The 57,671-nt window shown below is 40.4% G+C and carries 60 protein-coding genes, 1 other RNA gene, 1 pseudogene and 1 other annotated feature (2 of these 63 cut by a window edge); of the genes and pseudogenes, 11 read left to right on the top strand and 51 right to left on the bottom strand.

Annotated elements, in window-relative coordinates:
- The 4 genes from lepA to gpr all read right to left on the bottom strand — a co-directional run.
- Positions 1-518 carry the 5' end (the start) of a translation elongation factor 4 gene (gene lepA / locus BSO02S_RS06225; RefSeq protein WP_066064058.1) on the bottom strand. The gene continues 1,318 nt to the left of window position 1, outside the view, so 518 of the gene's 1,836 nt are visible here — the first part of the coding sequence; it begins with the start codon at positions 516-518; its stop codon lies off the left edge, out of view.
- Positions 519-659: 141 nt separating this feature from the next.
- A complete protein-coding gene (locus BSO02S_RS06220) occupies positions 660-986 on the bottom strand; it encodes a DUF3679 domain-containing protein (RefSeq protein WP_066064055.1) in 327 nt (108 codons plus the stop codon).
- 18 nt (positions 987-1,004) lie between these two features.
- Entirely contained in the window at positions 1,005-2,207 is a 1,203-nt protein-coding gene (spoIIP, locus tag BSO02S_RS06215; protein WP_066064052.1) for a stage II sporulation protein P, read from the bottom strand.
- 115 nt (positions 2,208-2,322) lie between these two features.
- Positions 2,323-3,447, bottom strand: a complete 1,125-nt coding sequence (gene gpr / locus BSO02S_RS06210; RefSeq protein ID WP_066064049.1) for a GPR endopeptidase — start codon at positions 3,445-3,447, stop codon at positions 2,323-2,325.
- 269 nt (positions 3,448-3,716) lie between these two features.
- Here gpr and rpsT point away from each other — a divergent pair, with 269 nt between their 5' ends.
- Positions 3,717-3,977 carry a 30S ribosomal protein S20 gene (gene rpsT / locus BSO02S_RS06205; protein ID WP_066064046.1) on the top strand — a complete coding sequence of 87 codons (261 nt, stop codon included), beginning with the start codon at positions 3,717-3,719 and terminating at the stop codon, positions 3,975-3,977.
- A gap of 39 nt (positions 3,978-4,016) precedes the next feature.
- Here rpsT and holA read toward each other — a convergent pair whose 3' ends face one another.
- Complete coding sequence (gene holA / locus BSO02S_RS06200; protein ID WP_066064043.1) at positions 4,017-5,033, bottom strand: DNA polymerase III subunit delta; 1,017 nt, start codon at positions 5,031-5,033, stop codon at positions 4,017-4,019.
- Between the two features lie 303 nt (positions 5,034-5,336).
- On the opposite strand from holA, the gene BSO02S_RS26185 reads away from it, so the two are divergent.
- The gene (locus BSO02S_RS26185; RefSeq protein ID WP_084374918.1) at positions 5,337-5,471 is read left to right on the top strand and encodes a YqzM family protein; all 135 of its coding nucleotides are present in this window, start codon (positions 5,337-5,339) and stop codon (positions 5,469-5,471) included.
- A 91-nt stretch (positions 5,472-5,562) separates the two neighbouring features.
- On the opposite strand, the gene BSO02S_RS06195 is transcribed toward BSO02S_RS26185, so the two are convergent.
- From BSO02S_RS06195 to BSO02S_RS06185, 3 genes and pseudogenes are all read right to left on the bottom strand, one after another.
- The gene (locus tag BSO02S_RS06195; protein ID WP_066064040.1) at positions 5,563-7,890 is read right to left on the bottom strand and encodes a DNA internalization-related competence protein ComEC/Rec2; all 2,328 of its coding nucleotides are present in this window, start codon (positions 7,888-7,890) and stop codon (positions 5,563-5,565) included.
- A gap of 99 nt (positions 7,891-7,989) precedes the next feature.
- Positions 7,990-8,436 (bottom strand): annotated as a pseudogene (locus tag BSO02S_RS06190) (ComE operon protein 2); the annotation flags it as partial.
- Between the two features lie 72 nt (positions 8,437-8,508).
- On the bottom strand, positions 8,509-9,156 hold the full coding sequence (locus BSO02S_RS06185) for a helix-hairpin-helix domain-containing protein (protein WP_066064035.1): 648 nt from the start codon (positions 9,154-9,156) through the stop codon (positions 8,509-8,511).
- Positions 9,157-9,242: 86 nt separating this feature from the next.
- Here BSO02S_RS06185 and comER point away from each other — a divergent pair, with 86 nt between their 5' ends.
- Positions 9,243-10,061: a late competence protein ComER gene (gene comER, locus BSO02S_RS06180; protein WP_066064033.1), complete on the top strand. Its 819-nt coding sequence runs from the start codon at positions 9,243-9,245 to the stop codon at positions 10,059-10,061.
- A 78-nt stretch (positions 10,062-10,139) separates the two neighbouring features.
- Here the strand turns inward: comER and BSO02S_RS06175 are convergent, their stop codons facing one another.
- The 8 genes from BSO02S_RS06175 to BSO02S_RS06140 are packed head-to-tail and all read right to left on the bottom strand — an operon-like array spanning position 10,140 to position 15,213.
- Positions 10,140-10,901, bottom strand: a complete 762-nt coding sequence (locus BSO02S_RS06175; RefSeq protein ID WP_066064030.1) for a class I SAM-dependent DNA methyltransferase — start codon at positions 10,899-10,901, stop codon at positions 10,140-10,142.
- Positions 10,898-11,254 carry a ribosome silencing factor gene (rsfS, locus tag BSO02S_RS06170; RefSeq protein WP_066064028.1) on the bottom strand — a complete coding sequence of 119 codons (357 nt, stop codon included), beginning with the start codon at positions 11,252-11,254 and terminating at the stop codon, positions 10,898-10,900. The genes BSO02S_RS06175 and rsfS overlap by 4 nt, the downstream gene beginning before the upstream one ends.
- Positions 11,255-11,257: 3 nt before the next feature.
- Entirely contained in the window at positions 11,258-11,824 is a 567-nt protein-coding gene (gene yqeK / locus BSO02S_RS06165; protein ID WP_066064024.1) for a bis(5'-nucleosyl)-tetraphosphatase (symmetrical) YqeK, read from the bottom strand.
- A complete protein-coding gene (locus BSO02S_RS06160) occupies positions 11,814-12,383 on the bottom strand; it encodes a nicotinate-nucleotide adenylyltransferase (RefSeq protein ID WP_066064021.1) in 570 nt (189 codons plus the stop codon). The genes yqeK and BSO02S_RS06160 overlap by 11 nt, the downstream gene beginning before the upstream one ends.
- Before the next feature lie 24 nt (positions 12,384-12,407).
- The gene (yhbY, locus tag BSO02S_RS06155; RefSeq protein ID WP_066064018.1) at positions 12,408-12,698 is read right to left on the bottom strand and encodes a ribosome assembly RNA-binding protein YhbY; all 291 of its coding nucleotides are present in this window, start codon (positions 12,696-12,698) and stop codon (positions 12,408-12,410) included.
- Complete coding sequence (gene aroE / locus BSO02S_RS06150) at positions 12,692-13,531, bottom strand: shikimate dehydrogenase (protein WP_066064016.1); 840 nt, start codon at positions 13,529-13,531, stop codon at positions 12,692-12,694. Before aroE ends, yhbY begins: the two co-directional genes overlap by 7 nt.
- Positions 13,532-13,588: 57 nt before the next feature.
- A complete protein-coding gene (gene yqeH, locus BSO02S_RS06145) occupies positions 13,589-14,695 on the bottom strand; it encodes a ribosome biogenesis GTPase YqeH (RefSeq protein WP_066064013.1) in 1,107 nt (368 codons plus the stop codon).
- Positions 14,696-14,697: 2 nt separating this feature from the next.
- Positions 14,698-15,213, bottom strand: coding sequence for a YqeG family HAD IIIA-type phosphatase (locus tag BSO02S_RS06140; RefSeq protein WP_066064010.1), 516 nt, complete (start codon positions 15,211-15,213; stop codon positions 14,698-14,700).
- Positions 15,214-15,673: 460 nt separating this feature from the next.
- Here BSO02S_RS06140 and BSO02S_RS26180 point away from each other — a divergent pair, with 460 nt between their 5' ends.
- Entirely contained in the window at positions 15,674-15,814 is a 141-nt protein-coding gene (locus tag BSO02S_RS26180) for a sporulation histidine kinase inhibitor Sda (RefSeq protein ID WP_084374917.1), read from the top strand.
- Positions 15,815-15,838: 24 nt separating this feature from the next.
- Here BSO02S_RS26180 and BSO02S_RS06135 read toward each other — a convergent pair whose 3' ends face one another.
- Entirely contained in the window at positions 15,839-16,621 is a 783-nt protein-coding gene (locus tag BSO02S_RS06135; RefSeq protein WP_066064007.1) for a phosphatidylserine decarboxylase, read from the bottom strand.
- A 130-nt stretch (positions 16,622-16,751) separates the two neighbouring features.
- Between BSO02S_RS06135 and pssA the strand changes: the two genes are divergently transcribed.
- Positions 16,752-17,291 (top strand): CDP-diacylglycerol--serine O-phosphatidyltransferase, encoded by a 540-nt coding sequence (gene pssA, locus BSO02S_RS06130; RefSeq protein WP_066064004.1) that lies wholly within the window; start codon positions 16,752-16,754, stop codon positions 17,289-17,291.
- A gap of 157 nt (positions 17,292-17,448) precedes the next feature.
- A complete protein-coding gene (gene sigK, locus BSO02S_RS06125) occupies positions 17,449-18,165 on the top strand; it encodes an RNA polymerase sporulation sigma factor SigK (protein WP_066064001.1) in 717 nt (238 codons plus the stop codon).
- A 30-nt stretch (positions 18,166-18,195) separates the two neighbouring features.
- On the opposite strand, the gene BSO02S_RS06120 is transcribed toward sigK, so the two are convergent.
- Positions 18,196-19,164, bottom strand: coding sequence for a F510_1955 family glycosylhydrolase (locus BSO02S_RS06120; RefSeq protein WP_066063998.1), 969 nt, complete (start codon positions 19,162-19,164; stop codon positions 18,196-18,198).
- A gap of 192 nt (positions 19,165-19,356) precedes the next feature.
- Here BSO02S_RS06120 and BSO02S_RS06115 point away from each other — a divergent pair, with 192 nt between their 5' ends.
- Positions 19,357-21,156 (top strand): M3 family oligoendopeptidase, encoded by a 1,800-nt coding sequence (locus BSO02S_RS06115; RefSeq protein WP_066063995.1) that lies wholly within the window; start codon positions 19,357-19,359, stop codon positions 21,154-21,156.
- Between the two features lie 543 nt (positions 21,157-21,699).
- Here BSO02S_RS06115 and BSO02S_RS26175 read toward each other — a convergent pair.
- The 5 genes from BSO02S_RS26175 to mtnN form a co-directional block, all read right to left on the bottom strand.
- Positions 21,700-21,840 (bottom strand): YrzI family small protein, encoded by a 141-nt coding sequence (locus tag BSO02S_RS26175; protein ID WP_084374916.1) that lies wholly within the window; start codon positions 21,838-21,840, stop codon positions 21,700-21,702.
- Positions 21,841-21,879: 39 nt separating this feature from the next.
- Entirely contained in the window at positions 21,880-22,020 is a 141-nt protein-coding gene (locus tag BSO02S_RS26170) for a YrzI family small protein (protein ID WP_084374915.1), read from the bottom strand.
- Between the two features lie 469 nt (positions 22,021-22,489).
- Positions 22,490-23,623 (bottom strand): bifunctional cystathionine gamma-lyase/homocysteine desulfhydrase, encoded by a 1,134-nt coding sequence (locus BSO02S_RS06110; protein WP_066063992.1) that lies wholly within the window; start codon positions 23,621-23,623, stop codon positions 22,490-22,492.
- A gap of 2 nt (positions 23,624-23,625) precedes the next feature.
- On the bottom strand, positions 23,626-24,549 hold the full coding sequence (locus BSO02S_RS06105) for a PLP-dependent cysteine synthase family protein (protein WP_066063988.1): 924 nt from the start codon (positions 24,547-24,549) through the stop codon (positions 23,626-23,628).
- Positions 24,550-24,562: 13 nt separating this feature from the next.
- Entirely contained in the window at positions 24,563-25,261 is a 699-nt protein-coding gene (gene mtnN / locus BSO02S_RS06100; protein WP_066063985.1) for a 5'-methylthioadenosine/S-adenosylhomocysteine nucleosidase, read from the bottom strand.
- A gap of 292 nt (positions 25,262-25,553) precedes the next feature.
- On the opposite strand from mtnN, the gene BSO02S_RS06095 reads away from it, so the two are divergent.
- Positions 25,554-25,757 carry a DUF2536 family protein gene (locus BSO02S_RS06095; RefSeq protein ID WP_066063982.1) on the top strand — a complete coding sequence of 68 codons (204 nt, stop codon included), beginning with the start codon at positions 25,554-25,556 and terminating at the stop codon, positions 25,755-25,757.
- 31 nt (positions 25,758-25,788) lie between these two features.
- Here the strand turns inward: BSO02S_RS06095 and BSO02S_RS06090 are convergent, their stop codons facing one another.
- The 21 genes from BSO02S_RS06090 to cymR all read right to left on the bottom strand — a co-directional run bounded on the left by BSO02S_RS06090 (position 25,789) and on the right by cymR (position 46,707).
- The gene (locus tag BSO02S_RS06090; protein ID WP_066063979.1) at positions 25,789-26,430 is read right to left on the bottom strand and encodes a YrrS family protein; all 642 of its coding nucleotides are present in this window, start codon (positions 26,428-26,430) and stop codon (positions 25,789-25,791) included.
- A gap of 117 nt (positions 26,431-26,547) precedes the next feature.
- Positions 26,548-28,305: a peptidoglycan D,D-transpeptidase FtsI family protein gene (locus tag BSO02S_RS06085; protein ID WP_066063976.1), complete on the bottom strand. Its 1,758-nt coding sequence runs from the start codon at positions 28,303-28,305 to the stop codon at positions 26,548-26,550.
- A gap of 77 nt (positions 28,306-28,382) precedes the next feature.
- Positions 28,383-28,856 carry a transcription elongation factor GreA gene (greA, locus tag BSO02S_RS06080; protein WP_066063973.1) on the bottom strand — a complete coding sequence of 158 codons (474 nt, stop codon included), beginning with the start codon at positions 28,854-28,856 and terminating at the stop codon, positions 28,383-28,385.
- A gap of 163 nt (positions 28,857-29,019) precedes the next feature.
- The gene (gene udk, locus BSO02S_RS06075; protein WP_066063970.1) at positions 29,020-29,655 is read right to left on the bottom strand and encodes a uridine kinase; all 636 of its coding nucleotides are present in this window, start codon (positions 29,653-29,655) and stop codon (positions 29,020-29,022) included.
- A 1-nt stretch (position 29,656) separates the two neighbouring features.
- Entirely contained in the window at positions 29,657-30,895 is a 1,239-nt protein-coding gene (locus tag BSO02S_RS06070; RefSeq protein WP_066064093.1) for a peptidase U32 family protein, read from the bottom strand.
- A 45-nt stretch (positions 30,896-30,940) separates the two neighbouring features.
- On the bottom strand, positions 30,941-31,870 hold the full coding sequence (locus tag BSO02S_RS06065) for a peptidase U32 family protein (RefSeq protein WP_066063964.1): 930 nt from the start codon (positions 31,868-31,870) through the stop codon (positions 30,941-30,943).
- 2 nt (positions 31,871-31,872) lie between these two features.
- Positions 31,873-32,517, bottom strand: coding sequence for an O-methyltransferase (locus tag BSO02S_RS06060; RefSeq protein WP_066063961.1), 645 nt, complete (start codon positions 32,515-32,517; stop codon positions 31,873-31,875).
- Between the two features lie 366 nt (positions 32,518-32,883).
- Positions 32,884-34,017, bottom strand: a complete 1,134-nt coding sequence (gene mltG, locus BSO02S_RS06055) for an endolytic transglycosylase MltG (RefSeq protein ID WP_066063958.1) — start codon at positions 34,015-34,017, stop codon at positions 32,884-32,886.
- 208 nt (positions 34,018-34,225) lie between these two features.
- A complete protein-coding gene (locus tag BSO02S_RS06050; RefSeq protein WP_066063955.1) occupies positions 34,226-34,531 on the bottom strand; it encodes a DUF1292 domain-containing protein in 306 nt (101 codons plus the stop codon).
- A gap of 13 nt (positions 34,532-34,544) precedes the next feature.
- Positions 34,545-34,961 carry a Holliday junction resolvase RuvX gene (gene ruvX / locus BSO02S_RS06045; RefSeq protein ID WP_066063952.1) on the bottom strand — a complete coding sequence of 139 codons (417 nt, stop codon included), beginning with the start codon at positions 34,959-34,961 and terminating at the stop codon, positions 34,545-34,547.
- Between the two features lie 3 nt (positions 34,962-34,964).
- Complete coding sequence (locus BSO02S_RS06040) at positions 34,965-35,231, bottom strand: IreB family regulatory phosphoprotein (protein WP_066063948.1); 267 nt, start codon at positions 35,229-35,231, stop codon at positions 34,965-34,967.
- A gap of 114 nt (positions 35,232-35,345) precedes the next feature.
- Positions 35,346-37,982, bottom strand: a complete 2,637-nt coding sequence (gene alaS, locus BSO02S_RS06035) for an alanine--tRNA ligase (protein WP_066063945.1) — start codon at positions 37,980-37,982, stop codon at positions 35,346-35,348.
- Positions 37,983-38,457: 475 nt separating this feature from the next.
- Entirely contained in the window at positions 38,458-39,537 is a 1,080-nt protein-coding gene (locus BSO02S_RS06030) for an AI-2E family transporter (RefSeq protein WP_066063942.1), read from the bottom strand.
- A gap of 96 nt (positions 39,538-39,633) precedes the next feature.
- Positions 39,634-39,768, bottom strand: a complete 135-nt coding sequence (locus BSO02S_RS26165) for a YrzQ family protein (RefSeq protein ID WP_084374914.1) — start codon at positions 39,766-39,768, stop codon at positions 39,634-39,636.
- Positions 39,769-39,830: 62 nt separating this feature from the next.
- Positions 39,831-40,022, bottom strand: a complete 192-nt coding sequence (locus BSO02S_RS06025; protein WP_066063941.1) for a YrzR-like zinc ribbon domain — start codon at positions 40,020-40,022, stop codon at positions 39,831-39,833.
- 11 nt (positions 40,023-40,033) lie between these two features.
- The gene (locus tag BSO02S_RS06020; protein WP_066063940.1) at positions 40,034-40,510 is read right to left on the bottom strand and encodes a PRC-barrel domain-containing protein; all 477 of its coding nucleotides are present in this window, start codon (positions 40,508-40,510) and stop codon (positions 40,034-40,036) included.
- Positions 40,511-40,543: 33 nt separating this feature from the next.
- Positions 40,544-42,955 (bottom strand): SF1B family DNA helicase RecD2, encoded by a 2,412-nt coding sequence (gene recD2 / locus BSO02S_RS06015; RefSeq protein WP_066063937.1) that lies wholly within the window; start codon positions 42,953-42,955, stop codon positions 40,544-40,546.
- A 32-nt stretch (positions 42,956-42,987) separates the two neighbouring features.
- Entirely contained in the window at positions 42,988-43,641 is a 654-nt protein-coding gene (locus BSO02S_RS06010) for a tetratricopeptide repeat protein (protein ID WP_066063934.1), read from the bottom strand.
- Between the two features lie 301 nt (positions 43,642-43,942).
- Positions 43,943-45,061 (bottom strand): tRNA 2-thiouridine(34) synthase MnmA, encoded by a 1,119-nt coding sequence (mnmA, locus tag BSO02S_RS06005; protein WP_142303700.1) that lies wholly within the window; start codon positions 45,059-45,061, stop codon positions 43,943-43,945.
- 39 nt (positions 45,062-45,100) lie between these two features.
- The gene (locus tag BSO02S_RS06000) at positions 45,101-46,243 is read right to left on the bottom strand and encodes a cysteine desulfurase family protein (protein WP_066063931.1); all 1,143 of its coding nucleotides are present in this window, start codon (positions 46,241-46,243) and stop codon (positions 45,101-45,103) included.
- 44 nt (positions 46,244-46,287) lie between these two features.
- Positions 46,288-46,707 (bottom strand): cysteine metabolism transcriptional regulator CymR, encoded by a 420-nt coding sequence (gene cymR / locus BSO02S_RS05995; RefSeq protein WP_066063926.1) that lies wholly within the window; start codon positions 46,705-46,707, stop codon positions 46,288-46,290.
- Between the two features lie 148 nt (positions 46,708-46,855).
- Here cymR and BSO02S_RS05990 point away from each other — a divergent pair, with 148 nt between their 5' ends.
- Entirely contained in the window at positions 46,856-48,127 is a 1,272-nt protein-coding gene (locus BSO02S_RS05990) for a replication-associated recombination protein A (RefSeq protein WP_066063923.1), read from the top strand.
- Positions 48,128-48,183: 56 nt separating this feature from the next.
- On the opposite strand, the gene BSO02S_RS05985 is transcribed toward BSO02S_RS05990, so the two are convergent.
- Together BSO02S_RS05985 and BSO02S_RS05980 are read right to left on the bottom strand one after the other, a co-directional pair.
- Positions 48,184-49,113 carry an ABC transporter permease gene (locus BSO02S_RS05985; RefSeq protein WP_066063920.1) on the bottom strand — a complete coding sequence of 310 codons (930 nt, stop codon included), beginning with the start codon at positions 49,111-49,113 and terminating at the stop codon, positions 48,184-48,186.
- Complete coding sequence (locus BSO02S_RS05980) at positions 49,106-50,032, bottom strand: ABC transporter ATP-binding protein (protein ID WP_066063916.1); 927 nt, start codon at positions 50,030-50,032, stop codon at positions 49,106-49,108. The genes BSO02S_RS05985 and BSO02S_RS05980 overlap by 8 nt, the downstream gene beginning before the upstream one ends.
- 229 nt (positions 50,033-50,261) lie before the next feature.
- On the opposite strand from BSO02S_RS05980, the gene BSO02S_RS05975 reads away from it, so the two are divergent.
- On the top strand, positions 50,262-51,170 hold the full coding sequence (locus BSO02S_RS05975) for a nuclease-related domain-containing protein (protein WP_066063913.1): 909 nt from the start codon (positions 50,262-50,264) through the stop codon (positions 51,168-51,170).
- A gap of 489 nt (positions 51,171-51,659) precedes the next feature.
- Here BSO02S_RS05975 and BSO02S_RS05970 read toward each other — a convergent pair whose 3' ends face one another.
- From BSO02S_RS05970 to BSO02S_RS27465, 5 genes are all read right to left on the bottom strand, one after another.
- Positions 51,660-52,427 (bottom strand): tRNA threonylcarbamoyladenosine dehydratase, encoded by a 768-nt coding sequence (locus tag BSO02S_RS05970; RefSeq protein WP_066063910.1) that lies wholly within the window; start codon positions 52,425-52,427, stop codon positions 51,660-51,662.
- Positions 52,428-52,584: 157 nt separating this feature from the next.
- Positions 52,585-52,783: non-coding RNA, 6S RNA (gene ssrS, locus BSO02S_RS05960), on the bottom strand.
- Positions 52,784-52,850: 67 nt separating this feature from the next.
- Positions 52,851-54,620, bottom strand: coding sequence for an aspartate--tRNA ligase (aspS, locus tag BSO02S_RS05955; RefSeq protein ID WP_066063904.1), 1,770 nt, complete (start codon positions 54,618-54,620; stop codon positions 52,851-52,853).
- Between the two features lie 15 nt (positions 54,621-54,635).
- A complete protein-coding gene (gene hisS / locus BSO02S_RS05950; RefSeq protein ID WP_066063901.1) occupies positions 54,636-55,907 on the bottom strand; it encodes a histidine--tRNA ligase in 1,272 nt (423 codons plus the stop codon).
- A gap of 159 nt (positions 55,908-56,066) precedes the next feature.
- Positions 56,067-56,316 (bottom strand) — a binding site (T-box leader).
- Between the two features lie 61 nt (positions 56,317-56,377).
- Complete coding sequence (locus BSO02S_RS27465) at positions 56,378-56,554, bottom strand: hypothetical protein (protein ID WP_169802722.1); 177 nt, start codon at positions 56,552-56,554, stop codon at positions 56,378-56,380.
- Between the two features lie 169 nt (positions 56,555-56,723).
- Here BSO02S_RS27465 and BSO02S_RS05945 point away from each other — a divergent pair, with 169 nt between their 5' ends.
- On the top strand, positions 56,724-57,671 hold the 5' portion of the coding sequence (locus tag BSO02S_RS05945; protein WP_066063899.1) for an N-acetylmuramoyl-L-alanine amidase family protein. It continues 588 nt past the right edge of the window; 948 of the gene's 1,536 nt are visible here — the first part of the coding sequence; the start codon lies at positions 56,724-56,726; its stop codon lies beyond the right edge, outside the window.

Below are 57,671 nucleotides of genomic sequence, written 5' to 3'. Positions count from 1 at the left end.
TTCGCAGAGGCTAACACGGCTTCCGAAGCGTCCAGGCCGATGACTTCCTCTATTTCATTACGAACCCGCTCAGGGTCAGCACTTGGCAAATCGATTTTATTAATGACTGGCAAAATTTCAAGGTCGTTATCAAGGGCAAGATAGACATTTGCTAGTGTCTGCGCTTCAATTCCCTGCGCAGCGTCAACGACTAAAACGGCCCCTTCACAAGCTGCAAGGCTCCTTGATACCTCATAGGTAAAGTCGACGTGTCCCGGTGTATCAATTAAATGGAAAATATATTCTTCTCCATCTTTTGCTTTGTATTTTAACTGTACGGCATTTAATTTAATCGTAATCCCGCGTTCTCTTTCAAGGTCCATTGAGTCCAATAGCTGGTCTTTCATTTCACGAGATGTTAACGCATTGGTCTTTTCCAAGATACGGTCAGCCAATGTTGATTTCCCATGATCAATATGGGCAATAATCGAGAAATTTCTTATTTTTGATTGTCGTTTAAGTCTATCTTCTCTATTCATGGTAGTTCACTCCTACTATACTCACGCATTTACACTATTGTTGATTATATCAGCACGACTTTCAAGATTCAATGAAAAGTAAAATTCCTATCATTTTTCAAAAAAAAATAGCGGCAACCACGAGGTGCCGCTTTAACATCCTTACTTAGCGATCAGATGAACCATTTTTTCAGATGCACTAGAAATCCCTTCGGACATTTTCTTCCCCATCGAAGAGAAAAAATTATAAGCACTTATTTCCTCAAGTTTCTTCTTCTTCGCTTCCAGATCGTGACTTGAGATGTCATTTCCGAGAAAAGTGCCCGTCAAGTTTTTATCCGTTTCATTAATGGAGACAGCATTTTGAAAATTCGGATCGTCGTAACCCTTCATTTTATGAATTCCGCCATTTGCTAACTGCATGCCTGTCAAAACGCAAATGAGCATGATTGCTGCTAAGCATACGCTTTTAAACATAAACATTTTCATAAAAATGCTCCTTCTTCACTATTGTTTGCTGCTTGATTGGTCAACATCCTTGTTTACCTTTTCTGCCTGCCAGTAATATTCACTAAACACATCTGCAAGAGCATCCGCTGAACGGTTTAACTCTTCAAAGGTATTATCAACCCCGCCAAATTCAATCAAAATCGCACTTTCAGAAAGGTTTTGATTATAGACACCATTCGACCCGGTACCTTTTTTCAATAAAACGCCCCTGCTTAAGCCCTTATATTTTTTTTGTAAAAGCTCGTGGAGATCTTTTGCTAGTTTTAAATTCTTTTCGTAATTGGGGTTTTTACCACCGATTACAAAATCAAGTTTGGCATAGGATTTTCCCTTAATATCAATGGTTGTGACGCCTCTCCGCTGTGAATCACGATGAATATCGATTAGATAATGTAAATCACGATTGGAAGCCATAGCTGTCTGGACGACTGAGCGTGATTCCTGGTACGATTGCGCATAATTTAACCCTTTTTTATTTAAGTTCGCTTGGACATCCGTTTTATCAACGAACGTCCCAATTCCTCGATCTTCTAAGCTCGTTTTTAATTGTTCGCCAACTTTTGTGACATTTAATTGTGAATGATAGGCATTGTCAGGATTGTTTACATCTTTTAAATATGGTATATAGGATTCGCGATTATGCGTAAAGTAGATATATACCACCTTATGCTTACCTGTTGTTTGCCCGGGCGCGGCAGGCGTCTTTTCACCGGAAGGATTTTCAATACCATCTAAATTCTGCAACGCTGCTTCCCGTTCAGCTTTCATGATCTCAATCGGCGGTGCGGACTCAATCGGCATATTTGTATAATTTGCCCCCTCACCAGCGACAACAATTTTTCCATCAAATTGAAAAAATCCGGGAAGCTCTCTGCCTAGAAGGCTTCGTGGATCATTTAAATTAATATTGCTCGCCAGTTTAAATACCAAACTGGTCATTTTCGGGGCCGTTGCCCAATTATTTTCCACCTTTAAAAAATGATGATTTTCCCAGCCGATTAATTGATAGAGCAGTTCTCCGTTCACATGGGCCGCAGCCTCGTTTACGGAAGAAGAAATCGGGCGATATTGTGGCTTTAATGAGGTTAATAATCCACTAATAGAGAAAATCAATAGCAAAAATAAAAACAGTAATGCCGCAGCTTTAAGCAAACTTGTCCCTTGCACCATAATAAACGTTCCAGAAGTTCTATTTTTCATGGTTCCACCTCGCAAAACGGATTCTAGTAAATCATATGATGTTACTAGAAATGATAGAACCAAAAGAAAAGCGGAAGTGCTCGTTTAACGAATAATAGACTAGGTCGAGGTCCTTTTATTTCGTATAAAATCCAGCATTCTCCTGATCAATGGCACTGTGAAGCGAGGAATTCAGTCCGTTTGCAATCAGGTTTGCCATATCCTCTATAAAGACATCCACTTCCTTTGGGGTGACCATTAAATTATGTCCAATCGGGGACAAAACCTCATAAATTAACTTCCTTTTTTCATCATCTGGGAGTGTACCAATCATTCCTAAAAAGGTTTTTCGATGCTTTTCTTCAGGCATGTCCGCTTCGGTAAGCTTTCTTTTTTCACCGAAACTCATCCCAGCCGGAGCAAGTGCCCTTGAAGGTCGATTGCCTTCCCTAAGCTCTTTCCCAAAATGTTTTAGAATAAAATCAATCGTATCACTTGTGATCGACACCGCATCAACAACCGTTGGAACCCCAATCGCAATGACAGGAATCCCCAAAGTTTCTTTACTCAATTCCTTTCTTTTATTACCGACACCGGAACCGGGATGAATACCCGTATCAGAAATTTGGATGGTTGAATTTACCCTTTCAATTGACCTTGATGCCAGGGCATCGATCGCAATCACAAAATCGGGTTTTGTATTTTCTACGAGCCCAAAAATAATATCGCTTGTCTCAATCCCAGTCAGTCCCATAACACCAGGCGAAATGGCACTGACAGAGCGATATCCCTCTTCGACATTTTCCGGCTGAAGCTGAAACAGGTGACGGGTAATCAGCAAGTTTTCACAAACCATTGGTCCAAGGGCATCTGGGGTGACATTCCAATTGCCGAGCCCGACAACAAGACATGAATCTGTTTTCTTAATCCCAGTGCCTTCTAAAAAGTGCGCAAATTCCCTTGCAAAAATCTCCTCCACCTCCTTTTGGACCTCCGTGTTTTGCTGGCGAATTCCCTGCACTTCCATTGTTAAATATCGGCCGGCCTTTTTACCAAGCTGTGATTCTCCCTGTTTGGTCACCTCAACTAATGAAACTTTTATATCATCGACTTCTTTTTCCTTGATGATGACACCTTCAATTTGCGAAAGGTTTTCCTCCTGCTCCACTGTTCCTGACATGCCGGCAATGACCATTTCCCTTGCCTCAATTGCCAAATCCGTTCGAACAGAATACTGACTTAAGTCAACAGACTCACTCATTCCTAATCACTCCCATTTAAAATCAGCTAAAAATAGAAACTATTTCCTATTTTTCCCCCTTTCCACTTAAATCATGCAATTAATATAAAGACGGTGAGATTAGTACTTAACTTTACCTTATTCAATTTTTGCAGTGCTCCGCCCCTTTTCCATTAAACAAGTATTGCAAAATAACCATTCGTTTGATAAAATACTTCTTGTTCTGAATTATTATTAATGATGTTTAGTCGAGTTCATATAGTCTCGATTCTTTGTAGGAGGTGAAAGTAATGCCTAATATTAAATCTGCTATTAAGCGCGTAAAAACAAACGAAGCTCGTAACGCTCAAAATACAACTGTTAAATCTGCAACTCGTACTGCTGTTAAGAAAGTAGAAGCTGCTATTACACTTAACGATGCTGCGGCTGCAAAGGAAGCATTAGTAACTGCGACTAGCAAATTAGACAAGGCTGCTGCAAAAGGTCTAATCCACAAAAATGCTGCTGCCCGTAAAAAATCTCGTCTAATGAAAAAAACAAACGCATTGTAATTAAGCAAAAAAACGATTCCTTTAACGGGAATCGTTTTTTTATCTTTTCAAGCGGAATAATAACATCTCAATTAATAATGATTTATGCATGCCGCCTGTTTTCATTTGATAGTCGGCTTCTGCAAGCAGATCCATTAAGTTAGCCAATTCTTCATCAGTAAATTTTTGCGCGTGGCCTGCTGCAAGCTTGACCCGGAACGGGTGCGTTTTCAGGAAACCTGCCATTTGCTGCTGCCCATACCCTCTTCTCGACAGTTCCTTCACTTGGTAAATCAACCTAAATTGGCCCGCAAGCAAGGCTAAGATTTTTATTGGTTCTTCATTTTGCTTTAACAAATCATAATAAATCCTTAACGCTTCATCCAATTTCCGCTGGACTACCTTTTCAATCAAAGTAAAAATATTTTGCTCAAGCGAACGAGCGACTAATTTTTCCACAAGGTCTGCATTGATTCTTTTTTCCCCCGCAGCGTACAAGGCTAATTTATCCACTTCACTGGAAATCATAAACATATTTGTTCCTACAAGTCCTATCAATTGCTCAATCGCATTAGGTTCGAATTCTATTCCACTGCTTTTCGCTCGATCTTTTACCCAGTTTTTCAATTCATATTCTTTTAATTTTTTTGCTTCAACTAATTCAGCGTTTCTTTTTAATTCCTTGGTAATTTTCTTTCGTTCATCCAATTTTTCATAGGGTGCTGAAATAACCATGACCGTATATGGCGCTGGCTCCCGCAAATACAATTCGAACCTCGCTAAATTATGATCAATCTTTTCTTTTGACCTTTCCGCTGTTAAAAAAGCGGGGTTATGTAAAAAAATTACCTTTTTTTCTCCTAAAAAGGGAAATGTCTCTGCATCCTCTAATGCCGCCTCAATCGGCGTTTCCTCCAAATCATACACTGAAAAGTTAAAATCCCTTTCTTCTTCGTCTAAAATATGGTTAAGAAGTAATTGCTTTGTTTCATTAATTAAAAATGCCTCTGTTCCAAATAATAAATAAATAGGAGCAATTTCCCCCTGTTTAATTTTTTTCCAACTTTCTAATACCATTTGTCTAGCGCTCCCCTTCGTTTCCTCACATATATCGTAAAGAAGCTTAGACAATTTGACAAGTACTAAAAGGGAATTAGCACCTTTCTAAAAAGTGCCAATTCCCTATCTATATGAACGCCTGCAACAAAAGCCCTAGGTTCCTTTATTGCCTGGCGGGGTTCCTTTTAGTAATTATAGTGTAGCCTTTTGAGAGTCAAACTACTTTGACAACTCTTGTCAGTACAGGAAAGCAATTTTGAAGCAGGCTGGATTTTTTTAAGAGAATGGCTTATACTATATGTGAAATAGGAGGGGTCGACTGTGAATGAATTTGAAAAAGATGTGCAATGTACACGGAACGATGCAATTGATTCTGGGGTAGCATTTGGAGCTTCATTTGGCTTTTTTGCCTTAATGTTTATTATTGCAACAGTCATTAAGCTAATCGGTTCATAATTTATTGTTACATATGTGTAATCTAAGAGGCTGCAAACGGTGCAGTCTTTTTTTATTTTGTTATTTCCCAAAATTATGATTGCCCTATATCCTATGGTAAAAAGGTTAAAAAGGTTCCTTTTCCGCGATAAAATCGGTAGGTTATCGCTCCTTGCAGATCGGTTCGATAAATCATCGTCTTTGTTTCCCCTAACCGGTCGAGGACCTCTTGATGGGGATGGCCAAAACGATTGTTTTCACCCGCAGAAATTAAGGCAACACTAGGTTTTAATTGATCGATGAATGCTTCTGCACTTGAAGTTTTACTTCCATGATGGCCTGCTTTAAGGACATCAACCGTCAAGTGAGGATATTTTTTTATTATGTTCAATTCCCCTTCTTGGTCAAGATCCCCGCCAAAAAACCAATTCACCTCCCCAACCTGCGCAAATAAAGCGATTGACCCGCTGTTACGGTCACCAGCAAAATTTCTTTCAGGTGAAAGGATATGAAACTCATTCCCCTTACTTTTCCATTGATCCCCGACTGATACTTTTCTAACCGGAATTCCATTTTTCTGTGCCTCCTGAATGACGGCCAATTCAGTTGAAGATGGTTCGACGACAGAGGGCATCAGAATTTCTTTTACCTTTATTTCCTTTAGAATCGAAAAACTTCCACCAATATGGTCCATATCACCATGTGTCAAAATTAATTTGTCAATCTTGGTAATTCCTTTGCCTTTTAGATATGGAACAACCACATCCCGGCCCACTTCATACGGTTTAGCACGCATTCTCCACTTTTCCTCAGCAAAGTGGAGTGTTCCACCCGTATCAATAAGATAGGTCCCCTTTCCATACGGTAGATGAATCAAGATACTATCACCCTGGCCTACATCAATCATCGTCACCTCACCGTAAGGATTTAACCAGTTCAAGCCATTTTGAAAGGTGAATAAGATAACGATTAATATAATTAGCCTCTCTTTCCTTTTCGGGAAGGTCCAAGATTCCCAGATATAAAAAATGGCGATGATGATGACAAGATAAACGGCAAGATAAAGCAAATTGGGCCTCCCTGGAATAAAACGGACAAAAGAAAAGTGCGCCAGATAATCAATAAGAAGATTTGCAAAGTTTATGATTTTTGAAAAAAGATAAATGAAGAGTGACGGAGTTTTTCCAAACAAGAATTGGATTATAAACAATAGATACAGTCCCGGGAGATAGACAAAAGAAAAAAGCGGGATATACAACATATTGGCGAATATTCCTACCATTGAAACTTCGAAGTAATAATACAGTAATAATGGAAGTGCAGCCAATTGGGCCGTTATCGATGTTGCTAGCATCCGTCCTATATTTTTCTGATATCGCTGGAGGATATACGGTGCGGATAAAATGATCACAAGACTTACCGAGAAAGATAGCGCGAAACCAACATCAAAAATGACCAGCGGGTCTAAGAACAAATAAAGCATAAAGGCTAGGCTAATCGCATCAATCGGTAAAAGTTTAAGGCGGCTTTTCCATTTGACTGTTAGTAACACGAGGAAAATCATTAAGGCTGCCCGAATGACGGATGCAGAGGCACCTGTCAGGATCACGTAAATAGGTAATAGCATTAGCAGGAAATTTGTCATCCATTGTCTTGTTAATCCGATTCGGATCCCAAGATAAAAAACCATTCCGATTAACAGTGAAACATGAAGTCCTGAAATGGCTAATAAGTGGACAATACCGGTTTTTTGATAATCTCCTAACACATCGGCACCCAGCATACTTCTGTCACCAAAAATTAAAGCGGCCGACAGCGAGGCTATTTCTGGAGGGAAATGATCTTCAAGGTAGTGCGTACCGGAAAACCGAAGCTGTTTAATCATGACCAGCGGGGAACCCTTCATTGCGGAACAATTTTGCAGTGGATTTCCCTCAATTTCCGCTATCCAATAAATCCGCTTCGAAGTGAGATAGCTTCGGTAATTAAAGCCATTGGGATTTTTTGCAATTGAAGGTTTCTTTAAGGTGCCTGACACCCCGCAAATAAGACTATAAAAGCTTTGCCCCTGTAGCATTTCTTTTTCTTGTTCCGACTTTATTTTGTACCGAATAAGAAGTTTTTCTTTGTATCTTTTATCGGCGGCCTGTACCTGCAGCAGGTCGCCATCGATTTTTGGATCTAGAGTAAATTCAAGATAGAAGGTGGCCGCTGCTTCAGGAATGACCGATTGATTTGTCACTACAGTGTGCCGTCCAATCAGCAAAAAGGCGCAAAAGAAACCAATCACGAGCACAAGTTGATTTTTAGTAAATCTTTTAAACTTAAAAAGAAGATAAAGGTAGATGACCATTAAAATAAAAAAAGGAAGAAATTTAATTAGGGAGCTAAGCACGCCAAAAAAAGCCGTTAGTGCAAAATAAAAATATTTTCCATTCATATTTTTTCTCCATTTTGGAATTAGTTTAAGAAGGATTTTTTTAAGGGGGAAACGCCGGCTTTTAACCGGCGTCAGGAGCAGGCATTAGTGATTAATCGTTCGGAAATCGATGACGGATTCAGTTAACTCCACCTTTTCCACTTTTACATTTGCTTGCTCGAATAATTCAATCGCATAGGGATGATTTTTGTAATCCACCGCATAATAGACCGTTTTAATACCTGCTTGAATGAGCGCTTTACAACATTGAAGACAAGGAAAATGCGTTACATATATTTCAGCCTCCGCTGTAGGAACGCCAAACTTTGCACATTGCAGCAGAGCGTTCATTTCCGCATGAATGGTCCTTACACAATGATTATCAATGACATAACAGCCTTTATCAATACAATGGTCTCCACCCGCTATCGAACCGTTATAGCCGCCGGCAATGATCCGTTTATCCCTTACTACCGTTGCACCCACTGTTAACCGATTACAAGTGCTTCTTAGTGCGAGTAAATGGCTTTGTGCCATAAAATATTGATCCCACGAAATCCGCTCCATATCTCCCACTCCTAATAACTTTATTTTATTTTAAGTTTACCGGTGGTTGTCCATTTTGGTCAAATAATGATTTCAGTGAACATCAATTAAATCTTTTAATTTTTCAAACGTCTTGTCCCCAATGCCGCTTATATTTTTCAAATCTTCAACCGCCTTAAAGGGACCGCTTGAATTCCGATATTCAATGATGGCTTTCGCTTTAGCCGGACCGATGCCCGGGAGATTTTGCAATTCAGTTTCGTCGGCCTTATTTAAATTTATTTTCCCTTGATTTTGGCCTGCATTGCTCGAAGAAGCAATGCTCCCGCCCGACGGACCCGCTGTTACGAGCCCCTCCTCCCCCTTTGCGGGGATGTAAATCACCATTTCATCCTGAACATGCTCAGCAAAATTCACCTGGCTCTGGTCCGCCTGATCCGTTAAGCCGCCGGCCCGGCCGATGACATCAATGACCCGTTCACCTGAATGGGAAAGATAAACTCCAGGCTGTTTAATTTGACCCTTAACATCTACCATAATTTTTTCCGGCTCCTCAATTTTAGCCTGGCTACTGTTTTCTCCCTCCTTCACCTCAGGCTGGAGCTTATTGCCAATCACATTAATCGATTGATTGGCGGGGGATTCTTTAAAATCCTCGCCATAAAAATAATAACTCCCGCCAATAGCAATAATTACAACAGCCAATACGTAAAACTTGTGATCAATCAACCAGTCTTTCACTTGGAACCATCCTTTCTAAAGGTATATTTCACAATTCGATTTCATATGGTTATAAAAGAATCTTGCATGCGAAGGAGGGTCGAACAATGAATATAGGCATTATCGGTACCGGTAATATGGGAAGGATTGTGGTGGAGGCTTTGCTTGATGGAAAAGCCATTTCCCCTTCCTCCATGATGATTACAAACAGGACAAAATCTAAAGCCTTGCTGCTTAAAGATAAATATAGGGAAATTAGGGTTGGGGCAAATGCAGAAGAAGTAGCGGCTCAGTCGGATTTACTATTTATTTGTGTAAAACCATTGGACGTTTATAAAATTCTTGATGAAATCAATCCGCATTTAAGCGCGGAAAAATGCCTCATTTCAATAACGAGCCCTATCAGTACAAGCCAAATTGAAAAAAAAGTATCATGTTCAGTAGCCCGCATGATCCCAAGTATCACGAATCGTGCTTTATCCGGAGTGTCATTGATTACCTATGGAGAAAATTGCAGTGATTCATGGAGGATTAAGATAGAGAAAATAATAATGAAGTTTTCTAAGCCAGTTTGTATCGATGACAAAATAACAAGGGTTTCCTCCGATATTGTAAGCTGCGGACCTGCCTTCTTCAGCTATCTTCTGCAGCGTTTCATCCAAGCAGCTGTTAAAGAAACGGAAATTGATGAAAATACAGCAACTATTTTTGCCAGCGAAATGATTGTTGGACTTGGTGAATTGTTAAAGCAAGGGCATTATACCTTACCGTCACTTCAGGAAAAAGTATGTGTAAAAGGCGGAATCACAGGTGAAGGAATTAAGGTATTCGATAATGAGCTTGGGGAAGTGTTTGAACACCTTATTCAGGCAACACATGAAAAGTTTAAAGAGGATGTTGATCAAGTAGAAATGCAATTTCTCTAATCATTATTTCGCTATTTACCGACAAATTCCTGCTATCTTTTTAAAAAAAGCCATCTTTTTAAAAAAAGATGGCTTTTTTTATTTTTTTCGTGCAACAAAAAGGATTCGTTCTGAATTAGTAGAAGGCACTGTATCATCAAAGTCAGCACAGACCTCCAGCAATTCAAAGCCCGCCTCCAACAGCCAGTTTGAATATTGCTCAATGGGATAGGTCCGCTGCAAATGAAGTTCATCAAATCGGTCATATTTTCCTGTCTTTTCATCCAATACAAAAAAGCTTAACTCATGTTCCACACTATTCGGAAGTTCACCAGGGAAACTATTCCAAATATAGGAAACCTCTTCTTCATTTAGGGCGAAGGTTTGGTTGATAAATACCTCAGCTATTTTATAAATGGAGTGGACATCAAAGATAAAAATCCCCTTATCACTCAAATGCTCGATGACATTTGCAAAGGTCGCGATGACTTCTGCTTCGGTTTCCAGATAATTTAACGAGTCACAAAAAATACCAATTACATCAAATTGGCCATGGCCATCTAAATCGGCCATATTTTGCTGGAAAAATGGAATCCCTTTCACCCCAGCTTCTTCGGCTTTCGCTTGTGCAACCGCCAGCATATCCTCCGAAAGATCAACACCTGTCACTTGAAAACCATTTTCTGCAAACCGGACGGAAAGCTCGCCTGTACCGCATGCTAAATCCAACAATTGCGGGGCTGTTGAGCCGTTAGTAACGGAATATTTCAGGCATTTTTCTTTGACAAATTGTACCCACTCATCATATGGGGCATCCTTCATCAGTTCATCATAAAGGTATGCGAACTGCTCGTAACTCATGTATTCAGCTCACTGTGGATATCTTCTATTGGCGCGTCACCCCATAACCGCTCCAATTTGTAATAGCTTCTTTCATCACGATGGAATACATGGGCAACCACATCGCCTAAATCAATTAGTATCCATCTTGCTTCATCAAAGCCTTCCATTCTCTTGACATCATAGCCGTTTTCTTGGGCCTTTTCTTTCATTTCCCTAGCAATTGCCTGCACTTGTTTATCAGAATTACCGTGACAAATAATAAAGTAATCGGCAATCAAGGAAATACTCTGCATGTTAAGGGCTAGAATATCCTCCGCACGTTTGTCATCTGCTGCCTTCACGGCAATTTTTAATAGTTCTTGATTACTCATTCATCAAGCCTCCAATTTTTTAATAAGGTCATTGTACATATAAAAGGTATCCGGGTAAACTGTTTGATTTTTTTTCATCAAAAATAGAATTGTATTTTGTACCGCTTTAATTAACGCTTGATCCAAATTTTCTTTGGCTAACATTCTTACCTCATCAACCCCTGGAAAATGTCGTCCTGGTTCGATATAATCAGCTAAATAGATGATCTTTTCTAACAAAGTCATCCCTATTCTTCCTGACGTGTGATAACGAATCGCATCCAATACCTCTTGGTTGGTGATGCCCGCTTCCTTTTCAACTAGGTAAGCCCCCACAGGTGCATGCCATAATTCACTATTAAAGCTAAGCAAATCCCCCGGAAATCCCTGTGCCGTAATAATTTCCTTCATTTCATCTTTCGGACGAAATTTCGCATAATCATGAAAAATTGCAGCTGTTTCTGCCTTTAGTTCATCCACTCCATACAGTTTTGCCAGCGTTATCGCTGTTTCCATTACACCTAGAGTGTGCTGATAACGATGCTCGGTTAATTGTACTTTGACAAGCTTTAAAGCCACGTCACGTTCCATATAAATGCCTCTCCTCGATAAATTGGATGACTGGATCGGGCAATAAATAACGAACCGTCTTTCCTGTTTTCATTCTTTCTCTAATCATGCTTGACGACACATCGAGCGCCGGCACCTCGACATACAGGACGGGGTATTCCGTTTGATGACTATAGTTTGGCCTATCCACACCAACGAATTGAACAAGGTTGACAAGTTCATCAATTTCATGCCATTTCGGCAAATATTCAATCATATCCGCCCCAATAATAAAGAAAAACTGATGTCCGGAATACTCAGCATTAATCATTTTCATGGTATCGACGGTATATGAAGGTCCTTGTCTGTGCAGCTCAATCGTCTCAATTTTAAAGGCTTCATTTCCTTGGATGGCGTGCTCAAGCATTTGCAGGCGATCCTCATTCTTAATATATTCTGATTTTTTTTTATGGGGAGGCTCATGGTTTGGCATGAACCAAATTTCATCCAACTGAAGTGCGCTAAGAACCTCATTTGCAATCAAAAGATGTCCGTAATGCGGTGGGTCAAACGTGCCGCCCAAGATGCCGACTTTCTTCATGCTGGTGCCTCCTCCCGTGTTCCATTATGGTAGTTTAATTGTTTTCTTCTCAACAGATTCTTTATAAAGGATGACGGTATTCCCAATGATTTGAACAATTTCCGCTCCAGCACCTTTTGCCAGTTGCTCAGCAACGGTCGTTTTATCCTCTTCACAATTTTGCAGAATGCTCACTTTAAAAAGCTCTCTAGCTTCGAGCGCATCTGCAACCTGCTTAATCATATTGTCATTTACTCCGCCTTTTCCTACTTGAAAAATAGGATCTAAGTGATGTGCTTGCGACCGCAGAAATCCTTTTTGTTTACCTGTTAACATAATTTCCCTCCTAGTTGTTTTAAAACAATCTCTTTCATTCTTTCTACATCAGGGAATATCCCTGTCCATTTTTCAAACGCAAGTGCTCCCTGATAGACAAACATATCGATTCCGTTTTGGATTCTTGCCCCTTTTTGAATCGCTTCATGTAAAAACTGCGTTTCAAGCGGGTTGTATATTATATCACAAACCATTGACTGATTACGTAAATTAGTTAACTCTAATGGCTGTTCATCCATTTTTGGTGACATTCCAATCATCGTCGTTTGAATGATTAGATCATACTCTTTTAAAGATTTACCGGCCATATCTAAAGAACAAGCACGTGATGAAGCGGTATACGGGCAATCATCGATAAGGCTTGATGCTCTGTCTACCGTGCGGTTTGCAATGTCCACGGCACGTGGTTTTTCCTGGGCAATGGTAAAATAGATGGCTCTTGCAGCTCCGCCCGCCCCAATAATTAATACCCTTTGCCCCGATAGCGTATCCACATATGTCTTTAATCCTTTTAAAAAACCGGGACCATCCGTATTATAGCCAATCAGTTTCCCGTTTTCATTGACGACCGTATTAACAGCCCCGATATTGGCAGCTAATTCATCAATCCCATCTAGATAGGGAATGATGTTACTTTTATGCGGTATCGTTACATTAAATCCACCGACACCCAGTGCTTTTAAGCCTCTGACTGCCTCGCCTAACACTTCAGCCTTTACTTGAAAAGGGAGATAGTGAGCATCAATATGATAAAAAGAAAATAAATCATTTAGCATGACTGGCGACATAGAATGTCCAATTGGATCTCCTAATACTGCAAATAGCTTCTTCACTAGTTTCCCCCCACCCTTTTTTAGGCTTCGATTGCTTCTATTTCTAAAACCGGAAGATTATATTAAAGATTTTCGGATTAACGTCTGCACACCTTTAGGTACATACGCTGCCACTTTTGCCCCAGGCTCATTTATCGTGATCCAGCCAAGACCAGAGAAAACAATATCCGTTTTCCCCTCTTTCACAATAAATTCTTGTTTTACAAGCTCAGGAAATGATTCTAATTGTTCAGTCCGCGGCGGTGTTAACATTTCTCCTACATGCTTTTCATAAAGCTCCGTCGCATTTTCTGTTTTTGTCCGATGAATATTTATTTCATTAGAAATATAACAAACAAAGGATCTTCTTCCGCCGCTAATATAATCAAAGCGGGCCAACCCTCCCAAGAATAATGTTTGTCCTTCATTTAATTGAAACACTTTTGGCTTAATTTCCTTTTTTGGTGTGATAAATTTCAAATCCTTCTTATCAACAAAGTGCGCCATTTGGTGGTGGTTAATAATACCTGGTGAATCAATTAACGATTTTCCATCCTCAAGTGGAATTTTAATAATATCCAATGTCGTTCCAGGAAAATGAGAAGTGGTAATGACATCCTCTTCACCTGTTACCTCTTTAATGATTCGATTGATAAACGTTGACTTGCCAACATTGGTACAACCAACCACATAGACATCCTTCCCATTACGCAATTCATCAATGGCTGCTGCCGTTTCTGAAATAAACAAGCCCTTAGCCGCACTGACAAGGAATACATCTGCCGGCTTCAACCCAAGTTCCTTTGCCTCATGCTTCATCCAATTTATCAATTTGTTCGGGTTCACGGACTTAGGTAATAAATCGACTTTATTTCCAACCAGAAGCACCTTGTTTGTGCCGACAAATCGGTGTAAGCCGGGAAGCCAGCTTCCATTAAAATCAAAAATGTCGACAATCATCACAATCAAGGCATCTGACTTACCCATTTCATTTAGAATTTTTAAAAAGTCATCATCAGTTAAATTAACATCTTGAACTTCATTATAATGCTTTAAACGAAAACAGCGCTGGCAGATAATCATTTCCTTTTCCAATGCCGACGCTGGTGTATATCCTAGTTTCTCCGGGTTTTCTGTTTGGACTCTTACCCCGCAGCCCATACAAAGATGTTGATGTTCACTCACGTTTATTCCTCCCACTGAAGCATACCTTTTTTACGGAACCAATTTAAAATTCTTCTTTCGGCAAAGCGGTTAAATTTTGTCCAAAATCCGTCCGTTTGCGCAACAGGGACTACGAGGATGGTATGAAAACCACCCCGGTTCCCGCCGAGGACATCCGTCATTAACTGGTCTCCAATGACGACGGCCTCTTCTTTTTTTATTCCCATTTCTGAAAGGGCTCTGTGAAAGGCAACCGCCATTGGCTTTCGCGCTCTAAAAATAAACGGGATTTGCAACGGGTCCGAAAAAGCCTTTACTCGTTCTTCATTATTATTAGAAACAATCGTAACAAGGATATTATGTTTTCTTATGTCATCAAACCATTTAATCAATGCCGGCGTGGCATTGGGACGATCCCATTCCACTAACGTATTATCCAAATCCGTAATAATTCCTTTTACCCCTTTCGCCTGTAGCTGTTCAGGCGAAATATCAAGAATGCTTTTCACATGTTCATTCGGTAAAAATTGTTTTAACACCAAGCTTACACCTCATTAAATTATAAATAAAAGCAGACTTCCATCATGTTCACTTTTCTTGTACCATCATAACCAATTTTACCCTTCGTTTCAAAGAATAAAGGAAATAGTTGATAAATCTTATTGTTCATCAAAACATGGCGATTCATGATATTCAATTAGTAAACCTGTAAAAATACCGTACGTAAAGAATAAATGAATAAATATTTTTCGACAAATTTCAACTTTTTCACAACCTGTGGATAACGTTACTAACATTGTACCCATTGAATCCTACACACTTCCATATTTTATAAACAAATTAATCACAGGTTATCCACTAGGACCTGTGGATAACTAGAACGATTGTTCTAGAGGAATATATTTGGTAGATTAAGGGTACACCTATTGGACGTACCATTATATGTATCCCAATCATTAGATAGAACACTTAATCTACAATTCGGAGGTGAATTCTGACTTGCGTAAACTGTCAGATGACTTATTAATCGAATCATATTTTAAAGCAAGAGAACTAAACTTGAGCCCAGACTTTATTGGTCTCATTGAATCTGAAATTCATCGCAGATCATTATACAATAAAATAAGAATGTCATCTTAATTTTGCCCTAAAAGGGCTTTTTTTTTATTTACGCAAAACCCCAATTTTTTCTCCAACCTTGATTTCTTTTGGTGTATGCAGTCCTGACTCGATTTGAAAAATATCCTTTTCAAATAATAGAACAACGGTTGATCCGAAACTGAAATAGGCCATTTCCCCGCCCTTTTTTAGTTCTGACCCCTTGTGAGTCGTTTCGATAGAATTAACAAACATCGCACCAACCTTCACAACAGCTACATACCCATAGTCCGTTTTGACTTCTGTCATCACGCGGTAGTTCTTAGCCAGGGTTCGGACCCCGTATTTTAACCCCCATTTATTCACCGGATACGATTTCGAACCAAGTGTCCACTGCTTCGTAACTACACCATCGACAGGACTGTGAATGCGATGATAATGGCTTGGGCTTAAATAAAGAATCATGTATGTACCATTTAAATACTTTGGCAATAGGCCACGATCTCCGAGCATTTCTTCGATTGAATACGGCTTTTCTTTTACGATGATTTCACTTGATTCTTTGATTGAACCAACATCTTCAATCACCGCGTCAACGGGACTGACCACAGCATCATGACCTTGATCAATTATCCTTGCTTCCTTTTTCAATGTCCTTACAAATAAATCATGGAGGGTGGGATAATCAGACAAGCCTTTCTCCATTTCTTCCTGATTCAAATGATAAACTTTTGCAAAGGATGGTACAATAAAACGGCTGACCCGCGAACGGGCAAATCTTCTTAAAATGCCTGACGTCACCCTTCCATTTGTTAACTCAATCATCAGACGATAAATACCTTGTATCATCGAACTACCCCCAAATAGTGTAAAAATACTCTTTACGAAATGACATAAAACACTTAGAATTAAATAATATAGAGTAACTGCGGAAATTTGATTCCCTTTGGTCCTGAAAAAAAGGAGTGATAATGAAAAAATGTTTTTATTGGATGTTCTAGACCTAACAATGAAAAAACTTAAATCCCAAACAGCCAATGTTATCACCTTAACAAATCTAGGTTTAGGCGGATTTGCCATTGTGTTCGGGCTTCATGGGAATTTAAGATTGAGCCTGCTGTTAATTTTTGTAGCCGCCTTAGCTGATCGTTTTGATGGAATGATTGCTCGGAAATTTAATATTGAATCAGAGCTTGGCAAACAATTAGATTCCATGAGTGATATTATATCATTTGGAGTAGCACCTGCACTATTACTATATCAAGGAATTTTAAATGAATTTGGTGGTCCTGGGTCATTTTTTACTGTTTTTTATATTGGCTGCGGCGCCTTTAGGCTGGCACGTTTCAATATTACAGAAAGCAATAGTTTTTTTACCGGCTTACCGATTACCGCAGCCGGATGCTTAGCAACCCTTAGTTTTTTAGCTATTCCCTATCTACCATCCCAAACATTCCTATTCATAATCATCATACTATCATTCCTAATGGTCAGTTCCTTTAAACTGAAAAAAGTATAGCCAGTACCAAAAAACATCAACCTGATAACCGGTTGATGTTTTTTTATTTAAAATATAAGGCAAGCGCAAAAAAGTTCGGATGGACAGACACAATTTTCAGTTTCCCTCATAGGAATTAATAATAGGCTATCGTCTAAAAACTCGGGGGTGGATGCGGATGTCTGGACTCTTAACAGCTCTCGGCTATTTAATGAAGGAATTTTTATTTCTTGTTTCCTATGTAAAAAATAATGCCTTTCCTCAACCCCTATCTGCTGCTGAAGAAAGAAAGTTTTTACGATTAATGGCAGACGGGGATTCACATGCGCGAAATATGTTAATTGAACATAATTTAAGATTGGTCGCGCACATAGTAAAAAAGTTCGAAAATACCGGGGAGGATTCAGAGGATTTAATTTCGATAGGGACCATTGGTTTAATCAAAGCAATTGAGAGCTACTCAGAGGGAAAAGGTACAAAGCTAGCTACCTATGCAGCTCGTTGTATCGAGAATGAGATCCTGATGCATCTACGAGCACTTAAGAAGACAAAAAAAGATGTTTCCCTGCATGACCCGATTGGCCAGGATAAAGAGGGTAATGAAATTTCCTTAATTGATGTGCTTAAATCGGAATCTGAAGATGTCATTGATACGATTCAGCTTAACATGGAGCTGGAGAAAATAAAAAAATATATTGAAGTGCTCGATAACCGCGAAAAAGAAGTAATCATCGGACGCTTTGGCCTTGACCTGCAAAAGGAAAAAACGCAGCGCGAGATTGCCAAAGAATTAGGGATTTCTAGAAGCTATGTTTCCCGAATTGAAAAGCGGGCCCTCATGAAAATGTTTCACGAATTTTACCGGGCTGAAAAGGAACGGAAGAAAAAACAATAAATTGAAAAAAAACAGAGCTGGAGGTTACTCCTACTCTGTTTTTCCGTCTTTAAGAAGATTGTTCCACGTTTTACCGCCGTCGTTGGTTTGGTATACATCATTTTTATAGGTAGTAAAGGCAATTTGACGCTCATTTTTTGGATTAACAGCTAAATAAGTAATCGGATTTTCATAATCAAGGAATGGAAAGACAAGATTGGTTTGTTGACCAGAAGCAGGATTTAAAGTCTTTAATAAAATTTTATCGTTTTCAACACTCGAAAATAGAATGGAATCGCCACTAAATGTAAGGGCTGTAACCATAGATGGCCCTGTTATTAGCTTCATCGTGTTCCCGTTGTCAGTTGAATAATATATCCCTGATCTTGTAGACATCGCCATGGTTACCCCGTTTTTCGGATGAACAGCAATCATACCAAGTGAATCTGCGTTAAAATCCTTAAAAGCACTTTTTTTCCATGTGGCTCCGTTATCAGTCGAATAGTTCACACCCTGACTTAAGCTTTCATTCGGTTGTTCATTAATCACATAGATACTATGCCCCGCAAAACTAGCTCCCGTGAAATGAAAGTTGATTTTACCATAAAATGCCAATTTTTGAAAGGTTTCCCCTTTATCAGCACTTTGTACTATACCAAGCGGGTCTTTAAAATCCGTCCCTTTTTGGGGGTGCCCGCTCGCTAAGAAGCCCGTTTCTAGCGCTTGAAATCCGATATAGTCATGTTTATTTGTTGTGGTTATGTACCACCTTAAATCTTTATACATTTTTAAGCCATCATTTGCGGCAATATAAAGAGCATTGTCATTACCCGGATAGCCAATTCCGCGAATGTTTTTCACTTTAAATGATTTTGCCTCAACCATTTCATACTTTATATTTGTTTTTGGTTTTGTTTCCTGGTGGGTCTTTTTTTGTTCCTCGCCATTGTTTGTACAACCGGCAGTAATAAGCAATATTCCCATAAGAGTAGCCAAGAAAACTTTCTTTTGAATCTTCACTATTTCCCCTCCATATTAAACTATGAGGAATTCGTTTATGAATCCTTATCCATCCACTTATACCCCAGTCCCCATATCATTGTCAAATAAACGATTCATTCTTTTGTTTCACTTCAATAAAGGCGTATAAAATAGAATTTTTTGAAAAATAGACTTATAATAAAAAGGTACATAGTAAAAGGGGGTAGAAGAATGACAACCACTACATATTCTGATGTTTGGGACCTAGAAGTATTTTTTAAAGGGGGAAGTGATTCCTCAGAGTTACAGGAACACCTAAACAAAACCGAGGAACTTATCAAACATTTCGAAGCAAAAGTAAATAACTGGACAATAGCTAACACACTTGAGGACTCCAAATACTTGAAAGAGCTGCTTGCAGATTTTGAAGGGGCCGCAAAAAAACTATTCCAGGCAGGTGCATTTGTCGGATGCTTACTAGCGCAAAACACCGAAGACAAAAAGGCCTATTCGCTTGATGCGAAAATAACCAGCTTAGGCGCTGCATTCCAAATCGCCCTTGGTTCATTAGACAACCTGTTGACTACTTTTGATGATGAGGTATGGGAACAGCTAATGAGCGATGAAGCCTTAAAGGAGCTTTCCTTCGTGTTAACGGAAAGCCGCCAAAAAGCAAAGGAAAAGCTGTCTAAAGAAGAGGAAGCCTTAATTAGCGCGCTTGAAGTGGACGGCTATCATAGCTGGGGACAGCTGTATGATTTAATCGTAAGTAAAATCAAGGTCCCTTTTAACGATCAGGGTGAAGAGAAACAACTTTCTGTCGGTCAGGCCTCCAATAAATTCTCCAGCCCCGACCGTGAAGTCCGCGCCGCAATTTTTAAAAATTGGGAGAAATCTTGGGGGGAACAGGCAGATTTCCTCGCAAAAACCTTAAATCATCTCTCTGGTTTTCGATTGAATGTCTATAAAAAAAGAGGCTGGGATGATGTATTGAAAGAACCGCTCAGCATTAACCGAATGGAAAAAGATACGCTGGAAACAATGTGGGCTGTCATCTCGGAAAATAAACAGAAGCTAATTTCTTATCTAGAGCGGAAAGCAAAACTCTCTGGTGTGGAAAAGTTGAGCTGGTTTGATTTAGATGCTCCATACGGTAAAACAGAATCAAAGGTTTCTTATCAAGAAGGGGCCGAATTTATCGAACAAAACTTTGCTCTTTTTGGCGAAAAGATGGCTGCTTTTGCAAAAAATGCTTTTGAAAAACAGTGGATTGAAGCTGAGGATCGTCCCGGAAAAGCTCCTGGCGGTTTCTGTACATCAATGCCCGAGAGTGAGCAATCCCGCATCTTCATGACCTACTCTGGAACACCGTCAAATGTATCCACGTTGGCACATGAGCTCGGACATGGCTTTCATTCCTTCGCTATGAGAGGCGTGCCGTTTCTAAATTGCAGATATGCCATGAACGTGGCTGAAACGGCCTCTACCTTTGCAGAAATGATTGTTGCTGATGCGGCTGTAAAAAATGCCGGAGGAGAGGAAGAAAAGCTGGTTCTTTTAGATGATAAAATCCAAAGAACAGTGGCTCTATTAATGAATATTCATGCCCGATTCCTGTTTGAAACAAGTTTTTATGAGGAAAGAAAGCAAGGAACAGTAACCGTAGAAAAATTGAATGAATTAATGCTTACGGCTCAAAAAGAGGCGTATGGCGATGCTTTAGAGGAGTACCATCCATTATTCTGGGCATCGAAGCTGCACTTCTTTATTACCGGAGTACCATTCTATAACTTCCCGTATACCTTTGGCTATCTATTCTCCCTTGGAATTTATGCTAAGGCTTTAGAAGAAGGAAAAGGTTACGAAGAAAAGTACATCGCCTTATTACGGGATACCGCCTCCATGACTGTAGAGGACCTAGCACAGAAACATTTACAGGTTGATCTAACCCAAAAAGACTTCTGGGAAAAAGCAGTACGCATCTGTCTTGATGATATTGACGAATTCTTGGACCTAACGGAAAGTAAATAATAAACAGAAAAGCATCGACCGTTTATATAATGGTCGATGCTCCTTCCTAATGATAAGAAAATATTAGTTTTCAACTTTGAGAATTGTCCAGCTCCAGTCCATACGCTGCTAAATCGGGCACTTCCAACTTTCTTATTCAACACTAAGTTCTGCTGAGATTACACAACCAATTGCTGCAGTAATAACGATAGCCATCACAATCATGAACATATTCTCCACCCCTTAGATAGATGCTGCTCTTTCTACTTTGAATTTATCATATTTTCACAGTAACTATCTGAGGGAATAGTGAACATTTTGTTAACAAATATTTCAAGCTATTTGAAGATGAATTTTATCTATGATATCATTTTAAAGCTTTTTTCTTTGGTTTAAAGAAAAGTGATAATAATAAAGTATGCAGCGGCATTTACTTTACCTCCCTATTTTTTATCCCGTAACTAGGTGGTATCCTTCATATACCAAAGACTTGCACCCCGACCTTGCATTAGAAAAAACAACATTTGTAAAACCACCTTTCTTGTCATTGGATTTTTTTACTAATTACATCAAGCGGTACATGGACGCTTGGCGATCTTTATTTTTTTCATACAGTTTTTCAACCATTTCTTGTTGTGCTGCTTCTTCAGGACTTATTTTGCGTGCTTTAATTGTTATCGTTAAAAATAAAATATTTAGAGTCATTTTTGTTCACTTCCTTTTTTAAAAGCTTAAGTATTTCTATTACATGAAATGATGCATGGAAATTTGCCGGTCTTTGTTTTGCTCGTAGAGCTTTTCAACCATCTCTTGGTTTGCTGCTTCTTTAAGACTTACTTCTCGTTTTTTAAATGTAATCGAGAAAAATAATATATTCAGGGTCATGGTTAACCACCTCCTCTAATTAATTTTTCGTAATACGTTGTAGCAACATCATCAATGTATGCAAAACATATCCAAACTGCGAGTAAAAAGGGCACAAAAAGGCCGCAGGGAGTCACTCCCTTGCGGCCAGTACTTTTTTAGGCACAAAAATACCGCAAGGCATCATTCTCCCTGCGGCATGGATATGTATTGTCACTTAAATGTTAAGTAATCCATTCCAGTCTGGTCGAATGTATGATATTCAAATATACAGTTGTCATGCCTACAGCTGTTCCAGTTAGCGCTAAAATCATTTTCTTCGACCTCCCTCTTGGAATTTTTTACTTACTACGGTAATTATATCCACTCACTAATACTTTGTAAACCTTTTTTAAAGCAACTTTTTAAAAAATAATTAAAAAGCCCTTAAAAATGGGTGTCAGGCACCATGTGAATTATTTTCATATGGTGCCTGACACCCTTCATATTACTACTCTAATGCCTGTGTTAAATCCTCAATTAAGTCTTCTACGTCTTCAAGTCCAACTGAGATGCGCACTAGGCCGTCTGTGATGCCTAGTTCTGCTCTGCGTTCCGCTGGGATCGAGGCATGGGTCATTCTGGCTGGGACTGAGATTAAGCTTTCAACTGCACCAAGGCTTTCAGCCAAGGTAAAGTATTTTACCTTACTTAATAATTTATCAGCATTTTCCGCACTGCCAACATCAAACGAAACCATGCCGCCAAAGCCCCTTGCTTGCCTTTTAGCTAATTCATGGTTTGGGTGTGTTTCAAGACCCGGATAAAATACCTTTTTTATGGAAGAATGCCCTTGTAAAAAACCTACAATTGCTGCTGTATTATTTTCCATTTCTTCTAATCGAATTCCTAGTGTTCGCATTCCCCGAATTAACAACCAAGAATCTTGCGGCCCTAATATTCCACCAGTCGAATTTTGAATAAAATGGAGCTCTTCTGCGAGCCTTTCACTATTGACAACAGCTAACCCTGCAACGACATCACTATGGCCTCCAAGGTATTTTGTGGCACTATGCAAGACGATATCTGCCCCAAGCTCAATTGGATTTTGCCAATAAGGGGTAGAAAATGTATTATCTACGATGGTCAAAAGATTGTGTTCTTTAGCCAGTTTTCCTACTGCTTCAATATCAGTAATCTTTAGTAGTGGATTTGTTGGTGTTTCTAAATGAATAGCCTTCGTGTTCGGTCTAATCTCGCTTTTAATATTCTCTAAATTAGTTGTATCTACAAAGGTAGAGTCGATTCCTAGGCGATTCAATACCTTGGTCATAACACGGTAAGAACCGCCGTATACATCATCCGTTAAGATCACATGATCTCCGCTGTTAAACAACAGCATTACCGCAGTCATCGCAGCCATACCCGAGCCAAAGGCAAATCCGGCTGTACCGCCCTCAAGGTCTTTAATAAGCTCCTCAAGCGCATTTCTTGTTGGATTACCAGTTCGTGAATATTCAAAGCCCTTATGGCCGCCGACACCTTCTTGTTTATACGTACTTACTTGATAAATCGGGAAGGAGACTGCACCTGTTGCTGGGTCTTCACTAATCCCACCGTGAATTAATTTCGTTTTTCTTTTCATTTTTAAATTCCCCCTTCAAAAATGTTCTTGCTTAAATATCGTTCGCTTCCGTCCGGGAAAATAACAACAAGATTTGTACCATGCCTTGCCGCTTCAGCTTCTTTCAAAGCAGCATAAAAAGCCGCACCCGACGAACTACCGACCAATAAACCCTCTTTCGCTGCTAAATCCTTTACCAGCTTAAAAGCATCGTCATCCGTTACTGTATAAATTGCATCAAAATAGTCAATATCCATAAACCCAGGCAAAAATTCCATTCCTATACCTTCTGTTTTATGCGGACCAGGTTCTCCGCCATTTAAGATGGACCCCTCTGGTTCAACAATGACCGTCCTGATTGTTTTTTTCTTTTCCTTTAAAAATCGGGCAGTACCCATAAATGTACCGCCTGAACCCGCACCGGCAACAAACATATCAATTTCTCCATCCAGCTGGTCCCACAGCTCAGGTCCAAGTGTTTTATAATAGGTAGCAGGATTAGCCGGGTTGGCGAACTGCTGCGGACAATAGGAGCCAGGAATCTCATTTAAAAGTTCTTCCGCTTTGGCAATCGCACCCTTAATTCCCTTTTCCGTTGGAGTTTGCACAATTGTCGCTCCTAGTGCTTTCATGATTTGCTGCTTTTCGATGCTGAACTTTTCCGGTACACAAAAAATAACGTTTATCCCCTTATTCAAGGCAGCAAGAGCTAAACCAATCCCCGTGTTACCAGCAGTCGGCTCAATAAGCGTGCCACCTTCCTGTAACTTACCGCTAGAAAATGCATCGCTTAAAAGCTCAATTCCAAGTCTGTCTTTAACACTTCCCCCAGGATTCATGAATTCCAGTTTAGCAAAAATGCGAACGCCTTCAGGTAAAATAAACTGTGTGATTTCAACCATTGGTGTCTGCCCGATTAAGTCATGAACATTTTTGTATACCTTCATTTCTCCACTCCTACTAGCTTTTTAAAGCCGCAACCATTTTCATTACCAATGTAGCAGAATTAGTTGCTGCCTTATCAATAAATTGATCAAATGAAAGTTCTGATTCTTTTCCAGCAATATCCGAAAGCGAACGAATAATAACAAAAGGGACAGCAAAACGATGGGCCACTTGTGCGATGGCTGCTGCTTCCATTTCAACCGCTTGTAATTCGGTAAATTTCGACCTCACAAAATCAACGCGAACCGGGTCTTCCATGAAAGAATCTCCGGTAACAATTAAGCCTTTAACAATTTGGAATTTTTCCAGCTCTGCCGCAGCCGTTTCTGCCACTGAAATTAATTTTTCGTCTGCTAAAAATGCAGCCGGAAGCTGTGGGACCTGACCATATTCATAGCCAAATGCCGTCACATCAACATCATGATGACGGACCTCTGTTGAAATAACCGCATCTCCAACATTAAGTGAAGGGTTAAAACCCCCAGCTGAACCAGTATTGATGATGCAATCGGGCTTATATTTTTCGAGTAAAATGGTGGTGGACATAGCAGCGTTTACTTTACCAATCCCTGAACGCAGCAAAATAACATCCGCACCATGCATTTTTCCAAACGTAAATTCACAGCCGGCGACTGTTTCTTGTGTTCGGCCCTCGATATTTTCTCTAAGTAAAGTTACTTCTTCTTCCATTGCTCCGATGATAGCGATTTTCATGCTTATACCTCTTTCTCATTGTTTTACACTTATAATCTTTCTCGGATTAATACAGCCTATCCGCAACACTATTCTACCATCATTTGAAGGCAGCTCGCCATAGTAAGCAGCGGCTCATCGGTAAGGCGGTGAAGAGGGGCAATTTAATTTCACGTACTCACACTAATAACAATTCCTATAAGTATACTATGAATTAACAAAAATCATACTACCATACATCATACGTTTATTCAAATATATTGCTAGCATCAAAAGAAATAATTAAAATGGACTTATGGAGAGGATGATATAGATGAATTTTCAGTTTGAACTGATCGAGGATAAAGTTGAGTTTTTCGAAGCCACTAATCTTAAAACTTTACAAAAAAAGATTGAATCACAAATTGATGAAAATAGAGCAATCTTGCTATCTGTCCACTCAGTGTCTCACCAAATGCATGTGAACGAAAATGGACAAACCTATTTTACCGCAGTCGTTCATTTTAAAAAGAAATAGGATGGTGCCTGCTAAAGGCCCATCCTGTTTTCTATTCATCTAAATTAATTACCTTAGTCGGTTTCCAGCCTTCTCCATCCACCCACTCGATAAAAACTTTATATTTTTGCTTTTTGTCTTTTGAAGAAATAGTACCAATCGAGGCATTTGCTTTAGATTGATCCCTGCCAAGCCAGAAAACCGTCATATTACTTTTGTCTATTCCGGTAGCATATGAAATGGCATTCAACATTTCCTCCCAATCTACACCACTATATACTGGAGTATGTTCCCCTGTCTGGGTTGTACCGACAGGCTTCCATGAAGGATTTTCGGTGGTTTTCCCGTCCTCGGAAACCACAGCCTGTGATTCGTCCGAATTTTCAGGTGTTGAAGCTTCCTCACTATTTTGCTCTTCTTCAGCGACATTATCTGATGAACTATTATCATCTGTAACCGCATCTTCTTTTTTATTTTCTTTTGTCTCCTGATCCTTATGGACCGTTTCCTTCTCCACTGTTTTTGGGCTTTCCTTCTTTGGAGAAGCTTTGTCATTTCCTGATGCAAAAATATTGTATGCGACAAAAATAATTAAAAGCAGCACAACGATGATCAAACCATTTAAGACAAGATTTGTTTTTTTCCGTTTTGATCGGTAACCAGAACGTGAATTAGAATTGAAATCATTACTCAAATTAATCCCCTCCAATATAAAATGCGATAGCCCCCTTGGTGATGGAGCTAAACATTATAAGGCTCTCAATATTCTAACATGATTTGAAGAGAACTTGAAGGGAAAACTATTTTACTACTATTTTCGATTATCTTTCGCATACAGGAGCTTAACCATATCTGCAAATAACAAATTAACCCCGCCTTCCGAATCCACCACATCTAAATTCACTGCTACCAATACATATTTTGGATTTTGATAAGGGAAATAGCCGGCAAACCATTTATTATGCAATTGCTTGCCATCTTCATATTTCCCTGTCTCGGCTGTACCTGATTTACCAGCTGTTTCGTATGGCAGGTCCTTAAACCATCTTCCCGTCCCATTGGGGTTGAGTACGACTTCCCGCAGCAATTTTTGCAGCTTCATTGCAGTATATGGTGAAATGGTATCTCCCATTAAGTTCCTCTCTGGAAAATCAACCATGGTTGTCCCATTTTTATATTCAATTTTTGAAACAGCTCTTACCATCTCCTTTTTACCGCCTCGGGCTATCGCGGCCATCATATTGGCAACAGCTAAAGGGGTTGCACGGACCTCGTGCTGACCAATTCCTGACATTGCTGCGAAATTGGAATCCTTTCTAGCATCATCAGACAAAAAGACTCTGCCTTTATCTTCATCAGCCAGCTGTTTGAAATCACTGGTGTGATAGACATTCCCCTGCCAGCCCACAGAACCAGTAAGCGATAATTTCGCCGCATAATTCTCTAAAAGGTGCGGATCAATTTTTTGTAATTCTTTTGCCAGCTCACCAAATGTCCGATTGCAGCTTCTCGCAAAGCTATTCGTAAAATCCAGCTTACCATAGTTATATTGCCATTCGGGCAACCCATTGATTTTTTTACTGCAGTCAAAAAGACGCGTTGGATCATCCAATTTATGGTCGATTGCCGCAGCAGCGACGACCGTTTTAAAAACCGACCCCATAATTTGCTGTTTTAACATCATATTGCTTATTCCCGCTCCGCTGTAGGGATCCTTTTTATTTATCGTCGGGCGTGAAACAAGCGCTAGCACACTATTGTCCTCGATATTAAGGAGGACCAAGCCGCCTTTTTTAATCTGATGCTGCTCCACTAAATCCTCCGCTTTCTGCTGGATGCTATTATCAATGGTTGTTCGCACATTAACGGGATAAAACGGATTGGCCGGATCGACATACCTGACATTAATACCGAATAGTGGCGCACCCGTGCCATCAACATGGTAAACAAGCTTTGATTTCCCTTCAGGGAGCAGGAATTCATCAAAGCTTTCCTCAAGCCCTGAAACTCCCAGCAAGGTTTTATCGGACCGCTCCTTGTTCGGATAACGCTTTTTAAGTTCTTGGGAGTTTTCCCCAGTTAGTCCGATTAACTGTTCCGCTGGTATATGCGCACGTTCAAACTTTTGTTCAATCGCAAACACACCGGGGATTTTTAAGGCATTGATTCTTTCCTGTTGTGATGTGGTTAGTTCATGCGGTTCAGGGTCTCCAAATGCGAAAGGCTTTTTCGCCCCTTCCACAGCCATTTTCAGATCATTTACTGGTATTTCCGAAATATCCGCAACCTTTTCAATCTCCCATTCCGTTTTTTTCAAAAATGGAAAAAGGACTAGGACTGAAGCCTTTTTATGTGTAAGCATTGTGCCATTTCGATCAAGAAAATTACCCCTGCCATTATCAATCACCAACTCTTGTGTTCGTTGTTTAACACTTTCCTCGAGTAAATTAACGTTATGCTTAGAAAAGGTCTCCGTCTCAAATAACTGAATTTGCATTAAACGTCCTAAAAGGAGCAGAAAACCTATGATACAAATGAAAAGCCATCCAAGTGCCCGCTTTCTCCACATAAAAAAACACCTCGTCAAAAGTTTTGACGAGGTTTTCCTATTTCAATCAATTATTCAATGAATAAATATAATTTCAATTATTTAATGCTTACAATACGAACGCTCATGTCACCGCCAGGGGTTTGAACGGAGACTTTATCGCCAACTTTTTTACCTAAAAGACTTTTAGCAATCGGTGAATCATTAGAAATTTTACCTTCAAACGGATCTGCCTCAGCGCTTCCTACAATCGCATAGGTTTCTTCATCCCCATCTGGGAGTTCTACAAATGTAACTGAACTTCCTAATGTAACTGAGTCGATTTCCTTCACTTCGGCTATAATCTTAGCATTACGAACCATATTTTCTAAGGTTGTAATTCGCCCCTCAACAAATGCTTGTTCTTCCTTCGCAGAATCATACTCAGAGTTTTCAGATAAGTCACCAAAACTTCGGGCAATTTTTATTCTTTCCACCACTTCTTTACGCTTCACTGATTTTAAGTATTCAAGCTCTTGAACAAGTTTCTCTTTACCTGCTTGTGTCATGGGAAATACTTTCTCTATAGCCAAAACCCTCACTCCTTCTAGTCTTTAAGAATTGTGTATGTAATATATGTAGTTATTATGACGCTTAGCATAATACATAGCAGCGCGTCCTTTTAATTAAGGGCGCGCAACAGAATATACTTTTAATCTGGATTTTTCTCTTTTAGGCTTTTCTTCTGCTATTGTGTCATAAAACTGACTTTTGTTCAAGAATTGTTTGAATTTTTGTGACCATTAAATCGATTGCCACATGATTATGCCCGCCTTCAGGGATAATCAAATCAGAATAACGCTTTGTAGGCTCAATAAATTGGTTATGCATCGGACGAACAACATTTAAATATTGATCGATAACAGAATCGAAAGTCCGCCCACGATCTCTGATGTCACGCGTCAGGCGGCGAATGATTCGTAAATCGGCATCCGTATCAACAAACAATTTAATGTCCATTAAATTGCGGAGTCGTTCATCTTCAAGAACCAATATTCCCTCTAAAATGATAACATCCTTCGGTTCAACGGGAATAACCTCACTTGAACGAGTATGAATGGAATAATCATAAACAGGTTTTTCAATTGCCTCATATCTCAATAGCTTTTCAATATGTTCAATGAGAAAATCGTTATCAAAGGCCAGCGGATGATCATAATTCGTTTTTAACCGTTCTTCAAATGGGACATTACTTTGGTCTTTATAATAATAATCCTGTTCAAGTACCAAAATAGAATGATCTTTCAAACTTTCATAAATGGCATTTGTTACACTGGTTTTCCCAGAGCCGGAGCCGCCGGTCACACCAATAACAACTGGTTTGCGTATCATGCTAGTTCTCCTTTCGCATCATGTTGTTAGGGTATACCGGTTTGTCCAATTTAAATTGGACAATTTGAAGAGGATGTCTTGCAGCATCCAGTTCATTACCTTTTTCATCCCAAATTTTATCAATCACATGGGTAAAGTTTTGAATTTCTGGACCGAAGAATTCTACCTCTTGACCCGGTTTAAAATGGTTGCGCTGCTGTAGTGTAACCATTTGTGTTTCCGCGTTGTAATCCAACACAAGTCCGACAAATTCAAACTTTGTCTTCTTGCTATGATTACCAAACATTTGCTCTTTATACCCTGGAACACCTTCAAAAAACGCCGGCGCCGTTTCACGGTTTGCACATTTATCAAGTTCCTCCAGCCATTCCTGCTGGATGACAAAATTCTCAGGGTCTGCACAATAGGCATCAATGACTTTGCGATAAACACTGACAACTGTGGCAATATAATGAATCGATTTCATGCGGCCTTCGATTTTTAAACTATCAATGCCAAGCTCTATCATCTGCGGTATCGCTTTAATTAAATTGAGATCCTTGGGGCTCATCGCAAACGGGTCTTGATTTTCCTCAAAAAGAGCCGTTTCCTCATTGCCCTCGAGCTTATACAGATCGTAATCCCAACGGCAGGACTGACAGCAGCCACCGCGGTTTGAATCTCTTGCCGTCATATGGTTACTCAACGTGCAGCGGCCCGAATATGCGATACACATCGCTCCATGAATAAAGGTTTCAATCTCAACGTTAACCTTTTCCTTCATTTCTCTGATTTCTTCAGCACTTACCTCGCGTGCCAATACAACTCGGGATGCACCATCCTCTTTCCAAAACTGGGCGGCTTTCCAGTTAGAAAGAGATTGCTGCGTACTAATATGGATTTCAATCTCCGGTGCAAGACGGCGGCAGGTTTCAATAATGAGTGGATCTGCCACAATAATTCCCGCAATACCGGTTTCTTTCAAACTAAGTATATATTCCTCTAATCCGTCAATATTTTCATTGTGGGCAAATATATTAGTGGTAACGTATATTTTAGCCCCAAAGTTTTTAGCAAACTGGACGCCTTCTGTCATTTCTTCAAATGTAAAGTTATCAGCGTTGGAACGAAGGCCATATTCCTGCCCGCCAATGAATACCGCATCTGCCCCATATTGAACTGCAATTTTCAATTTTTCAAGATTGCCTGCTGGAGCAAGGAGTTCCGGCTTCTTTACAATGACACGTTTTCCATCGATCATCTCAGAAATCTTATCTTTAACTGTATTCACAGCTGAACCCCTCCTTTAATAAACTGTTTCTTTGAAAAAGAATCCTGTATCCAATGGACGATTTGCTGGCTGAATTTCCTCGATTACCGCGAGCAGCTCGTCCTTTTTATCATCATAAGCGTCCGGGTCTTCAAAAAATAAGTCTATAGCCTCACGATAAGCCTTTGTAACGGCGAGAATATATTCCGGACTCTTTAAGATTCCATCGATTTTAAACGAGTCTATACCGGCTTCTAACATCTCTTGAAGCTCGTCTATGATACACATATCATTCGGGCTCATTATATGTGTTCCATTTTCATCTTCGAAAATCGGGTATTTATTCTCACGTTCATGATCGTGTAAAAACATATTTTTTTGCAACTTGCGATTTTCGATTTCCATTACCTTTCCTTGGTACTCATAGTAGTTGCCAAGGAGCGATCGTTTGGATTGAAACATACAGCTCATTCCATGAACAAGGACCTCGATTTCCACTTCAGCATTTTCCTTTGTTTCGACAATAGCGTCCATATTAATCTCACGGGCTAAAACCGCCCTTTTTGCACCTTTTCTCCCCCAATAGTTGCAGGTATACCAATTTGTCCCAGTTGTTTCCGTACTCCAGTGCAGTTTCATCTCAGGTGCGAATTCTTTCGCTGTCATTAAAACAGCCGGATCACCGAAAATAATCGCATCAGCCTTCGCTGCTGCTGCAAATTGAATGTATTCACTTAATTCATTGACTTTTTCATTATGAAAAATCGCATTCATGGCGACGTAAACTTTTTTCCCTTTACCGTGTGCCAGTTCAATTGCCTTTTTGACCTCTTCACGGTTAAACTCTCCTGCAAGCCGCAGGCCATAGCGCTGTTCACCGATAACAAACGCATCCGCGCCCGCATCCGCTAGTGGCAAAATATCGTTGACTGTCAATGGCGTTACTAGTAATTCTGGCCTTTTCATATTCAATCACCTCTTCGTTTACTTATCGCGACCCCGTCCCCGACGGGTAGAATAACGGTATCATAGTCTCTTTGTGCCATTAACCAGTGGTTAAATCCATCAATCTTTTTGACAAGATTACGAATTCTTTTTGATTCAATCTCAGGTTCAGCGACAAGCCCTTTAAACAAAACATTGTCGGTTATGATCATTCCATCATCGTGCAGATATTTTGAATAAATTTCAAAGAACTTTTTATACTGACCTTTTGCCGCATCAATAAAAATAACATCAAACGGGGCATGTACACCAATTATATCTTCAACCTCTAGGGCGTCACCTTTTATCAAAATAATTTGATCACCATGTTCAGAACGCTTAATATATTCTTCTGCTAATTCTATCCGTTCCACATCCCGCTCAATCGTGACGATTTCCGCATCCGTTAATGCAGTGGCCATTCTTAATGCGGAGTAGCCAATCGCGGTCCCAACTTCAAGAATCCTTTTGGAACGGTGGATTCGCAATAATTGCAGCATCGTTTCTATTCCAGCTAGCTCCATAATCGGAACATTATGCTCATGAGCATAGCTTTCCATTTCCATTAACAATGGATTCCGTTCGGATATTAAACCTTCAATATAAGAATGCAGCTTCTCATTTAACAAGCTGCGTCACCTCAATCCTAAAAGAAATGCGTAAGCGTCCCGTTAAGCGACGTATGGACTGAACCGCTCCGACTAAGATAAAGGAAACACGAAGAGCAATGCGATTCGATGTTGACTTATCGTAAGGAGGAAAGGGCCAGTACACTAGTCGCTGGGCGCTGAAGCTGAACAATTCAAAATGCTCTTTAGACATTAAAAAATAGCGTTCACAGGTTTCGAGCTGAAAGGACTTCAGGCTCGGGTGTGCTTCGGGCAAGTTACGCCGCAAATACCTTACTGTGAGTTACGCTATAGAATACTTCTTAAAACACTTGAATTATTTTATCACAATAATAGGGGGAATGCTAACATTTCCCCCAAATTGATTTATTTTTTATTGGAAATATGCTTAGCTTTTTCTTTATTATGTTCTTCGAGTGTTTTTGTAAAAATGACTGTGCCATCAGCAGTTGCCAGGAAGTAATAATAATTTGTTTCTTCAGGCTCCAGTGCCGCCTCAATCGACATTTTTCCAGAGTTGGAAATGGGTCCTGGAGGAAGACCAGTATGTTGATACGTATTATAAGGTGAGCTTACCTCTAAGTCCTTATATAAAACCTTATCTTTGTGTTTCCCTTGCGCATATAGAACGGTTGGATCCGTCTGCAGCGGCATGCCCTTTTTTATTCGATTGTAGAAAACACTAGCAATCTTTTTGCGATCCACCTTTGCTGTTGCTTCTTCTTCAATTAAAGAGGACATTGTTAATAGTTGATGAACGGATAGCTTTTTTTCCTGACTTTTTTCTTTATAATCAACTAAAACAGTTCGTGTTTTATCAAGCATAGCTGTGACCATTTCTTCAACGGAAGGATTCGGCTTGTAAAACGGATAGGTTGCCGGGAATAAATACCCTTCGAGTGGATATTTCACTGAAGAACTCAGGATTTCGTCAGATAATAAATCAGGGTATTTTGCCATTAGTACCTTGATAAACACTTCATCATTTAGTTTATTTAACACGTCATCTTTTTTTTGCTTCGTTGCCTTTGCCAAAATTGCCGCAATTTCGTTAAGCTGCTGTCCTTCGGGGATGGCGATTTTAAAACTGGCCTTTGCCAGCACCTTTCCTGTTTTCAAGCGGCTGACGATTTCAGGGACATCCATCGAAGGGCTAAGCTGGTAATTACCGGCCATAAACCCACCTTCATTTTTTAGTTTGACGTAATACTTAAATACCTTTGCATTTTTAATAATTCCGTTTGTTTCTAATGCTACAGCAATCCCAGTCACTGACGAACCAATCGGAATTTCAACTGTTTTCTGAGCCTTACTTTTGGAGTCAACAGGTTTGAGCGCTGACTGTATGTACAAATATCCTCCGCCGCCAATTAAAACTATGAATAATAGCAATAAAATAGAGATAATCATAACAATCTTTCTGACAATCCTTGCTTCACTTTGATGTTCAAGCATCTTTTGGCGCATAATATCCTTTTTTGTGTCTTTTTCGTCTGTCATATTACTCCCCCTTCCCATAAGTTCATTGGAAAATCCAACGTATTGTTCTTATTTTTGAATAGAATAATTAGCTACTAGTACAAATAGACATTGTAATTATTTCAGCATATTGTGAGAAAAATGTCAATTTAACAATCAATTTGTCAGATTTGAACCTTCTAAAATTAAAAAAGGAACCAGCCTTTTTATCAGCTGGTTCCCTTAAATCTTATTCTTCCTCTTCTTGATCTTCGTTGAAGGTGTTAAACACTTCTTCAACCATATCCCATTCTTCATCGGTTTCGATTTGCATTAATGGGCCATAGCCGCCATCCTCAGTAGGGACATAGGCGTAGACATGAATGTCGACGTCCTCTTCCTCATCATCAAGAGTTCCTACTGGATAAAAGAATACATACGATTTTTCAAATTCATCAGAATCAAAGGTAAAAAGGACTTCATGTAATTGTTCATTACCATTTTCATCAACCAATGTTATAAATTGTTCTTCTTCGTGCTCGTGTTCGTGTTCCATTTTTTCCACCTCATTAATTTTTGCTATCAAGATAGCCTTGCAGGATCATCACTGCAGCCATCTTATCGATTACTTTCTTTCGTTTTTTCCGGCTCATATCGGCCTCAAGCAAAACACGCTCAGCTGCCATTGTCGTTAGACGCTCGTCCCAAAGGACTGTTGGCACAGCAAATTTACTTTCAATTTCATTGGCAAATTGCTGACTTGCTTCAGCGCGTGGTCCAATCGTCCCGTTCATATTTTTAGGCAGGCCGATGACAACCGTATCTACTTGATACTCTTCTATTAATTGACCAATTTCCTCAAAACCAAACTCACTTTTTTCTTCATTGATTTTGAGAGTTTTGAGGCCCTGTGCGGTCCAGCCTAGTTCATCGCTAACGGCAACACCGACTGTTTTTGAGCCTACATCTAATCCCATTACGCGCATTAATTAACCCTCTCGCTGTTGTTTAAGATAGGATTTCACCAATTCCTCGATAATTTCATCACGTTCAAGCTTGCGAATAATATTGCGGGCATCGTGATGACGTGGAATATAGGCGGGATCTCCTGATAAAAGGTAACCGACTATTTGATTGATTGGGTTATACCCCTTTTCCTGTAAAGCTTCATAAACTTGACGAAGAACATCATTGATGTCATGTTCAAACGGTTCTTCAGGAAAATTAAATCTCATCGTTTTGTCTAAAGAGCTCATTTCATGCACCTCGCTTTTTTACTAGAGGAGAGAATTGGTATGTCTAGCTACAGCGCCTTGACGCTTCCGCTTTTTAGTATTGTTACCTACATTTTACACTACTTTGTCCTATTATCAAATGGATTTTACCCATTCATCAACGAATTTTAGTGCAGCATCCAGTTTTTCAGGATCTTTTCCACCTGCTTGAGCCATATCAGGACGACCGCCGCCACCGCCGCCGCATCTGGTTGCCACTTCTTTGATTAGCTTACCCGCGTGATAGCCCTTTTCATTTAAGTCCTTCGTTACCGCTGCGATTAAATTGACTTTTCCTTCATGAGCACTGCCTAAAACAATGACAACAGAACCAAGCTTTTGCTTCAAATCATCAGCCATATTTCTTAGATTGTTCATATCGGCACCTTGAACATTTGCTGTTAACACCGTTATCCCATCGATTTCCTTCGCTTTGGCAACAAGGTTCCCAGCTTCAATATTTCCAAGTTTCGCCGCAAGTGATTCGTTATCCTTTTGCAATTGTTTCATTTCAATCATTAAACTTTCAAGTCGGTTAACAATATCTTTTGGATTCGTTTTTAGTTTGTCTGCCGCTTCCTTTAATAAGCCAACCTGTTCATTTAAAGTTTTATATGCAGATTCACCTGTTACCGCTTCAATCCTTCGTGTTCCAGCCCCAATTCCGCCTTCTGAAACAATTTTAAATAAACCAATGACCGATGTATTCGGAACATGGCAGCCGCCGCAAAGCTCAAGGCTGTAATCGCCAACCCTTACTACCCGAACAATATCGCCGTATTTTTCTCCAAAAAGCGCCATAGCCCCCATTGCTTTCGCTTCAGCAATTGCTTTTTGGCTGATGTCCACTTCAATGCTTCGCCAGATCTTTTCGTTAACGATTTTTTCGATTTGCTCAAGTTCTTCCGGTTTAATTTGACCAAAATGCGAAAAGTCAAAGCGAAGGCGATCTGGTTCTACAAGGGAACCTGCTTGATTAACATGTTCTCCAAGTACATCCTTTAATGCTTGATGGAGTAAATGGGTGGCCGTATGGTTTTTGATAATTTTCATGCGATTTTCCGCGTCAACCGCAGCTGTTACCCTTTGGTTTGTTCTCAACGTGCCACTCTTGACAACTACCTGATGAAGGTTTTGACCGTTTGGTGCTTTTTGGACATCTTTCACAACTACGCTTGCGCCTTCTCCCTCAATCAACCCACGGTCAGCAATTTGTCCGCCGCTCTCTGCATAAAAGGGGGTCATATCAAGAATTAACTGAACTTCCTCACCGCAGGAGACTTCATCGACAAGCTCACCATTTTTAATGATTGCCGCCACTGAAGAGTTCGTTTTGAGTTCGTTGTAGCCGACAAACTTACTTTCAACCGTAACGTCCCTCAACACCCCGCCTTGAACCTGCATCGAATCAACATCATGACGTGCCGCACGAGCACGTTCGCGCTGCTCGTTCATTGCTAAATCAAAGCCTTGATGATCAACCTTCATGCCCTCTTCTTCAGCATATTCCTCTGTTAATTCTACAGGGAAACCATAGGTGTCATATAATCTGAAAACATCGGCACCAGTAATGGTATCACTGCCCTTTTCTTTCTCGTTCTTAATTACGCTTTCCAAAATGGCTAACCCTTCATGAAGGGTTTCGTGGAAACGCTCCTCTTCGTTCTTTATAACCTTTTGAATGAATTCGGTCTTGTCTTTAACCTCTGGATAGAAGTCATGCATGATTTCACCTACAACCGGAACAAGGTCAAACATAAATGGACGATTAATATTGATTTGTTTGGCGTAACGGACAGCTCGACGAAGCAGTCGGCGAAGCACATACCCGCGGCCTTCGTTTGAAGGCAATGCTCCGTCCCCTACAGCGAAAGCGACGGTACGAATATGGTCGGCGATTACCTTGAATGCCACATCGGTTTCATCACTTTCTCCGTATTTTACACCAGAAATCTCTTCAGTAGCCCGAATGATTGGGATAAATAAGTCAGTATCAAAATTGGTTGGGACATTTTGAATAACCGATGTCATTCGTTCTAATCCCATTCCGGTATCAATATTTTTCTTTGGCAGCGGTGTATACGTGCCATCAGGATTATGGTTAAATTGCGAAAAAACCAAGTTCCAGACTTCAAGATAACGGTCATTTTCGCCGCCAGGGTATAATTCAGGGTCTGTTGGGTCGTCACCATACTCAGGGCCGCGGTCATAGAAAATTTCTGTGTTTGGACCACTTGGACCTTCACCAATGTCCCAGTAGTTTCCTTCCAGACGAATAATTCGTTCTTCCGGCAAACCAATTGTTTTATTCCAAATTTCATATGCTTCATGATCTTCCGGATGAACGGTAACCGAGAGCATCTCCGGATCCCAGCCAATCCATTTTTCGTCAGTTAAGAACTCCCACGCCCATTCAATCGCTTCCACTTTAAAATATTCACCGATGGAAAAATTACCAAGCATTTCAAAGAACGTATGGTGGCGGGCTGTTTTTCCGACATTCTCAATGTCATTGGTTCTAATTGATTTCTGTGCATTTGTAATTCTTGGATTGTCGGGAACAACCCGTCCATCGAAATATTTCTTGAGGGTTGCGACACCACTATTAATCCATAATAACGATGGATCGTCATGAGGGACAAGCGATGCACTTGGTTCAATGGCGTGTCCTTTTTCTTCATTAAAAAACTGTAAAAACATTGTGCGAATTTGTGAACCAGTTAAGTTTTTCATAAAATAGACCTCCTCATTTATCAAAACAATATTGTAGGAACAAAGGCGGTGTGAGCAATGCTCTGCTTGTATAATTCGCTGCAAAAATTTATTTTCTCCACCATACTTATCTAAGGTAATTCATTTTTGCGGCGCTCCGCCCCATTTCCATAAAAAAAGCATACAAAAAAGCCCTCATCCCAAAAACAGGGACGAGAGCTTGTCTCGCGGTACCACCCTGATTATGAATACAAAACGCGTATCCATCTCTCAAAATCCCTTAACGCAGGTATACGGCAGTGGTTAGCTGCACTCCGGATTAGCTTTCTGTCATCCTTCATCTAGAGCTCCTTTCAGCCAGGGAAGCTCCTCTCTTCTACGCTAGGACGCGTTACAGATGGACTATAACATAATTGATCCTTCTACATTTTCATACAATTATTCTATATCACGAATTATAGCCACCTGAAAAATGTTTGTCAATTAGTCGTAGCAATTATGATGACGGTTCTTTCGTTTTTCCATTAATGAAGTGATTTTTTGTGTGGATAATTCCAACCTTTAGGACAACAAGAACAGGCACGGCCAATATCAGCCCCAAAATCCCACCAATTTCTCCCCCGGCTGTTAGCGCCAGCATAATGACTAACGGGTGCATATGCAGGCTTTTTCCGACGATAAGCGGAGATAGAATGTTCCCTTCGAGAAATTGGAGACCAAAAACAATTACAAGTGTAATCAAAACTAATTTTACTGACATGGTTGCAGCAATAATAACTGCTGGCACTGCCCCGATAATCGGTCCAAAATAGGGGATGACATTGGTTGCAGCTACAATCATTCCAAGCAGCAAGGCATATTTTAAATGAAAAATCCAAAATAAAAGGGCAGAGACGCTGCCAATAATGACACAAACAAGAAGCTGACCCCTTATATAACTGCCGAGCGATTCATCAATATCCTTGAGAAAAAATGTCCCTTTCTTCCGCCACTGTTTAGGAGTTATATACCAGACAGCGCGTTTTATCATAGCAAAGTCTTTTAACATATAAAAAGCAATGAATGGGATAATCATCATAATTAATGCTGAATTTAAAAAGCTAATCGAAAGATTAACAAGCACGGACAAAAGTGAATCCAGCTTTTTTTCAAAGGCATCAATGCCTTCATTTATTCTGGTTTGCAGTCCATCAGGCCATGCCCTTGTGTGCGTTTGCAGCTGATCAATCCAGCCCCGGTACTGCTCAGCGAAAACGGGTGCACTTTCTGAAAGGTCTCTTAGCTGGTCAATAATCGCTGGAATTCCTTTATATAGACAAAAGCCAATTCCACCAAAAAAAATAAAATAAATTAAAAAAATTGCCAGGCCCCGATGCAGACCTTTTTCATGTAATTTTTCAACAATCGGATGAAGTAAATAAGTAATAAATCCTCCAATAATAAAGGGAAGAATAATAATCGCTGCCACCCTAAGGATGGGTATCCAAACAAAGCGGATTTTTAGAAAAACATAAATGGCAATTAATAAAAGGAGCAAAAAACCGATTCGGTAATACCATTTCATACGGATTTCCAATGTCAGTGCCCCCTTTTGGGTTAGTTTTAGAGACAGATGGTGGAATTATGCATTTGAAGCAAATAAAAATCCCCCTCTAATTGGAGGGGGATTCACTTAAAATATCGCTCGTTTTACCTTCTTTTGGATTTTTCTCATATTGCGGGCCGACATCATATTATTTCTTTGTGCCACATTATACGCAGCCATCCCCACACCAAAAGCAATCATTGAAGTCATCACTTTGTTCATACGTTTCACCTCTTCTTCAAATTGTCTAGCAAAACGCCAACGGGCGCTTCCGCCTTTCTTTTTTAAAGGGTGTAACGACGCTCTTCTTCTTCAAACAAATCATCTAGGGAACTAAGTGATCCGTCTTCTTCGACTTGATGGGTATTGATTAGACCATTGTTAACGGTAAGTTCGATATAGCAATTCCAGCAATAATATTGGTTGATGCCAATTTTGCCGATATCCTTGCTTTGACAATTGGGGCAATTAAACATGAAAAGACACCTCACGTATGATTTACGTCTACGATAATGGCATCCTTTCCGATCGCTAAGGGCTTACCGGATTGAATGACTTGTTTACCTTCCGTGATATCCGAAAAGAAGCCATCCGTGATTTCGTACCCTACGATTGTACCCAATTCTTCCTGGAAATATACATCTTTCAATAAACCAAGTGATTCACCACTCTTGGAAAGCATCAACATTCCATCTAAAGAATGTTGATGTGTAAGTGTATATTCCGGACTTTCTTTCAGCTTTTCCAAATGGCTTGTATCCTCAATCATAACACCATCCCAACCGAAGGACGCCACTTTTTGAATATCCAAAAAAAAGGATTGTTTGAAGAAAACGCCTTTTTTAACTAATAGGCCTTCCACCTTACCGTTGCCGGAGATACACAGGTCACTAACCTCACCGATCCTAGTCCCACCGCTCTTTTCAAAAACAGGTTGTCCTTTCAATAATGAAAATGTCCGCAAAGAGTGCCTCACCTCCTGTGAACATTTATAGTTTCAGTCATTTACCATGAAATCATAAGGTGAAACGTTTTCCATTCCTACCAATGGATTAACCTGCATTAATTCGTCCTCATAGGACAACTCCCTGATCGTATTTTCATCTTTAGCGGTGCTCGATTCGACTGGAATTGACTCTTGTAGCTTTTGACATAAAGTTGTTTGCCTGGAAAGTTCGTCAGCTCTTTCAACGCCCATCCGGAGCGCATCCTCTTCCCCGCACAAAATCAATGATTTTTTACTTCTTGTAATCGCCGTATAAATTAAATTTCTCCGTAACATCCGGTAGTAGCTTCTTGTGATCGGAAGGATGACAATCGGAAATTCACTACCCTGCGATTTATGGACGGAGCAACAGTAGGCATGGGTGATTTGATTCAAATCCTGCCTCGTATATTCAACCTCATTGCCTTCAAAGGAAATATAGATCATGTCTTGCTTTTCGGTGTTTTCCTTCGCATAAATAATTGAGATAATTTCCCCTATATCCCCATTAAACACATTGCTTTCCGGCTGATTAACGAGCTGGAGCACCTTATCACCGATGCGATACTTCACATCACCAAAGGCAATTTCCTTCCTTGACCCATTTGGATTTGGATTAAAAATTTCCTGAAGGAGAACATTTAAACGGTCAATCCCAGCTGGTCCTCTGTACATCGGCGCCAACACTTGAATATCCTTGGCCGAATACCCCTTATTTTTTGCGTTTAACGCCACTTTTTCAACTACTTGTGCAACCTGTACGGTTGAACATCTGATAAACGAACGGTCAGCTTGCTTCACGGTAATATCGGCAGGTAAATAACCCTTTTTAATATCATGAGCCAGTTCGATAATAGAAGACCCCTCTGCCTGGCGATAAATATCGGTTAAACGGACGGTCGGAATCCGTTCAGATATCAGCATATCCTTTAAAACCTGCCCAGGTCCGACGGACGGAAGCTGATCCTCATCGCCTACTAAGATTACCTGAATATTTTCAGGAAGAGACTTAAATAATTGATTTGCCAGCCAAATATCAAGCATCGAGGTTTCATCAACAATTAAGATTTTCCCCTCAAGCGGGCTCGCATCGTTACGATCAAATCCTTCAGTCCCATTAAAACCAAGTAACCGGTGAATCGTTACGGCTGGAAGTCCAGTCGACTCACTCATCCTTTTTGCGGCTCGTCCTGTCGGTGCTGCGAGTAAAAAGGGAAAGGGCTCACCCTTTTTGTGGTAATCCTTGGGCTCCAACGAACAACCATGCAATTCAGCATAAAGCTCGACAATCCCTTTGATAACCGTAGTTTTTCCAGTTCCAGGCCCTCCTGTTAAAATAAGCATCGGGGCCATTAATGCGGTTTGAATTGCTTCTCTTTGTGTCGGAGCATATTGGACTCCGAGCCGATCCTCAAGGGCTCCTAACGAGAGTAAAAATTCAGATTCCGGAAATTGTTCCTTGTATTCGGTTTGCTCAAGAATGCGATGGATGTTCGTGACAAGCCCTTTTTCCGCAAAAAATAACGTCGGTAAATAAACACGGTTCTCTTCCCCAATTAATTTGCCCTCTTCTTGGAGCTTAATAACCTCGTTTGACATGTCTATGTATTCAATTTGATCGCGTTTGTTTTCTTCTAAAAGAGCCTTTACTTGCTCTAGTAATTCCTCAGCATATATAAATACATGTCCTGTTTGCATGCTTTCGTTTTCGAGTATGTAGAGACAGGCAGCTTTGATCCGATCGGGATGATTTCCGGAGATACCAAGCTGGTAGCCAAGCTCATCGGCCCGGCCAAAACCGATGCCCTCGATATCTTCCACGAGCTGATACGGATTTTTTTGCATAATATCAAGTGTTTCTTCTTTATATGCTTGATAAATGCGCATCGAAATCTGCGGACCAAAGCCGTATTGATTTAAGGCGACCATCACCTGCTCGAGTCCTTGATGCTCCATCAGCGTATCGTAAAGCATTTTTGCTTTTTCAGGAGGAAGCTTTGGAATGGAATCAAGTATGGATGGCTGATTAAGAATTTTGGAGATAGCATTTTCACCTAAGGTTTCAACGATGCTTTCGGCCGTTTTCTTACCAATCCCTTTAAACATCTCACCCGATAGATAGCCAATAACCCCTTGTTTTGTTTGCGGCATGTCCTTGCGGTAATGAGTGGTGTGAAATTGCACCCCAAACTTAGGATGATCCTTAAATTCACCGTAAAAGATATAGGTTTCCTGTTCATGGATTTTCGGAAAATAGCCAGTGACGACCGCTTCTTTGTCTTCATATTGATGATTTGTTTCATCAATGCGAATCCGTAAAACAGTATATAGGTTTTGTTCATTGTGAAAAATCGTTACAATTGGCCGCCCCTTGACATACTTTCCTTGTTCCGCAAATAAATCAAGTGAATCTTGCTTGTCCATTTCGCCCCCTCCTCTCTGAAAAATAGGAAAAATTAGTGATTGCTTTCAATTAACCTTTTCGCGTGACCGGCAAGCAGATGGTCCGGCTGAATAGCAAGTGCATTATTAAACATTTCAACTGCTTTTGCGACGTTTTCTTTAAAAGCAAAGGAAACACCTAAATTATAATAAGCATCTGAATGTTCCGGGTCTAGCTCGATACATTTTTCAAATTGAAGCATCGATTCATCTATTAATTCTAGTTGTGCGAGACATAAGCCATATTGAAAGCGTGCTTCAGGGTCGTTTTCATTCAACTCGACACTTCTTTGTAAGTAAGGAAGAGCAAATCGGCCTTGTTCTAAAGAAACCAGCGTCAACCCTAACATAAAGTAATTATCACTCGACTCGAGCCCTTTTTTCATAGCTGTTTCAAACATATTTTTCGCTTCACTGAAGAGGTCATTACTAAAGAGTAAATTTCCAATACTATAATAAGCTGCTGCAGCGTTTTCATCTATTTCAATGGCCTTTTGATAAAATTTAAGGGCTTTTTCATCGTCGCCGACGGCAGAAAGAACGTTGCCAAAATTAATATAGGCAATTGGGTCTGTCGGTTTTTCTTCAATGGCTTCATTAAAGGCCTTCGCAGCCTCTTCCCAGTTGCCTTCCTGCATGAATTGAACACCTAATTGGTTTTTGTCCATTATTTCAACTCCAATCCTATGAGAAATTATATCATATTTCATTTAAAGATGACTTCAATGAAAGGTATGGTTTGCCTATCCGTGTTTTTTTCGGGGGATTCCGCCAACATTTGGATTAATTCCGCCAATTTGAGCTTTTATTCCGCCAAACTCCTTAATAAAATTTCGCCAAGTTTCACTTTAATTCCGCCAACTTCTCCGTTTATTCCGCCAAATAAGATTTCCAAGGTTAAACTGGCCGACTCGGGGCGGGGGATTCCGATTAAAAAACCCCGACTCCAGTTTTGGAATCAGGGCAATTTTATCCAACATACGTTAATCGTTTACCATTTTTGTAGACCATGTCAATCGTTCCTCCGCCAAGACATTCATCGCCGTTGTAAAAAACAACCGCTTGTCCCGGAGTAATGGCACGAATCGGTTCATGGAAAACGACCTCAACTTGAGCGTCTTCCAACAGACGAACCGTCACTTTATGATCTTCCTGGCGGTAACGGAATTTAGCCGTACATTCAAATTCTGCAGGCTTTTCTTGGTTCGATACCCAGCTAACATTAACTCCGGTAATCGAGTCAGAATAAAGTTTTTCATGTTCAAAGCCTTGTCCGACATAGAGGACATTTCTTTCTAAATCCTTACCAATCGCAAACCAAGGTTCACCTGCGCCGCCAATCCCTAAGCCATGGCGCTGGCCAATCGTATGATACATCAAGCCTTCATGCTTACCTTTAACTTCCCCGTCAAATGTTTCCATATTTCCTGGCTGGGCGGGAAGATACTGACCTAAAAAGTCTTTAAAATTTCGTTCCCCAATGAAACAGATACCCGTACTATCCTTCTTTGCTGCGGTCGCAAGATTTGCTTCTTTCGCAATCTCCCGCACTCTAGGTTTTTCAAGATTACCAATCGGGAACATGACCTTGCTTAGCTGTTCTTGCGTCAACTGGTTCAAGAAATAGGTTTGGTCCTTATTCTCGTCTAAACCACGAAGCATTTTGTATTCCCCGTCACGAAACTCCACTTGGGCATAGTGACCGGTGGCAAGATAGTCCGCCCCCAAATTAACGGCATGCTCTAAAAATGCCTTAAATTTAATTTCTTTATTACACATAACATCCGGATTCGGTGTCCTGCCAGCTTTATATTCCTCTAGGAAATAGGTAAATACCTTGTCCCAATATTGCTTTTCAAAATTAACGGCATAATAAGGAATGCCAATTTGATTACAAACACGGATTACGTCGTTATAGTCTTCTGTAGCGGTACATACACCATTATCGTCGGTATCATCCCAGTTTTTCATAAAAATACCGATAACGTCATAGCCTTGCTGCTTTAATAACAACGCTGCTACTGATGAATCAACACCACCTGACATCCCGACAACAACCCGTGTATTTTTCGGATCTTTTCGTTCCAACGTTTTTCACCTCTCTTAATACTGTAAATCGTAACAAATTTATTTTTTCAAGCGAGAAACAACACGAGCCGTTTCTTCCGCCGCCTTGATTACTTCTTCTTCTGTCGTATTATAACCAAAACTGAACCGAATGGAATTAATCAATCGCTCTGATTGGTTACCAAACATGGCCACAAGGACATGGGAAGGTTCAATCGAACCCGCTGTGCAGGCTGAACCGCTCGACACAGCTATTCCTGCTAAATCCAGATTCACGAGCATTGCTTCCACACTTGTGCCGGGAAAGCTTAAGTTTAATACATGTGGAAGCGAATATTCAAGCAATCCGTTTATTTCAAACTCAACATCTAGTTCCCGAAGCCTTTGCAGTAAAGCAGTCCTAAATCCAAAAAACTTTTCTCTTTTGGCAGACCGTTCTTCAGTTGCGACCAAAACCGCCTCTTGAAATCCGGCAATCGAAGCGATATTTTCGGTCCCGGCCCGCCGTTTTCTTTCTTGATCCCCGCCGAAGGAACGGGGGGAAAGTTTTACATTTGATCTTGCATAAAGGAAACCCGTTCCTTTTGGGCCATTCAATTTATGAGCTGAAACTGATAATAAATCGATGAAACTGTCATTGACATTAATTTTTTCCACCCCATATGCCTGAACCGCATCGGTATGAAATTTGGCCTGATGGTCCTTTAACAGCTGTCCAATTTCCGTAATCGGTTGAATCGTCCCTACCTCGTTGTTCCCAAACATGATTGACACCAATATGGTATCTTCCCTTAGGGCAGCACGGAGTTCATCCATAGAAATCCGCCCTGTTTCATCGACGGGCAAATAGGTGACCTCAAAACCAATTTTTTCTAACTTTTTGCAAGCATGAAGAACAGCATGGTGTTCCACTTGCGATGTAATGATATGCTTACCATTATCCTGATAGCTTTCGGCAACCCCAAATAATGCCATATTATCTGCTTCCGTTCCGCCGCTTGTAAAAATTATCTCATTTTCCTTTGCGCCAATACTGCCTGCTAATGCCCCCCGAGCTACATCCATCCGATGACGTGCATCTCTTCCAAAAGAATGGATGCTTGATGGATTTCCAAAAGTGGAATTCATCACTTCGAGCATTTTTTCAATAACCTTTGGATGCATCGGAGTTGTTGCGGCATGGTCGAGATAGATTCGTTCCATATTTACACCTCAATCAAAATAATTCTCTATTATTACCGTTTACTTTAAATATAAAACATATAACCTTCCATATCACGGTCATCGCTGTGATTAGCTAAATCCTCTAGTGTTGTATTGTCTAAGACATCCTTAATCGCATCGCGGATACGGATCCATAGCTCCCGCTTGGCCGGTTCTTCATCTTCAATACCTTCCACAGGTGTAATCGGTCCTTCCAAGACACGAATCACATCGCCTGCAGTAATCTTCGCGGGAACATCTGTTAGAACATAACCGCCATATGCCCCCCTAATGCTTCTTACTAATCCTGCATTTCGTAATGGGGCAATCAATTGCTCTAAATAATGTTCCGATAAATCGTTTGCCTGAGCAATCGTTTTTAACGAAGTCGGGCCTTCACCATGTTTCTTGGCAAGTTCAATCATGATTGTAAGACCGTAACGTCCTTTGGTTGAAATTTTCATCTATTAGCACCTCTATTTCATATATAAACACAAAAAATTCTCAGTAAATTGATAGGCTTTAGAAATTATACCATATTCCTCTTTAATATGCTTTTTCAATGAAAAATGGTATGTTTATAATTAGCGAAGTTTGTTTGGAGAGATGATTATGCAGCAAAAACCATTAGCATTTCGAATGCGTCCTCGAACAATTGAAGAAGTCGTTGGCCAGCAGCATCTGGTTGGTGACGGAAAAATAATTGCCAGAATGGTGAAAGCCAAACAGCTGACATCGATGATTTTGTATGGACCGCCTGGTATTGGCAAAACCTCGATTGCCAGTGCGATTGCCGGCAGCACGAAATATGCCTTTCGGACGCTGAACGCGGTTACAAATAATAAAAAAGATATGGAAATTGTCGCTGCTGAGGCGAAAATGTCCGGGAAAGTAATTCTGCTTCTTGATGAGGTCCATCGTTTAGATAAAGCGAAGCAAGACTTTTTACTTCCTTTTTTGGAAAACGGGATGATTGTATTAATTGGAGCAACGACAAGCAATCCCTATCATGCGATTAATCCGGCAATTCGCAGCCGCTGTCAGATTTTCGAGCTAAAACCGCTAGCGCCTGATGAAGTAAAGCAGGCCTTACTACATGCCCTTGAAGATGAAGAACGCGGTTTTGGAAAAATAAAGGTCGAGATTGCAGATGAGGCCTTACTGCATTTTGCACAAGGCTCAAATGGAGATGTTAGAAGTTCCTTGAACGCCCTGGAACTAGCGGTACTATCAACCGATAAAAATGATCGCGGTGTTATTAATATTGATGTTGATACCGCCGAAGAATGTTTACAAAAGAAAAGCTTGGTTGCCGATAAGGACGGGGATGGGCATTATGATGTCCTCTCAGCCTTCCAGAAATCGATACGCGGCAGTGATGTCAATGCAGCCCTCCACTATCTTGGCAGATTAATTGAGGCAGGAGATTTAGTAAGTATAAGCCGCAGACTGATTGTGATTGCTTATGAAGATGTCGGATTGGCTAACCCCCAAGCCGGAGCACGCACATTGGCGGCAATTGAAACGGCGGAAAGAATCGGGTTTCCAGAGGCGAGGATTCCGCTTGCGAATGCCGTTATTGAATTATGCCTCTCGCCTAAGTCTAATTCTGCCGTTATAGCGATTCAGGCTGCACTGGATGATATTCAAAAAGGCATTGTCGGCGAAATACCCGACCATTTACGTGATGCTCACTATAAAGGAGCAAAAGAGCTTGGCAGAGGGATTGGTTACTTATATCCTCATGACTATGAAAATGGCTGGGTGCCGCAGCAGTATTTACCGGACAAATTAAAAAACAAACAATACTATCAACCGAAAAAAACAGGCAAATTTGAGCAGGCATTAGCCAGCGTTTATGAAAAGCTAACCCGTAAAAGGTAAATTAAGGTGTCAGAAACCATGTGAAATTTTCACATGGTGCCTGACACCTTTTTTTATTAAGCAGCTACGTCTCGCTTTTTGAAAATAAAGAAGGCTAAGAATTGGAAAATCGCAAAGTAAATCAAGAGCATAATGATTGAGAACGACATGGTCATCCCTTCCAACATTGGCGTACCTTCAAAGTATAGTGATAAATTCGTATTGGCAAACAAGATATATTTTGCCCAGCTAAATTTCATGGCTAACAGGGTCGTAAATGTAGCACCAGTAAATAATAGAAAGATTGATAAGCCAATCGCAAGTGAACTATTCCGAAAAACGGAGGAAATCATGAATGCCATTGTAGCAAGCATAATCGTGTCAATTGAACTTAACCCATAATAAATTAATAGATGGACAACAATATTTTGCTCTGTCACCTGGCCATTATAATAATTCAAATAGGGAACGGCTTTGTCTGGCATTCCAAACAGGATGGCACCAAGTATCGCTGAGAAAACAAACAAAATGCCCAGCATCAACAAGGCAAACAGCAATATCGTCAAATACTTTGAAGCTAAAATTTTACTGCGGTTTATCGGTCGTATCAGTAATAACTTAATCGTTCCCCAATTGAATTCGCTCGCGACAATTCCCGCCGAAATGATAATTGTAAATAATCCGGCTAAGATGATCAGCTGTGATGTATCTTTAACAAATGACCAAACATGATATTTTTCTTTTGGTGGAATATGATGCTTAATCCGATATTCATTGATGGCGATTTCTTTCTTGAAATCCATCTTGGTTTGCTCCATCTGCTTCTCTAAGGCGAGATTTTCCTGCCGTAATGTTTGCTCCCAGTTTGGATCAGCCTTGAAATCCTGCTCCTGATATTTAGAAAGAATTCCAACAAGTGCCGTGATTACGATAAGTATCGCAATCATGACGTAGGTTCCAGGCCGTTTGAAGATTTTCATCCATTCATTTTTTAGTAAGTTAACCATGCTGCGCTGCCCCCTTTTCCGCTGTCACTTCAAGGAAGCGATCTTCTAAAGTTTTTGCCACTTCTTTTATTCCAAAAATTTGAATTTCATTAGCGACAAATGTTTTGACCAGATTTGGTATTTCTTCTTTTGGAAGCTCAACAGAGATTCCATTCCTGGACAGGTTTGCCCGGACATTTGGATAGTTGGTTTTAATAAGTGACAAAGCGCTTTCGCTTGGGACAACTTCCAACTCATATGTCACTTCCGTGTTATGTACAAATTCCTTCATATGTTGAACATCGATTAAACGCCCATTTTGAATGATCCCGATTCTGTCGCACATCATTTCCATTTCGGAAAGCAAATGACTGGAAACAATTACTGCCATATTCTTTTCACGTGCCAGCAGACGGACATAGTCGCGGATTTCTCTTATTCCCGCAGGGTCTAATCCATTCGTAGGCTCATCAAGGATTAGCACCGCTGGGTCATGTAAAAGACACTGGGCTAAGCCTAATCGCTGCCTCATCCCTAACGAGTATGTTTTTACCTTGTCATTAATGCGCTCCGTTAATCCAACAAGTTCAATCGTTTCGGTAATTTTCTCCTTGGTGATTCCTTTTGACATTCTTGCATAATGGACAAGGTTTTGGTAGCCCGTCAAAAATTTGTACATTTCCGGGTTCTCAACAATCGCACCGACATGACCTACTGCATCTTCAAACTGGGTTTTAATACTCGCCCCGCCAATGGTAATGTCCCCAGATGTAATCCCCATTAGCCCGACAATCATTCGGATGGTTGTCGTCTTCCCGGCACCATTAGGACCAAGAAAACCGAAGACCTCGCCTTTATTCACCTGGAAGCTAATATTGTCTATAATAGTTCTTCCTTTAATTACCTTTGTTACATTTTTTAATTCTACGATTGTTTCCAAAGTCTCTCTCCTCTCAATAAGTCCCAACTAAGTTTACATCAAAGTTGAAAAATTTTCCTTCATAATTATAACCTTTTGATTTGTTTTTATAAAACGGCTGAAGGTGGAATCATGGCTACGTCTGAGGACTGAGGAAATTGTTAACGAAATATTCATATATTTCCTTAAAATACGACAAATTTTTCTATAAAATTAATTTAGAACTTAACAATCTGGGAGGAAGTGGGCCATGCCTTTAAAACCACGTTCGGAGTCAAAGGAATTAATAATTATGAGATTTTTAAACACACGGATGGTTTTATCAACAAAAGATAAAAAGCGTTATTCAAACCTTGAAAAAGGTTATCAGGGTGAAGTGAGGTTTGATCAATTAACCGCGAACCTCCAAAATGATTTGTATATTATAAATGATCTGTGCCTTGAGTTTAACAACTCTGAATTTCAAATCGATACCTTAATCATTTCTCAAGAAACGATTTATCCTTTTGAAGTAAAAAACTATGAGGGCGCTTATTATTATGAATCAGAAAGTTTCTATTCTAAGTTAACTAAGGAAGAAATAAAGAATCCATTGGATCAATTAAAACGCAGTAGTTCGCTTCTCCGTCCGTTACTTAAAAAGCTCGGTATTTTTTTACCCATTGAAGGACAGGTTGTCTTTGTAAACCCTGGATTCACTTTATACCAAGCCCCCCTAAACGCGCCGATTATTTATCCAACTCAGCTTATTACCCATATGGGAAAGTTAAACAAGACACCGTCAAAATTAAATAGCCGCCACAAAAAGCTAGCCGACCAATTAATCTCGATGCATCAAAGTGAATCACGATATTCGCAATTTCCATCCTATAAGTATGAACAACTGAAAAAGGGGTTAACTTGTTCGGGATGTCACTCGTTTGCGATTCTTGTCGGGGAAAAGAAATTAGTGTGTGAAAAATGTGGGTGCGAGGAAGATATCGAATCAGCTGTTTTACGGAGTGTGAAGGAATTAAAGCTTCTTTTTCCAGATAGAAAAATCACCACAAATGGTATTTATGAATGGTGTAATGTGATTGCGTCTAAGAAGATAATTAGAAGGATTCTAATGGCAAACCTTACATCAGTAGGGATGAGACACCTTAGGTATTTTGTTTGAAATTTTGATTTACATGTGGATAATTTCTTAAAGTGACTCCTTAAGCTCTCTTATTCCTTTTTCCGAGAGAACTCTATTTTCTGCTTTTCGGTAAATAGAAGCCCCATCCTTTTACCGAGAGAGCTCTCTTTTCCGCCTTTCGGTAAATGGAACCCCCTTCCTTTTACCGAGAGAGCTCTCTTTTCCGCTTTTCGGTAAATAGAGCACTCTTCCTTTTACCGAGAGAGCTCTCTTTTCTGCTTTTCGGTAAATGGAGCACCCATCCTTTTACCGAGGAAGCTCTCTTTTCTGCTTTTCGGTAAATGGAGCACTCTTCCTTTTACCGAAAGGGTGTGTTTTCCACTCGTTTATGTCAATTGGAACTTGGTTCATTTCTTGCAGAATAAATATTCTAGTCTCAATCACAAAAAACCTCTCGTATGCCCTTCGCCCGATGAAAACATATTTAGAAAAACCCTAAACTTATAAAGTCCAGGGCTCCCACAATTTCTATTTCTCATCCGAAACACGGTAAATCTTAATATCCTTCAGTAACTCTATAACCACATAGCTCGCCATGATTAACCCGGCAGCCGATGGCACAAAAGCATTCGATGCTGGGGGCATCTGCGCTTTACGAATAGCGGCATTTTCGTTACCCACCTCTTTGCGAACATCTTCACGAATTACAATTGGGCTTTCATCGGAAAAAACAACAGGAATACCTTTATGGATTCGTTCCTTACGCAATTTTGTGCGGATGACCTTTGCAATCGGATCCGTATGGGTTTTTGAAATATCGGCAATTTTAAAACGGGTTGGATCCATTTTATTGGCCGCACCCATGCTCGAAATGATCGGGATATTTCTTTTTAAACATTCCTTCATCAAATGGATTTTATAAACAATCGTATCAGAGGCGTCCACGACAAAATCCAATTTATGATCGAAAATTTCTTCATAGGTTTCTTCCGTATAAAACATTTTTAAAGAGATGACTTCACAATCTGGATTAATATCCTTAATCCGCTCTTCCATGATTTCAACCTTTGGTCTGCCGACTGTTGAAAGCAGGGCAATCAGCTGGCGGTTGATGTTTGTGATATCCACATCGTCTTTATCTATTAAGATTAAGCGGCCCACTCCTGAACGAGCAAGTGCTTCAGCCGCAAATGATCCAACACCGCCGATTCCTAAGACAGCAACGGTGCTATTTTTCATGATATCTAGGCCTTCTTTGCCAACGGCAAGTTCGTTACGAGAAAATTGATGCAGCATGATGTTCACTCCAATTTATTAAATTCTTACGTTTCTTTTTCCCGATTAAAAATATATCATACACGCCATTAAAAACAAGCAGCTTTATAGGAATAATACAATTAACAGCAAAATAAAACCTCCAGCCAAAGCCAGGAGGTTGATTTTTAAAATAGAAAAGAGTCCCAATCATGCCGTCGCTCATAATTCCAAAGTTTTGAGCCCGCTACTTTCGCAGGGGGGTGTCCTATTCCTGGTATTGTAAGTCCCCTTACCCGTAAAAGGGTGGGGCATTTACGCAATCAGGAAACCCTGGACTCCCAATAAATCATGTTCGGTCAAAACTTCAGATAACACAACGTACATTTCAGGACTCTTCTTTGATTGACTTAATAATAGCATATTAAAAAACTCAAATCAAGGTTTCATGAAAGCGAATTCTTGTTATTTTTTAACATTTAGTGACAAGTTTAATTCCTTTAATTGTGCTTCAGAAACCTCGCCTGGCGCGTTCGTTAACAAGCAGCTTGCACTTGCGGTTTTTGGAAATGCAATCGTATCCCGAAGGTTGGTGCTTCCGGCAAGGAGCATAACCAAACGGTCAAGACCGAGGGCGATTCCTCCGTGTGGCGGAGTGCCATATTCAAACGCATTCATAAGGAAACCGAACTGTTCTTTGGCTTCCTCAGGTGAAAACCCAAGAATACTAAACATTTTTTCTTGAATAGGACGTTCAAAAATCCTGAGTGATCCGCCGCCAAGCTCATAGCCATTTAAAACAAGGTCATAGGCTTGAGCCCGAACCCGGCCAGGGTCTGAATCTAAGTATTCAAGGTCTTCCCTAAACGGCATTGTAAACGGGTGATGGGCAGCGTAATAACGACCTTCTTCCTCGTCATATTCCAGCAAAGGCCAGTCCGTAACCCATAAGAAATTGAACAAGCTTTGGTCGATTAGATTTAACTCTTTAGCAAGCTTTTGGCGAAGTGCCCCTAAGGCATCGGCGACAACACCTTTTTTGTCAGCAACAAACAGAAGCAAATCCCCTTCTGATGCTTCAAGAGTAGCCTTGAGTCCTTGTCCATCTTCCTCGGAGAAAAATTTCGCAATTGGACCTTTCAAGCCTTCCGCATCCACTTTGAGCCATGCAAGACCCTTTGCCCCATAGACAGCAACAAACTCTGTCAAGGCATCAATATCTTTACGGGAGTACTTGTCAGCAGCACCTTTTACATTCAGCGCTTTCACTTGACCACCGCCAGCAACTGCCGCTGCAAACACTTTAAAGCCTGAATCCTTGACGATTTCAGAAAGGTCAACAAGCTCCAAACCAAAACGAGTATCTGGTTTATCAGAACCGTAACGGCTCATCGCTTCGTCGTAGGTCATCCGCGGGAAAGCAGCAGGAACCTCTACCCCTTTTACTTCCTTCATCAAACCATTCATCATTTTTTCCATCATTGCCATGATATCTTCTTGGCTTAAAAAGCTTGTCTCGATATCAATTTGCGTAAATTCAGGCTGACGGTCGGCACGTAAATCCTCATCACGGAAACAACGGGCAATTTGATAATAACGTTCAATACCACCAACCATAAGCAGCTGTTTAAAAAGCTGTGGTGATTGCGGCAGTGCGTAGAACTCACCTGGATGGACACGGCTTGGAACTAAATAATCGCGCGCTCCTTCTGGAGTGCTTTTTGTTAAAATAGGTGTTTCGATATCTAAAAAGCCTTCACCATCGAGAAAATCCCTAATTTGCTTCGTCACTTGGTGACGCATTTTTAAGGTTTCAAAAATAACCGGGCGACGGAAATCTAAGTAACGATATTTTAAGCGCACATCCTCTGAAGCATCTGTTTTATCAGAAATCATAAATGGTGGTGTTTTTGCTTCATTAATAATCGTTACTTTTTCCGCCTGGACTTCAATTTTCCCTGTTTTTAGGTTCTCATTGATGGTTGAAGCGTCACGGGCAACAACGGTTCCAACAATATCAAGCACAAATTCATTGCGAATTTTTTCAGCCGTTTGCAGTGCTTCCATTGATAAATCGGGATTAAAAACTACCTGAACAATTCCTGACCGGTCACGCAAATCGATAAAAATCAATCCGCCCAGGTCACGTCGTTTTTGAACCCAGCCTTTCAATGTTACCTTTTCACCAACAGAGGACTCTGGAACTTCCCCGCAAAAATATGATCTGCCAAACATCTATTTAACCTCCCCTTATCCCTGTAACTCTTGAAATTGTTTAATAAATGAACCTAAATCGATTTCGACTTGTTCACCTGTAGCCATATTTTTCACATTGATTTTATTATTATTAAGCTCTTCATCGCCAAGAACAGCGACATACTTTGCTTTCAGACGATCGGCGGCTTTAAATTGCCCTTTAATTTTTCGATCCAAATAATCTCTTTCTGCTGAAAAACCTGCCATACGCAGCTGCTGCAACAATCCGACGGAGTAATCCTTCGCTTCGTCCCCAAGGGCAGCTAAGTAGCAATCAATGCCTTCATTGATTTCAAGCTCAACACCCTCTGCGTTAAGTGCAGCAATAAAACGTTCAATACTTAAGGCAAAGCCGATTCCAGGTGTTTCAGGACCGCCAATTTCTTCCGCTAGCCCGTTATAACGGCCGCCGCCGCATAAGGTGGTAATCGCACCGAATCCTTCCGCATCACTCATAATTTCAAAGGCGGTGTGATTATAATAATCCAAGCCGCGCACTAAATTGGCATCCACTTCAAAGGGAATATCAAGCCCAGTTAAATACTGCTGTAATTTTTCAAAATAGGTTTTAGAATAATCATTCAAAAAATCAAGAATCGATGGCGCGGATGCCATTAATTCGTGGTCACGATCCTGCTTACAATCGAGGATTCGTAACGGATTTTTTTCGAGACGGTTTTGACAATCATGGCAAAACTCGCCGATTCTCGGTTTAAAGTGATTGACTAACGCTTCCCGGTGAGCAGTTCTGCTCTCCTTGTCACCAAGACTGTTAATAATCAGCTTCAGCTTCTTTAAGCCCATTTCTTTGTACAAGTTCATCGCTAACGAAATGACTTCAGCATCAATGGCCGGGTCATTACTTCCTAATGCTTCGACTCCAAATTGGACAAACTGGCGGAAGCGCCCTGCCTGCGGCCGTTCATAGCGGAACATTGGCCCCATATAATAAAGCTTGACAGGCTGGTTGGCATAGCCAAACATTTTCTTTTCAACAAACGAGCGAACAACAGCAGCCGTTCCTTCAGGTCTAAGCGTAAGACTTCGCTGCCCCCGGTCCTCAAAGGTGTACATTTCTTTTTGGACAATATCGGTGGTATCGCCTACTCCTCTTGAAAAAAGATCGGTGTGTTCAAAAATCGGGGTCCTAATTTCTTTGTATTGATAGTTCTCACAAAGCTCGCGCGCTTTAGCCTCAATCAGCTGCCACTTTTCAACCTCTCCAGGTAAAATATCCTGCGTGCCTCTGGGAATACTTATTGACATGGTGGAATTCCTCCTCTTTTCAAAATCCTTTATGTAAATACTTCTAAAAAATAGATATAACTTTTAACTTCGAACACTGCCTAGCTCCAGCGGCTAGCGGGCATCGCGCTAAGGAAGCTTCCGCTTTAAAAACAAAAAACTCCCATCCCTTGTATAAATACAAGGGACGAGAGTTTTCATAATCCCGCGGTGCCACCCTAGTTGAAGCGCCTTGAAACCCGAATTCAAGTGCACTCCCTCTTTAACAGTTAACGCCTGCAACGTTCTTCTCCTACTAAAGCGGGGCTTTTTCAGAGAGAAGCCTACGGAGTGTTCATTCATTAAGATCCATGTAGAAATGCTTTCAGCTGAGGCATTTCCTCTCTTTTCATGGTTTTGCTTAATTACTATGCTCCATCAATGGTTATATCCGAATATTTCATTTTATTTTATTAATAATACGGAGCATCCCCGCTAATGTCAAGCGCGATTTATGATCTCTCCATTTGTTTTTTTAACTTTCTGACATCCCCGATTGATAATCCAAATTCAGATGCCAGCTCAAACGAAGTAGCATGCTGTTCTTTTTGCATAAAATCATGAAAATCAACGCCGAATAGCCGTCCGTCCATGGATTGGACGCTCATTCCTTTTTCACTCGCTCTCATTCCTAATCACCTCAACCCTTCTTCAATATGATTTATTATTTCCACCAATACTGAAAAACTTGCATGAAAGATGAGGATTCTTTAGATTTTTTGGTCAATTTTAGCAATTTAGGAATGATTTTCAGCAATTTTTAAGCTAAAATGAAATTAATAGTAAAGGAGGGTGTTAATGGCCAAAAGGTTTAGTTTACTACTATTATCTATTATTCTAATTTCCGGAGTCTTCCTGCCTCAAGGAAAAAGTAGTGCGGCGGCAGGTTCGATTACGATTTCCACGGATTTTGTTAATGTACGCGGCGGCCCTGGCTTAAGCTACCCCCTTGTAAAAATAGCAAAACGGGGAGAAAAGTATCCGATTGTCCAAGAAAATAATGATTGGATCCAGATTCAATTATCATTTGGTAAGACAGGCTGGGTAGTTAATTGGCTTGTTACAAAGGATGAGGAGTCAAAAACTGTCGCTCCTTCGTCATCTGCCTCTAATCAAACAAGCGCAGGTGTCGTGAATGGCGATACCTTGAACGTTCGAAGCGAACCATCATCATCTAGCCCTGTGATTGGAAAACTAATAAACGGGACTGCCGTGACGATTTTTTCCAAACAAAATAGTTGGATGGAAATTGGTTTCTCAAATCTAAAAGGGTGGGTCAATTCTGAGTTTATTGACAGCCAAACCGGGCCGACAAAGGACATCCCTAAGAAAGATTCCAACAGTGTTAACGGAACAGTAACCGCCAATAGTCTTAGTGTCCGTTCAAGCCCATCGTTAAATTCAACCATCGTTGGAACTGTAAATATGGGACAAACTTTCACCATTTTGGAAGAGCGTAATAATTGGGCAAAAATAGAATACAAGTCTGGTAGTTTCGGATGGATTGCCGGATGGTATCTTGAAAAAACAACAGCAGTATCCCCCTCTGGACAGGCTGTGAAGGAAAGTACCGTTACCATCTTACATAACGGCACAAATATCCGAACAGGACCGAATGTACAATCAGCTGTCGCGCTCAGGGCTAACGCGGGAGATACCTTTTCTGTTATAAGGATCGTGAATGACTGGTATGAACTAAAGCTGGAGAATGGAGAAATAGGGTATGCTGCCGGCTGGATTGTATCT

Source organism: Neobacillus soli NBRC 102451, from assembly GCF_001591665.1.
GTDB classification, from domain to species: domain Bacteria; phylum Bacillota; class Bacilli; order Bacillales; family Cytobacillaceae; genus Neobacillus; species Neobacillus soli.
Note: the sequence above shows the minus strand (reverse complement) of the source record. Positions and strands in the feature narration are given on the sequence as shown.

Bases quoted from the DNA above. Each gene is read 5' to 3' on its own strand.
- BSO02S_RS06220 (WP_066064055.1), bottom strand. From the start codon at position 986: ATGAAAATGTTTATGTTTAAAAGCGTATGCTTAGCAGCAATCATGCTC.
- spoIIP (WP_066064052.1), bottom strand. From the start codon at position 2,207: ATGAAAAATAGAACTTCTGGAACGTTTATTATGGTGCAAGGGACAAGT.
- gpr (WP_066064049.1), bottom strand. From the start codon at position 3,447: ATGAGTGAGTCTGTTGACTTAAGTCAGTATTCTGTTCGAACGGATTTG.
- rpsT (WP_066064046.1), top strand. From the start codon at position 3,717: ATGCCTAATATTAAATCTGCTATTAAGCGCGTAAAAACAAACGAAGCT.
- holA (WP_066064043.1), bottom strand. From the start codon at position 5,033: ATGGTATTAGAAAGTTGGAAAAAAATTAAACAGGGGGAAATTGCTCCT.
- BSO02S_RS06195 (WP_066064040.1), bottom strand. From the start codon at position 7,890: ATGAATGGAAAATATTTTTATTTTGCACTAACGGCTTTTTTTGGCGTG.
- comER (WP_066064033.1), top strand. From the start codon at position 9,243: ATGAATATAGGCATTATCGGTACCGGTAATATGGGAAGGATTGTGGTG.
- BSO02S_RS06175 (WP_066064030.1), bottom strand. From the start codon at position 10,901: ATGAGTTACGAGCAGTTCGCATACCTTTATGATGAACTGATGAAGGAT.
- rsfS (WP_066064028.1), bottom strand. From the start codon at position 11,254: ATGAGTAATCAAGAACTATTAAAAATTGCCGTGAAGGCAGCAGATGAC.
- yqeK (WP_066064024.1), bottom strand. From the start codon at position 11,824: ATGGAACGTGACGTGGCTTTAAAGCTTGTCAAAGTACAATTAACCGAG.
- BSO02S_RS06160 (WP_066064021.1), bottom strand. From the start codon at position 12,383: ATGAAGAAAGTCGGCATCTTGGGCGGCACGTTTGACCCACCGCATTAC.
- yhbY (WP_066064018.1), bottom strand. From the start codon at position 12,698: ATGTTAACAGGTAAACAAAAAGGATTTCTGCGGTCGCAAGCACATCAC.
- BSO02S_RS06135 (WP_066064007.1), bottom strand. From the start codon at position 16,621: ATGATACAAGGTATTTATCGTCTGATGATTGAGTTAACAAATGGAAGG.
- pssA (WP_066064004.1), top strand. From the start codon at position 16,752: ATGTTTTTATTGGATGTTCTAGACCTAACAATGAAAAAACTTAAATCC.
- sigK (WP_066064001.1), top strand. From the start codon at position 17,449: ATGTCTGGACTCTTAACAGCTCTCGGCTATTTAATGAAGGAATTTTTA.
- BSO02S_RS06115 (WP_066063995.1), top strand. From the start codon at position 19,357: ATGACAACCACTACATATTCTGATGTTTGGGACCTAGAAGTATTTTTT.
- BSO02S_RS26175 (WP_084374916.1), bottom strand. From the start codon at position 21,840: ATGACTCTAAATATTTTATTTTTAACGATAACAATTAAAGCACGCAAA.
- BSO02S_RS26170 (WP_084374915.1), bottom strand. From the start codon at position 22,020: ATGACCCTGAATATATTATTTTTCTCGATTACATTTAAAAAACGAGAA.
- BSO02S_RS06110 (WP_066063992.1), bottom strand. From the start codon at position 23,623: ATGAAAAGAAAAACGAAATTAATTCACGGTGGGATTAGTGAAGACCCA.
- BSO02S_RS06105 (WP_066063988.1), bottom strand. From the start codon at position 24,549: ATGAAGGTATACAAAAATGTTCATGACTTAATCGGGCAGACACCAATG.
- mtnN (WP_066063985.1), bottom strand. From the start codon at position 25,261: ATGAAAATCGCTATCATCGGAGCAATGGAAGAAGAAGTAACTTTACTT.
- BSO02S_RS06095 (WP_066063982.1), top strand. From the start codon at position 25,554: ATGAATTTTCAGTTTGAACTGATCGAGGATAAAGTTGAGTTTTTCGAA.
- BSO02S_RS06085 (WP_066063976.1), bottom strand. From the start codon at position 28,305: ATGTGGAGAAAGCGGGCACTTGGATGGCTTTTCATTTGTATCATAGGT.
- udk (WP_066063970.1), bottom strand. From the start codon at position 29,655: ATGATACGCAAACCAGTTGTTATTGGTGTGACCGGCGGCTCCGGCTCT.
- BSO02S_RS06070 (WP_066064093.1), bottom strand. From the start codon at position 30,895: ATGATCGATGGAAAACGTGTCATTGTAAAGAAGCCGGAACTCCTTGCT.
- BSO02S_RS06065 (WP_066063964.1), bottom strand. From the start codon at position 31,870: ATGAAAAGGCCAGAATTACTAGTAACGCCATTGACAGTCAACGATATT.
- mltG (WP_066063958.1), bottom strand. From the start codon at position 34,017: ATGACAGACGAAAAAGACACAAAAAAGGATATTATGCGCCAAAAGATG.
- BSO02S_RS06050 (WP_066063955.1), bottom strand. From the start codon at position 34,531: ATGGAACACGAACACGAGCACGAAGAAGAACAATTTATAACATTGGTT.
- ruvX (WP_066063952.1), bottom strand. From the start codon at position 34,961: ATGCGCGTAATGGGATTAGATGTAGGCTCAAAAACAGTCGGTGTTGCC.
- BSO02S_RS06040 (WP_066063948.1), bottom strand. From the start codon at position 35,231: ATGAGCTCTTTAGACAAAACGATGAGATTTAATTTTCCTGAAGAACCG.
- alaS (WP_066063945.1), bottom strand. From the start codon at position 37,982: ATGAAAAACTTAACTGGTTCACAAATTCGCACAATGTTTTTACAGTTT.
- BSO02S_RS26165 (WP_084374914.1), bottom strand. From the start codon at position 39,768: ATGAACAAAGTGATGACTTCAATGATTGCTTTTGGTGTGGGGATGGCT.
- BSO02S_RS06025 (WP_066063941.1), bottom strand. From the start codon at position 40,022: ATGTTTAATTGCCCCAATTGTCAAAGCAAGGATATCGGCAAAATTGGC.
- recD2 (WP_066063937.1), bottom strand. From the start codon at position 42,955: ATGGACAAGCAAGATTCACTTGATTTATTTGCGGAACAAGGAAAGTAT.
- BSO02S_RS06010 (WP_066063934.1), bottom strand. From the start codon at position 43,641: ATGGACAAAAACCAATTAGGTGTTCAATTCATGCAGGAAGGCAACTGG.
- BSO02S_RS06000 (WP_066063931.1), bottom strand. From the start codon at position 46,243: ATGGAACGAATCTATCTCGACCATGCCGCAACAACTCCGATGCATCCA.
- cymR (WP_066063926.1), bottom strand. From the start codon at position 46,707: ATGAAAATTTCAACCAAAGGACGTTACGGTCTTACAATCATGATTGAA.
- BSO02S_RS05990 (WP_066063923.1), top strand. From the start codon at position 46,856: ATGCAGCAAAAACCATTAGCATTTCGAATGCGTCCTCGAACAATTGAA.
- BSO02S_RS05985 (WP_066063920.1), bottom strand. From the start codon at position 49,113: ATGGTTAACTTACTAAAAAATGAATGGATGAAAATCTTCAAACGGCCT.
- BSO02S_RS05975 (WP_066063913.1), top strand. From the start codon at position 50,262: ATGCCTTTAAAACCACGTTCGGAGTCAAAGGAATTAATAATTATGAGA.
- BSO02S_RS05970 (WP_066063910.1), bottom strand. From the start codon at position 52,427: ATGCTGCATCAATTTTCTCGTAACGAACTTGCCGTTGGCAAAGAAGGC.
- aspS (WP_066063904.1), bottom strand. From the start codon at position 54,620: ATGTTTGGCAGATCATATTTTTGCGGGGAAGTTCCAGAGTCCTCTGTT.
- hisS (WP_066063901.1), bottom strand. From the start codon at position 55,907: ATGTCAATAAGTATTCCCAGAGGCACGCAGGATATTTTACCTGGAGAG.
- BSO02S_RS27465 (WP_169802722.1), bottom strand. From the start codon at position 56,554: ATGAGAGCGAGTGAAAAAGGAATGAGCGTCCAATCCATGGACGGACGG.